The 57,671-nt window shown below is 47.7% G+C and carries 48 protein-coding genes (2 of these 48 running past the window's edge); 25 read left to right on the forward strand and 23 right to left on the reverse strand.

The features are described from left to right. From CWI73_RS05175 to CWI73_RS05195, 5 genes are all read right to left on the reverse strand, one after another. Nucleotides 1-92, reverse strand: the 5' end (the start) of a protein-coding gene (locus CWI73_RS05175; RefSeq protein ID WP_126751836.1) for a 1-acylglycerol-3-phosphate O-acyltransferase. Its footprint begins 634 nt before the window's first position; only the first 92 of its 726 coding nucleotides appear in the window; its start codon is at nt 90-92; its stop codon lies beyond the left edge, outside the window. A gap of 15 nt (nt 93-107) precedes the next feature. After that, nucleotides 108-2,348 carry a DNA topoisomerase IV subunit A gene (gene parC / locus CWI73_RS05180; RefSeq protein ID WP_126751837.1) on the reverse strand — a complete coding sequence of 747 codons (2,241 nt, stop codon included), beginning with the start codon at nt 2,346-2,348 and terminating at the stop codon, nt 108-110. Nucleotides 2,349-2,372: 24 nt separating this feature from the next. After that, nucleotides 2,373-4,265 carry a DNA topoisomerase IV subunit B gene (parE, locus tag CWI73_RS05185; protein ID WP_126751838.1) on the reverse strand — a complete coding sequence of 631 codons (1,893 nt, stop codon included), beginning with the start codon at nt 4,263-4,265 and terminating at the stop codon, nt 2,373-2,375. A 66-nt stretch (nt 4,266-4,331) separates the two neighbouring features. Then, a complete protein-coding gene (locus CWI73_RS05190; RefSeq protein WP_053954163.1) occupies nt 4,332-4,799 on the reverse strand; it encodes a DUF1249 domain-containing protein in 468 nt (155 codons plus the stop codon). A gap of 8 nt (nt 4,800-4,807) precedes the next feature. After that, nucleotides 4,808-5,425, reverse strand: coding sequence for an NUDIX domain-containing protein (locus tag CWI73_RS05195; RefSeq protein WP_126751839.1), 618 nt, complete (start codon nt 5,423-5,425; stop codon nt 4,808-4,810). A 221-nt stretch (nt 5,426-5,646) separates the two neighbouring features. Here CWI73_RS05195 and tolC point away from each other — a divergent pair, with 221 nt between their 5' ends. Together tolC and lpxL are read left to right on the forward strand one after the other, a co-directional pair. Beyond that, complete coding sequence (gene tolC, locus CWI73_RS05200) at nt 5,647-7,017, forward strand: outer membrane channel protein TolC (protein WP_126752037.1); 1,371 nt, start codon at nt 5,647-5,649, stop codon at nt 7,015-7,017. Nucleotides 7,018-7,117: 100 nt separating this feature from the next. After that, a complete protein-coding gene (gene lpxL / locus CWI73_RS05205) occupies nt 7,118-8,044 on the forward strand; it encodes an LpxL/LpxP family Kdo(2)-lipid IV(A) lauroyl/palmitoleoyl acyltransferase (protein ID WP_126751840.1) in 927 nt (308 codons plus the stop codon). On the opposite strand, the gene glnE is transcribed toward lpxL, so the two are convergent. After that, a complete protein-coding gene (gene glnE, locus CWI73_RS05210) occupies nt 8,028-10,892 on the reverse strand; it encodes a bifunctional [glutamate--ammonia ligase]-adenylyl-L-tyrosine phosphorylase/[glutamate--ammonia-ligase] adenylyltransferase (RefSeq protein WP_126751841.1) in 2,865 nt (954 codons plus the stop codon). The two genes, lpxL and glnE, sit on opposite strands and share 17 nt — an antisense overlap. Next, nucleotides 10,892-12,391: a CYTH domain-containing protein gene (locus tag CWI73_RS05215; protein WP_126751842.1), complete on the reverse strand. Its 1,500-nt coding sequence runs from the start codon at nt 12,389-12,391 to the stop codon at nt 10,892-10,894. Before CWI73_RS05215 ends, glnE begins: the two co-directional genes overlap by 1 nt. Nucleotides 12,392-12,618: 227 nt before the next feature. Between CWI73_RS05215 and putA the strand changes: the two genes are divergently transcribed. Next, nucleotides 12,619-15,786, forward strand: coding sequence for a bifunctional proline dehydrogenase/L-glutamate gamma-semialdehyde dehydrogenase PutA (gene putA / locus CWI73_RS05220; RefSeq protein ID WP_126751843.1), 3,168 nt, complete (start codon nt 12,619-12,621; stop codon nt 15,784-15,786). Between the two features lie 85 nt (nt 15,787-15,871). On the opposite strand, the gene CWI73_RS05225 is transcribed toward putA, so the two are convergent. The 4 genes from CWI73_RS05225 to CWI73_RS05240 all read right to left on the reverse strand — a co-directional run bounded on the left by CWI73_RS05225 (nt 15,872) and on the right by CWI73_RS05240 (nt 20,272). Further along, a complete protein-coding gene (locus CWI73_RS05225) occupies nt 15,872-16,294 on the reverse strand; it encodes a hypothetical protein (protein WP_126751844.1) in 423 nt (140 codons plus the stop codon). Further along, complete coding sequence (locus CWI73_RS05230) at nt 16,275-18,059, reverse strand: acyl-CoA dehydrogenase C-terminal domain-containing protein (protein WP_126751845.1); 1,785 nt, start codon at nt 18,057-18,059, stop codon at nt 16,275-16,277. The genes CWI73_RS05225 and CWI73_RS05230 overlap by 20 nt, the downstream gene beginning before the upstream one ends. A 111-nt stretch (nt 18,060-18,170) precedes the next feature. Continuing rightward, on the reverse strand, nt 18,171-18,863 hold the full coding sequence (locus CWI73_RS05235; protein WP_126751846.1) for a general secretion pathway protein GspB: 693 nt from the start codon (nt 18,861-18,863) through the stop codon (nt 18,171-18,173). 2 nt (nt 18,864-18,865) lie between these two features. Further along, on the reverse strand, nt 18,866-20,272 hold the full coding sequence (locus CWI73_RS05240) for an ExeA family protein (protein ID WP_126751847.1): 1,407 nt from the start codon (nt 20,270-20,272) through the stop codon (nt 18,866-18,868). A 118-nt stretch (nt 20,273-20,390) separates the two neighbouring features. On the opposite strand from CWI73_RS05240, the gene CWI73_RS05245 reads away from it, so the two are divergent. Continuing rightward, nucleotides 20,391-21,527 carry a tRNA nucleotidyltransferase/poly(A) polymerase-related protein gene (locus CWI73_RS05245; RefSeq protein WP_126751848.1) on the forward strand — a complete coding sequence of 379 codons (1,137 nt, stop codon included), beginning with the start codon at nt 20,391-20,393 and terminating at the stop codon, nt 21,525-21,527. Here the strand turns inward: CWI73_RS05245 and folK are convergent. Together folK and folB are read right to left on the reverse strand one after the other, a co-directional pair. Then, nucleotides 21,511-22,020: a 2-amino-4-hydroxy-6-hydroxymethyldihydropteridine diphosphokinase gene (gene folK / locus CWI73_RS05250; protein ID WP_126751849.1), complete on the reverse strand. Its 510-nt coding sequence runs from the start codon at nt 22,018-22,020 to the stop codon at nt 21,511-21,513. The two genes, CWI73_RS05245 and folK, sit on opposite strands and share 17 nt — an antisense overlap. A gap of 9 nt (nt 22,021-22,029) precedes the next feature. Beyond that, the gene (gene folB / locus CWI73_RS05255; RefSeq protein WP_126751850.1) at nt 22,030-22,413 is read right to left on the reverse strand and encodes a dihydroneopterin aldolase; all 384 of its coding nucleotides are present in this window, start codon (nt 22,411-22,413) and stop codon (nt 22,030-22,032) included. Between the two features lie 98 nt (nt 22,414-22,511). Between folB and plsY the strand changes: the two genes are divergently transcribed. Continuing rightward, nucleotides 22,512-23,102: a glycerol-3-phosphate 1-O-acyltransferase PlsY gene (gene plsY, locus CWI73_RS05260; RefSeq protein ID WP_053954151.1), complete on the forward strand. Its 591-nt coding sequence runs from the start codon at nt 22,512-22,514 to the stop codon at nt 23,100-23,102. Here plsY and tsaD read toward each other — a convergent pair. From tsaD to CWI73_RS05275, 3 genes are all read right to left on the reverse strand, one after another. Continuing rightward, nucleotides 23,086-24,135 (reverse strand): tRNA (adenosine(37)-N6)-threonylcarbamoyltransferase complex transferase subunit TsaD, encoded by a 1,050-nt coding sequence (gene tsaD / locus CWI73_RS05265; protein WP_126751851.1) that lies wholly within the window; start codon nt 24,133-24,135, stop codon nt 23,086-23,088. The genes plsY and tsaD overlap by 17 nt on opposite strands. Before the next feature lie 100 nt (nt 24,136-24,235). After that, nucleotides 24,236-25,309, reverse strand: coding sequence for a metallophosphoesterase family protein (locus CWI73_RS05270; protein ID WP_241968834.1), 1,074 nt, complete (start codon nt 25,307-25,309; stop codon nt 24,236-24,238). Continuing rightward, entirely contained in the window at nt 25,309-26,343 is a 1,035-nt protein-coding gene (locus CWI73_RS05275; protein ID WP_126751852.1) for a type IV pilus twitching motility protein PilT, read from the reverse strand. The genes CWI73_RS05270 and CWI73_RS05275 overlap by 1 nt, the downstream gene beginning before the upstream one ends. A gap of 34 nt (nt 26,344-26,377) precedes the next feature. Here CWI73_RS05275 and CWI73_RS05280 point away from each other — a divergent pair, with 34 nt between their 5' ends. The 4 genes from CWI73_RS05280 to CWI73_RS05295 are packed head-to-tail and all read left to right on the forward strand — an operon-like array spanning nt 26,378 to nt 28,910. Then, nucleotides 26,378-27,088 carry a YggS family pyridoxal phosphate-dependent enzyme gene (locus CWI73_RS05280; protein ID WP_126751853.1) on the forward strand — a complete coding sequence of 237 codons (711 nt, stop codon included), beginning with the start codon at nt 26,378-26,380 and terminating at the stop codon, nt 27,086-27,088. Continuing rightward, nucleotides 27,088-27,912, forward strand: a complete 825-nt coding sequence (proC, locus tag CWI73_RS05285) for a pyrroline-5-carboxylate reductase (RefSeq protein ID WP_126751854.1) — start codon at nt 27,088-27,090, stop codon at nt 27,910-27,912. Before CWI73_RS05280 ends, proC begins: the two co-directional genes overlap by 1 nt. 8 nt (nt 27,913-27,920) lie before the next feature. Beyond that, entirely contained in the window at nt 27,921-28,448 is a 528-nt protein-coding gene (locus tag CWI73_RS05290) for a YggT family protein (RefSeq protein ID WP_058576102.1), read from the forward strand. A 36-nt stretch (nt 28,449-28,484) separates the two neighbouring features. Further along, nucleotides 28,485-28,910 (forward strand): DUF4426 domain-containing protein, encoded by a 426-nt coding sequence (locus tag CWI73_RS05295; protein ID WP_126751855.1) that lies wholly within the window; start codon nt 28,485-28,487, stop codon nt 28,908-28,910. An 8-nt stretch (nt 28,911-28,918) separates the two neighbouring features. Here CWI73_RS05295 and CWI73_RS05300 read toward each other — a convergent pair whose 3' ends face one another. Further along, a complete protein-coding gene (locus tag CWI73_RS05300) occupies nt 28,919-30,649 on the reverse strand; it encodes a potassium/proton antiporter (RefSeq protein ID WP_126751856.1) in 1,731 nt (576 codons plus the stop codon). A 125-nt stretch (nt 30,650-30,774) separates the two neighbouring features. On the opposite strand from CWI73_RS05300, the gene rdgB reads away from it, so the two are divergent. Together rdgB and hemW are read left to right on the forward strand one after the other, a co-directional pair. Further along, a complete protein-coding gene (gene rdgB, locus CWI73_RS05305; RefSeq protein WP_380298999.1) occupies nt 30,775-31,383 on the forward strand; it encodes an RdgB/HAM1 family non-canonical purine NTP pyrophosphatase in 609 nt (202 codons plus the stop codon). Further along, nucleotides 31,383-32,537, forward strand: a complete 1,155-nt coding sequence (gene hemW, locus CWI73_RS05310) for a radical SAM family heme chaperone HemW (RefSeq protein ID WP_126751858.1) — start codon at nt 31,383-31,385, stop codon at nt 32,535-32,537. Before rdgB ends, hemW begins: the two co-directional genes overlap by 1 nt. On the opposite strand, the gene trmB is transcribed toward hemW, so the two are convergent. Together trmB and CWI73_RS05320 are read right to left on the reverse strand one after the other, a co-directional pair. Continuing rightward, nucleotides 32,534-33,253, reverse strand: coding sequence for a tRNA (guanosine(46)-N7)-methyltransferase TrmB (trmB, locus tag CWI73_RS05315; protein ID WP_126751859.1), 720 nt, complete (start codon nt 33,251-33,253; stop codon nt 32,534-32,536). The two genes, hemW and trmB, sit on opposite strands and share 4 nt — an antisense overlap. Nucleotides 33,254-33,365: 112 nt before the next feature. After that, nucleotides 33,366-34,454 (reverse strand): OmpA family protein, encoded by a 1,089-nt coding sequence (locus tag CWI73_RS05320; RefSeq protein WP_126751860.1) that lies wholly within the window; start codon nt 34,452-34,454, stop codon nt 33,366-33,368. A gap of 115 nt (nt 34,455-34,569) precedes the next feature. Between CWI73_RS05320 and mutY the strand changes: the two genes are divergently transcribed. The 4 genes from mutY (at nt 34,570) to CWI73_RS05340 (ending at nt 38,434) form a co-directional block, all read left to right on the forward strand. Continuing rightward, nucleotides 34,570-35,610 carry an A/G-specific adenine glycosylase gene (mutY, locus tag CWI73_RS05325; protein WP_126751861.1) on the forward strand — a complete coding sequence of 347 codons (1,041 nt, stop codon included), beginning with the start codon at nt 34,570-34,572 and terminating at the stop codon, nt 35,608-35,610. Between the two features lie 11 nt (nt 35,611-35,621). After that, on the forward strand, nt 35,622-35,894 hold the full coding sequence (locus CWI73_RS05330; RefSeq protein WP_126751862.1) for an oxidative damage protection protein: 273 nt from the start codon (nt 35,622-35,624) through the stop codon (nt 35,892-35,894). Nucleotides 35,895-36,068: 174 nt separating this feature from the next. Further along, entirely contained in the window at nt 36,069-37,184 is a 1,116-nt protein-coding gene (proB, locus tag CWI73_RS05335) for a glutamate 5-kinase (protein ID WP_126751863.1), read from the forward strand. Further along, nucleotides 37,181-38,434, forward strand: a complete 1,254-nt coding sequence (locus tag CWI73_RS05340; protein ID WP_126751864.1) for a glutamate-5-semialdehyde dehydrogenase — start codon at nt 37,181-37,183, stop codon at nt 38,432-38,434. Before proB ends, CWI73_RS05340 begins: the two co-directional genes overlap by 4 nt. An 82-nt stretch (nt 38,435-38,516) precedes the next feature. On the opposite strand, the gene CWI73_RS05345 is transcribed toward CWI73_RS05340, so the two are convergent. After that, the gene (locus tag CWI73_RS05345) at nt 38,517-40,502 is read right to left on the reverse strand and encodes a 3-deoxy-D-manno-octulosonic acid kinase (protein ID WP_126751865.1); all 1,986 of its coding nucleotides are present in this window, start codon (nt 40,500-40,502) and stop codon (nt 38,517-38,519) included. Nucleotides 40,503-40,507: 5 nt separating this feature from the next. Next, a complete protein-coding gene (locus CWI73_RS05350) occupies nt 40,508-41,284 on the reverse strand; it encodes a glycosyltransferase (RefSeq protein ID WP_126751866.1) in 777 nt (258 codons plus the stop codon). Nucleotides 41,285-41,381: 97 nt separating this feature from the next. Here CWI73_RS05350 and CWI73_RS05355 point away from each other — a divergent pair, with 97 nt between their 5' ends. Continuing rightward, complete coding sequence (locus CWI73_RS05355; RefSeq protein WP_126751867.1) at nt 41,382-41,918, forward strand: lipocalin family protein; 537 nt, start codon at nt 41,382-41,384, stop codon at nt 41,916-41,918. On the opposite strand, the gene CWI73_RS05360 is transcribed toward CWI73_RS05355, so the two are convergent. After that, a complete protein-coding gene (locus CWI73_RS05360; RefSeq protein ID WP_126751868.1) occupies nt 41,915-43,681 on the reverse strand; it encodes a DEAD/DEAH box helicase in 1,767 nt (588 codons plus the stop codon). The genes CWI73_RS05355 and CWI73_RS05360 overlap by 4 nt on opposite strands. A 349-nt stretch (nt 43,682-44,030) precedes the next feature. Here CWI73_RS05360 and CWI73_RS05365 point away from each other — a divergent pair, with 349 nt between their 5' ends. The 9 genes from CWI73_RS05365 to nspC all read left to right on the forward strand — a co-directional run bounded on the left by CWI73_RS05365 (nt 44,031) and on the right by nspC (nt 57,152). Further along, complete coding sequence (locus tag CWI73_RS05365) at nt 44,031-45,473, forward strand: NAD-dependent succinate-semialdehyde dehydrogenase (RefSeq protein WP_126752039.1); 1,443 nt, start codon at nt 44,031-44,033, stop codon at nt 45,471-45,473. Then, nucleotides 45,470-46,843 (forward strand): aldehyde dehydrogenase family protein, encoded by a 1,374-nt coding sequence (locus CWI73_RS05370; RefSeq protein ID WP_126751869.1) that lies wholly within the window; start codon nt 45,470-45,472, stop codon nt 46,841-46,843. Before CWI73_RS05365 ends, CWI73_RS05370 begins: the two co-directional genes overlap by 4 nt. Before the next feature lie 75 nt (nt 46,844-46,918). Beyond that, nucleotides 46,919-47,770 (forward strand): thioredoxin, encoded by an 852-nt coding sequence (trxA, locus tag CWI73_RS05375; RefSeq protein ID WP_053953987.1) that lies wholly within the window; start codon nt 46,919-46,921, stop codon nt 47,768-47,770. 71 nt (nt 47,771-47,841) lie between these two features. Next, nucleotides 47,842-48,927: a cell division protein ZapE gene (zapE, locus tag CWI73_RS05380; RefSeq protein ID WP_241968836.1), complete on the forward strand. Its 1,086-nt coding sequence runs from the start codon at nt 47,842-47,844 to the stop codon at nt 48,925-48,927. Between the two features lie 296 nt (nt 48,928-49,223). After that, complete coding sequence (locus CWI73_RS05385) at nt 49,224-50,642, forward strand: sodium-dependent transporter (RefSeq protein ID WP_126751870.1); 1,419 nt, start codon at nt 49,224-49,226, stop codon at nt 50,640-50,642. 19 nt (nt 50,643-50,661) lie between these two features. After that, a complete protein-coding gene (locus tag CWI73_RS05390; protein WP_126751871.1) occupies nt 50,662-52,491 on the forward strand; it encodes a tRNA(Met) cytidine acetyltransferase TmcA domain-containing protein in 1,830 nt (609 codons plus the stop codon). Between the two features lie 63 nt (nt 52,492-52,554). After that, entirely contained in the window at nt 52,555-54,723 is a 2,169-nt protein-coding gene (locus CWI73_RS05395) for a prolyl oligopeptidase family serine peptidase (RefSeq protein WP_126751872.1), read from the forward strand. Nucleotides 54,724-54,807: 84 nt separating this feature from the next. Further along, nucleotides 54,808-56,007, forward strand: coding sequence for a saccharopine dehydrogenase family protein (locus CWI73_RS05400; protein ID WP_126751873.1), 1,200 nt, complete (start codon nt 54,808-54,810; stop codon nt 56,005-56,007). 11 nt (nt 56,008-56,018) lie between these two features. After that, the gene (gene nspC / locus CWI73_RS05405) at nt 56,019-57,152 is read left to right on the forward strand and encodes a carboxynorspermidine decarboxylase (RefSeq protein WP_126751874.1); all 1,134 of its coding nucleotides are present in this window, start codon (nt 56,019-56,021) and stop codon (nt 57,150-57,152) included. A 26-nt stretch (nt 57,153-57,178) separates the two neighbouring features. Here the strand turns inward: nspC and CWI73_RS05410 are convergent, their stop codons facing one another. Next, nucleotides 57,179-57,671 carry the 3' portion of a tetratricopeptide repeat protein gene (locus tag CWI73_RS05410; RefSeq protein ID WP_126751875.1) on the reverse strand. The gene runs 140 nt beyond the window's last position, so 493 of the gene's 633 nt are visible here — the last part of the coding sequence; its start codon lies beyond the right edge, outside the window — the gene reads right to left on this strand; the stop codon is at nt 57,179-57,181.

Below are 57,671 nucleotides of genomic sequence, written 5' to 3' on the forward strand. Positions count from 1 at the left end.
TGAAAGGGTCGAATAATGCAAAACAGGCAGCCAACGACACCAAACACAACAATAAAACCACCTAAAAACAACCACCTCAGCACCGCTAGCATGACAACTCCCCGCCTTTATTCTTCATCTTCAACGATAATATCGTCGACTCGCTGAAGACCTCTGGGCAGTTTGTTACCCCGGCGCCCTCGCTCGCCCAGGTAGTGCTCAAGGTCAGCCGGCTTCAAAGTCAACTTCCGCTTCCCGGCCATTAGCGTTACCGCTTTGTCCGGCGCGGCGGTTGCCAGGGCAACTACATATTCCTCTCGCGACTGTGCTCTTAACGCAGGAATATTAATAATTTTATTCCCTTTGCCTTTGCTCAGTTGTGGTAAGTCTGCCACCGGGAAAACCAACATACGCCCCTCATTGGATACAGCAATAACGCGATCATTTTCAATGCTGTTAACCTGAGTTGGCGGTAATATTTTAGCACCGGTCGGCAAGGTAATAATCGCCTTGCCGTTTTTATTACGGCTGACTAAATCATTAAACTGGCAAATAAAACCATAACCGGCATCCGACGCCAGCAAGACACAGCTGTCGTCTTTCCCCATTAACACATGTTCAACCGTTTCGCCTGAGACCAGACTAAAGCGCCCGGTTAATGGCTCTCCCTGGCTCCTGGCCGACGGCAACAAGTGCGCTTCACACGAGAAGCTGCGTCCAGAGCTGTCAATAAACACAACTGGCTGGTTACTCTTGCCTTCTGCTGAGCCAAGGAAACTGTCTCCGGATTTATAGCTAAGCTTTTCACCATCAATGTCATGACCTTTCGCGCTGCGCACCCAGCCTTTTTTAGAGAGCACGACAGTAACGGCTTCTGCAGGCGTTAAGTCACGCTCACTCAATGCTTTTGCTTCATTACGCTCAACCAACGGCGAGCGACGTTCATCACCATAAGTTTCAGCATCGGCGAGCAATTCTTTGCGAATCAAGGTTTTCAAACGTCGGTCTGAGCCCAGAATTTTCTCAAGCTGCTCGCGCTCTTTACTTAATTCGTCCTGCTCACCTTTCAGTTTCTGCTCTTCCAGCTTCGCCAAGTGACGTAATTTCAACTCGAGAATTGCTTCGGCCTGTTTGTCTGACAGCTCAAAACGCGACATTAAGACTTCTTTAGGCTTATCTTCTGTGCGAATAATCTCGATGACTTCATCAAGGTTAAGATACGCAATAAGTAAGCCTTCTAAAATATGAAGACGTGCCAGTACCTTGTCTAAACGGTATTGCAAGCGGCGAGTAACCGTCTGCTGACGAAACTCCAGCCATTCTTTTAAAAGCCCAAGCAGCGGCTTAACTTGCGGACGACCGTCCAGTCCCAGAATATTCAAATTAACGCGATACTGTTTTTCTAAGTCAGTTGTCGCGAATAAGTGATTCATCAATTGCTCGGTATCAACGCGATTTGAGCGAGGTACAATAACCAATCGAGTTGGATTCTCATGGTCGGACTCATCGCGCAAGTCAGATACCAACGGTAATTTCTTCGCCTGCATTTGTTGAGCAATTTGCTCTAACACTTTTGCGCCCGAGGCCTGGTGTGGTAACGCGGTAACAACTATTTCACCGTCATCAACTTCGTAAGAAGCTCGCATTTTTATACTGCCGCGACCTGTTTCATACATTTTCTTTATATCGTCGGCAGGCGTAATGACTTCTGCGTCGGTCGGATAGTCCGGCCCCTTTAACACGTCCATAATGTCTTCGAGCGTGCTGCTTGGCTTTTCCAATAGCATCGCACAAGCGTTAGCCACTTCGCGGGCATTGTGCGGTGGGATATCCGTGGCCATACCTACTGCAATGCCCGTCACGCCGTTCAACAGGATATGAGGCAGCCTTGCAGGCAGTACCTTGGGCTCCTTCATAGTGCCATCAAAGTTGGGTATCCAATCAGCGGTGCCCTGCCCTAATTCACTCAGCAGAACTTCACTAAACTTAGACAGTCGTGCTTCAGTATAACGCATGGCCGCGAACGACTTAGGGTCATCGGGAGAGCCCCAGTTACCCTGACCATCCACCAACGGATGTCGATACGAGAATGGCTGCGCCATGAGCACCATAGCTTCATAACACGCGCTGTCACCATGGGGGTGAAACTTACCCAGCACATCACCCACGGTACGAGCGGATTTTTTATACTTTGCTAATGCCGATAAGCCCAGCTCCGACATTGCATAAACAATACGTCGCTGAACCGGCTTCAAGCCGTCGCCAATATGCGGCAATGCCCGATCCATAATGACGTACATGGAGTAATTTAAGTAGGCCTCTTCAGTAAAGCGGCTGAGGGGGCGTGTTTCGGTAATCTCCGTCGACATTCTCACTTCTCCTTACTAAGCAGCCTACAATTCAGCCAAATCGGCCATGTTGCCTTTACTCTCCAGCCAAGTACGGCGGTCACTCGCGCGTTTCTTAGCCAACAACATATCCATTAGCTCTTCCATCATTTCTGCATCATCTATTGTCAGCTGCACCAATCGACGTGTATTAGGGTCCATAGTCGTTTCACGAAGCGTCAGCGGATTCATCTCACCCAAGCCTTTGAAACGCTGAACGTTAATTTTGCCTTTTTTCTTCTCAGCTTCAATACGGTCTAAGATGCCCTGTTTTTCGTCTTCATCGAGGGCATAAAACACCTCTTTGCCCACATCGATTCGATAAAGCGGCGGCATGGCAACAAAAATATGACCATTTTCAACCAACGGTCGGAAGTGCTTCACAAAGAGAGCACATAACAGGGTAGCTATATGAAGCCCATCGGAGTCGGCATCGGCCAGAATACAAATTTTTCCGTAACGCAGCTTGTCGAGGTCAACCGTATTCGGGTCAACCCCCACAGCAACGGATATATCGTGAATCTCCTGCGAACCCAGAATTTGTTCCGGGTCGACTTCCCAGGTGTTAAGAATCTTCCCGCGAAGCGGCATAACTGCCTGGAACTCTCGGTCACGGGCTTGTTTCGCTGAGCCACCAGCCGAGTCACCTTCCACCAAAAACAGTTCGCTGCTTGATGGGTCCTGACTTGAGCAGTCGGTTAACTTACCCGGCAATGCGGGCCCCTGAGTGACTTTCTTACGAACAACCTTCTTGCTTGCTCGTAAGCGACGCTGCGCGTTACTAATACACACATCGGCCAATAACTCAGCTTGCTCGGTGTGCTCATTCAGCCACAAACTGAATGCATCTTTTACCACCCCGGAAACAAAACTGGCAGACTGTCTCGACGACAGTCGTTCTTTAGTTTGACCGGCAAACTGCGGATCCTGCATCTTAGTCGACAAAATATAAGAGCAGCGTTCCCACACGTCATCAGGTGTCAGCTTAACTCCTCGTGGCAGCAAGTTACGGAACTCACAAAACTCCCGCATAGCCTCTAAAAGACCTTGTCGCAAGCCGTTAACATGCGTACCACCTAATGGCGTTGGAATAAGATTCACGTAACTTTCAGATACGCCTTCACCACCTTCCGGTAACCAGGTTACCGCCCATTCAACGCCTTCGGTTTGCGAGCTAAAGGAGCCATTAAATGGGTCTTCCGGTAAGGTCGGTACCTCTTTCACCGCTTCAATGAGATAGTCGGTCAGACCGTCCTCGTAAAACCAGGTTTCCTCGGTGTCATCCACTTTATTTTTGAACGTGATACTTAATCCCGGACAAAGCACGGCTTTCGCACGGAGTAAGTGTTTTAATTTGGTTACAGAGAACTTCGAAGAGTCAAAATACTGTGCGTCAGGCCAAAAATGCACTTTGGTTCCGGTGTTGCGTTTTCCAACGGTACCGGTAACTTCTAACTCGGAGACTTTATCGCCGTTCTCGAAGGCCATCTCATAGACCTGGCCGTCGCGCTTAATAGTAAGCTCAACACGCTTCGAAAGAGCATTAACAACAGAGATACCAACACCGTGCAAACCACCGGAGAACTGATAGTTTTTATTGGAAAACTTACCACCAGCGTGCAGTTTGCTCATAATAAGCTCAACCCCCGGAACACCTTCTTCCGGGTGAATATCCACTGGCATACCACGACCGTCATCCGTAACTTCTAAGGATTGATCGGCGTGTAAAATAACCACTAAGTTTTTAGCGTGGCCGGCAAGTGCCTCATCCACACTGTTATCGATAACTTCCTGACCTAAGTGATTGGGTCGCGTGGTGTCGGTATACATACCGGGACGGCGCTGAACCGGCTCTAAGCCATTCAACACCTCAATAGAATCGGATTTGTAGTCTGTCATGAGTCCCTGTTTTTTTGTTGTAGCTCGCTCCGCAAAGTTGACTGACAATTTACCGCTAACCGTCGTCTATTTGAAGTAGTAAGGCATAAATTTCTGCACTGACTCGCTAAGCTCGGGTTGAATGCGACCTTGCTTACGACAAAGTTGTAACCAGTCCGACAAAAACTGATTCGCCTGGTACTTTTCATCGCGATGACGCATTTCTTTATTAGGTTGACGATAATGAACTTCTAACTTCGTAATACCCTGTGTTTTTAATACTTCTGCCATACGCACATCATGGTATAAGCGTACCGTCATTTTAGCGCGTAAGTAATCCGCCCAGCTGGGCTTTAATTGCTCAATGGATATATCCGTCGTATAGCGCGAACTGTCGGCACGTTTTACCACAAACACCAGTCCTTCACCGGCCTGAATAATGACTTCGCTTTTAGCGGAGTCACTGTCACCCGGTACAAAAGGCAATAGAGCTGCATAATTCAGCTCATTCAGCCGGTGTAACTCAGCTACGTCAACAACATACCGCTGCTGCATACGGCTCCTTACAAGCTCAGCTTATTTTTGAATACGCTATTACGGTGTAATAACAACCATTGTAACCCAATAACGCTTGCCGCATTATTAATTTCCTCGCGCTCCAGCATGCCGATGACTTCCTGTCTTGGCAGCACGTGCACTTTAATATCCTCATCCTCTTCTTCGAGTCCACCAAAATCAGCAGCTAAGCTACTGTCTACTTCGGCAATATAAATTGTGAGTTTTTCATCAGTACCACCCGGGCTGGAGTAATAGCTGGTTGCATAAATCAGCTGCTTAGCTTCCAGACCAGCCTCTTCTTTTAACTCTCTCGTTGCGACTTCTTCTGCACTCTCGTCTGCGTCAAACATGCCTGCGACAAATTCAAACAACCAAGGCCCGTTTGGATCATCTAATGCGCCAACCCGAAACTGCTCCAGTACGACTAACTCATCGCGAACAGGGTCGTACGGTATCACTACCACTGCGTGCCCGCGCTCCATTAATTCACGCTCAATTGGCTGACTCCAACCACCTTGAAACAAACGGTGCTTGAGTTTGTATTTATAAACCGACAAAAACCCTTCATAAAGCGGCTGTTTTTTATCGAGTTCAACATCTTTTCGAGTCAATCTTGACGCCATTTCACCTTCTCGCTTCAACTTTTTTTGATATGAGAGTAAAGCCTGCTTTCTGATCTACTATACAGCAAACATTCTGTTACACTTGAGCAGATTCTGAAACCATGTTTTGCTTAAATTATCAGCGTGAATCAATTACACTGGTAATCATTCAACACTGTATGTAAACTAACGCGCAATCATTTTAAGACTATTGCATGTCAAGTAACGGGACACTGACTACCATGAAAAAGCACCTCTTGTCAGCGGCTGTAGGAATTGCATTAACTACAGTCTCTTTTACGTCAAATGCGGAAGATTTAGCTCAAATTTATCGTTTAGCGGTTGATAACGACCCCACTTTATTAAGAGCTGCGGCTGAGCGTAATGCCGTTCAAAAAGGCGTCGATATTGCTAAGTCAGGGTTCTTACCTCAGGTCACAGGTGAGGCCGGTTATAGTAAATCTACAAGCGAGTCACCACAGTTTTTCGAATCCGGCATTCAAATCCTGGATAGAGACAATAAAGGCTGGCAAGCTGGCATTAACTTAAACCAGAGCATTTTTGACTGGAGCGTTTGGAAAAATGCGGATATCGCAGAGAAGCAAGCGTACCAAGCAGAAATTTCTTACAACAACGCTCAGCAAGAGCTAATGCTACGCGTTGTGAATGCGTACTTCCAGGCGCTTCAGGCAAAAGACGACTTGTCATTCGCTGAAGCCGAGAAAAAGGCCATTAAGCGCCAGTTGGAGCAAACTAAACAACGTTTTTCTGTTGGCTTAACAGCCATTACTGACGTTCATGAAGCCCAGGCTCAGTATGACAGTGCTGTCGCTCGCGAAATTCAAGCTCGCAATGCTGTAGAAATCGCCTATGAGAGCATTCGTGAAATTACCGGCCAGTACCCTCAGACATTAGCGGCTTTAGATACTGAAACATTTTCACCCAGTGATCCTGCACCTGAAGATGTCATGAAGTGGGTAAAAAAAGCTGAAAATAGTAATTTAAGTCTGCTAGAAAGTAGAGTTCAAGTAGAAATAGCTGAGCAACAAATTGAACTCCAGAAAGCAGGTCATTACCCATCAGTTTCACTGCAGGCAAATTATTCGACAAATGATACTGAAACAGAAATTGCAGGTGATACTAACGACTTTGGTCGCCTGGACAGTCGCTCTATCGGCCTGAACGTTAGCGTGCCTATTTTCTCAGGTTTCCGCACCTCAGCTGAAGTATCTCAGGCGCGTGACAACTACGTTGCAAGTAGTCAGCAAATGGTTCAGACCCGTCGTCAAATAGAACGTGAAGTACGTAACGCTTACTACGAGGTGTCTGCGTCAATTGCCAGCATTAATGCGTTCCAGCAATCCGTTGTTTCTGCAGAAAGTGCTTTAAAAGCAACAGAGGCTGGTTTTGAGGTAGGCACTCGTACCATTGTTGACGTTTTAGACAGCACTCGTAACCTGTATAACGCTAAGCGCAACTTATCAGAAGCTCGCTATGGCTATATTCGCCAAATGCTGCGTTTAGAGCAGGCGGCAGGACAGCTTCAGGAAAACGACTTACTGGCAATTAACAGCAGTTTGTCTGAAGATGTCGAAGGAACTGCGGCAGACTAACTCCGCTGACCACAGGCACCACTGCCCGTTAGTGGTGCCTTATCCCCTTATTTCTATGTTACTATCCGCTCCAATTTTATAAACAACAACGGTTCTTGTTGTGATTGAACAACCCAAATTTAAATTCTATTTTCTGCACCCAAAGTTCTGGCTAACCTGGCTTGGCGTTCTTATCCTTTATACCATTTCCTGGCTGCCTTATCGTGTACAGCTGGCTCTGGGGCGTGGTCTTGGCTTACTGTTTAAAAAGCTCATGCCCCGGCGTGTTAATATTGCCCGCACTAATTTAAAGCTCTGTTTTCCAGACTATAGTAACGAGCAAATCGAGTCGCTGGTTACCGAGAATATGAAAAATACCGGTATCGCTTATTTTGAAGTCGGCATGGCTTGGTGGTGGCCGGACTGGCGCATTCGTCGCAAGCTCCATATTCATGGTGAGGAGAACTTACGCAAAGCACAGGAAGACGGCAATGGCGTGTTGTTATTGTTGTTTCATTTTCTCAGCCTGGAAGTGCATGCTCGCTTGCATGGGTTTGTAGAGCCTGGTGTTGGTTTGTATCGCCCTCATAACAATGCTGTGATGGAGTTTCTACAAACGCGCGGGCGTGCTCGCTCCAATAAATATATGATTCAGCGGAAAGACGTTAAAGGCATGCTTAAAGCCCTGTCTAAAGGGGATATTGCCGGTTACTTACCTGATCAGGATTACGGCCGCCGTCGTACTGAGTTCGTTAAATTCTTTGAGGTCCCTGACGCCTCAACCACTACTGGCACCATGTTGTTCGCCAACGCACCTAATTGCAAAGTGTTGGTATCTCGCTGTGTTCGCCGTAAAGACGGCACGGGCTATGACTTATATTACGAACCCGAGCTTCACAACTTCCCGACAGGCGACGACAAAGCGGACGCTCGCTACGTCAACACTCTAGTCGAAGAAGCTGTGAAAAAAGCCCCCGAGCAATACCTGTGGGTTCATCGCCGGTTTAAAACGCGGCCTGACCCCGATATGCCTAGTTACTATCAGTAGATTCTATCTCAGTGTCGCCAAGCAGTTTATTCCAGCAACGAATAACAGCTTGGCGCTCTGCGTCTAAATTGTGTTTTTCTAAAAGCTGCTCTCCCTGCAACGCCAGGGCATGACTCTCGCAACGAAATATCTGAAATGCGTTCACCAGATTCTGAGCATCAACATCGTCTAGCAAATGTTCTTGCTGAGCCTCGGTTAACAGCCGAATATTATCGCTGTAGCGACACAAGTTAGGGTGCGTATGCGCATATTTAAGCACAAGATATTGAGTAATAAACTCAATATCCGCAATACCACCATCGTCCTGCTTCAAGTCAAACGCATCCATGCGACTGGCTGACAAGTGATGTTTCATTTTGCGTCGCATAGACACAATATCCTTTCTCAGCTGTTCGGCGTCTCTGGGCTGCATTAGAGCTGCCCGCCGGATATCCATCAGCGTATCTCTAATACTTTTACTACCATAAACCGGGCGAGCTCGCACCAGTGCCTGTAACTCCCATGTCCAGGCATCGTCATGCAGGTAGCGTGCGTAGGAGTTCACCCGAGTGACTAACAACCCTGACTGCCCGGACGGTCGTAAACGAAGGTCAACATCGTATAGCACACCGGCAACCGTTCGCGTAGTAAATAGATGCAGTACGCGCTGCGCCAAACGCAAGTAGAACTGCTGAACCTCAATAGGCTTATTGCCGTCAGTGACCCCCTCGTAGGTTGAATCAGTAACAAACACCAAGTCGAGATCGGAGCCGTAGCCAAGCTCTTCTCCACCCAGTTTGCCATAAGCCATAACCCCAAAGCCGGTATTCTCAACACTGGTTCCCTCTGGTTTGCCGTGCTTCTGGGTTAACTGGTACCAAGCCAGACCAATCACTTCTTGAATAATAGCTTCTGCCAGGGCACTTAAATGATCACTGACATTCATAAGCTCCAGGACGTTACTGATATCGGCTGCGGCAATTTTAAGCTGTAGCGCCTGTTTTGCCTGCCTGAGAGCATCCATTTGCGTTTCTAAGTCCTGCTCTGGAATACGAACTAAATATTCACGCAGTAACGCATCGTAGTTCTTCGCTTCGGGCAGTGTATAGAGCTGTTGAGGGTCAATCAGTTCGTCGAGTAACAGCGGATGCTGCGCCAGCTGGTTCGAGATCCAGGGACTGGCCATACACAGCTTACACAGCTGCGTTCGCGCACCAGGGTTTTCCGCCAATAATTCGATGTAGGCCGTGCGGCTCATTATCGCCTTAATAATAGACAGCAGCCGCTCAAGAAGTCGTTCGGGATGCTGATGCTGAACCGCATGCCTGAGCATCATCGGCATTAGGCGCGCCATTGCCGCACGTCCTCTTGGCCCGGAACTTCGACGCCGACTCTCCTGCCGAAAGTCATTAATCAGCCGCCATAAACGCTCCGGTTCATCGACCCCTTCAGCTTCGAGGATCTCTATAGCCGCGTCGTCCTCCAGCATATCTTGCCAAAGCACTTGCAGCGACTGCTCTTCTTCATCGTCTTCGGACTGCTCTCCAACGACTTGCTGAAACTCTTCGTGAATGCTCGCCATGCAGTCATCCACACGCGCTTGCACTGATGCCCAGTCGGCTTCGCCCAACATACACCGCAACCGCTCCTGACCCAGCTCGTCGTCAGGTAACTGCTGTGTTTGTGCATCATCGATTTGCTGCAAACGATGCTCTATAGTGCGTAAAAACTCATAGTTCTCAATCAGCTTATCCGCTCGTTCTTTCTCTATGAGCTCTAGTTCAACCAAGCCGTTAATTGCCTTATACAGCGAGCGTGTTTGTAAACTTTTTTCCTGACCACCCCGAATAAGCTGATGCGCCTGAACAATAAACTCCACCTCGCGGATACCTCCGGCGCCCAGCTTGATATTGTTCTTGACCCCTCGTCGCCGCGTTTCCTGGGTAATAAGCAACTTCATTTTGCGCAGCGCTTCTATGGCACTAAAGTCAATGTAACGACGATAAACAAAAGGTCGTATCAAATCATAGAACGTTTTCTCGTCCGCGGCACTTGCGCCAATAAGGCGGGCTTTTACCATTGCGTAGCGCTCCCAGTCGCGCCCTTGCTCCTGATAATAATGCTCTAGCGCGTTAATACTGGTAACCAGCGGGCCAGACTGACCGAAAGGCCGTAAACGCATATCGACCCGAAAGACCTGACCATCGGCGGTTGTTTCATCAAGCAAGGCAATAAACAACTGCGCTAATCGTTTGTAGAACACGCTGTGCTCTAAATTACGACCGGGTCCCTCGGTCTCTCCCTGCTCAGGGTACGCAAAGATAAGATCAATATCTGAAGAAAAATTGAGCTCACGCCCGCCAAGTTTTCCCATACCAATAACCAGCATAGGCATGGCCTCGCCATTGCTGTCCCGAGGCGTACCATGCTTGGCTACTAATCGTTTAAAGGCCCAACTGAGGCTTTGCTCAATAGCGGCATCGGCAAAAATACTGAAATGTCTTAACGCTTCAGTAACAGGTAATTGACCAAGAATATCGGCAGCAGCCAGTTTCGCCATGACACAATGACGATACTCCCGCAGTTTATATTTGGCACGGCGGTCGTCGTCGCATTCGCTGAGTAGTTTGTTGAGCTTACTTTCATATACGCTGCTATTATCTATAGAAATAGCACCGTCATTGGCAAAAAAGTCAGCCAGCAATTGGTTGGGATAACGCTCAGCAACACGCGCAATAAAAGGGCTTACCGCAAAAAGTGCGCGCAAAACTTGCTGCTGAGACTCAGTGAGCGATACCTCACGAGCTTCCCGGAAGCGCTCCCAGGCAGGCTCACTGTGTGTTTCTAAATAGGAGTTTAGCTTAAGCATTAGGCAAACCAATACGGATCACGCTTTAACGCTGCCTTTCTTGAGTATTCCAATGCCTTCAACAAAGACTCTCGTTGCATTTTTTGCCACTCCAGCAAACGGTCCAAGTCATCGTCATCACGCTCTTTAATGCGTTCATGTAAAATATGCAGGGCGGTAATTTCTCGAATACCGCGCGCTAAATCCTGCCAGGGTAAACGGAATTTCTCGCGTACATCGTCGTCGAACAGTTCACCAAAACAAGTCCCCATCAGCAGACTGTTTTGCAATGGCTTCAATAACTTTAAGTAGCCTTCTTCATTCAGTTTCTCATGCTCAGAAAAAGCCGTTTGCACGAGTTGCCAGTCGCTTTTAAGCAACTGACTGCACCACGGCGATACTGGCTGCGACAACTCTTCTGTCATTTCCTGTTCAATTAAAAACTGTGACAGTTTCAGAACTGTTTTTTGATAACGCGCAGACGCCACCACCTCTGCAACTTCATTTAACCGAATCACATCTTCCTGACTGTTTTGTAGGCTTTCATACAACTTTTCATAACGCTTTAAAACTCTATGGTAGGCACCATCTTCCGCTGTTAGCTCATCAAGCCCTTCAAAGTTTTTCAGCCACTGTAACTGTTCGGTTATTTTAGCCAAATTAGTTAACAATTGACGCTCACCAACACCCAGTTCAATCAATTGTTCCAGCGCAACTCGCACTAATTGAATACCATCAGCAAGTCCTTGAACCGCGCGAACACTCGGGTTAAAAAGCAAACAGGACTCATTGTGCTGCCAATGCCTTAATCCGTATTCAACAGCGCGATACAAGGCCTGACCAATGGTAAAGTCTCTTTCCAGCGGCACATAATGCATTTGTGTAAAAGGCTCCAACAAACTCTTGCCCGCCAGCATATAGCCGCGCGCGGCTTTACTTAGAGAGCCAACTTTCGCCTCCACTTTACTCACCAGCTGATGCGCTAAATGATAGGCATCGTCTATCGAGCCACCCTGTAACTCCAGTTCAATTTCAGAAATAGTTTCTGAGTTTTCACCGGCCTGAATTTGCCCCTCATCCAGCACCATTTCAATCACGCCATCGCCGCTAGGCAAGCGCCAGCGAGTGCGAGTAAAGTCAGTCACAAAAATAGTTTCTAAGTCACGCTGAATGTCGTAAACCGGAAAGTCGTCAGGCCAAATATCGCTGTCAAACAGGGTTAAGTCTGGCTTTTCACTATCAACATTTACATTGTACTCCGGCCGTTGGTGCATACCGCCCATAACCCGACCGGCTAACTTAACCGTTTGTTCTTTTCGATCTTTATAGCTACGTATGCGTAATCCCATATCAAACTGACGCAAACGTAAATCGGATGTGTCGAAGTAACTGTTTCTGAGCTCAAACTGTGTTTTTTGCATAGTTCCTGAACGGGCATCAGCGAGTGATTGACACACTTTTAAAGCCTGGTCTCGTTTCTCAGGAGCAATCAGTAATTTTAACTCAAGTTCTTGTGACATCGACGCATTCCGAAGCGGGTGAAAGTTAAAGGTAAAGGTACTGGCTCGGCGGCTTAGGGTCAACAAACATAGGCATTTTGTTGGCTTGACAGTACCCCGAAAAAATTGCAACGTGACGAAAGGTCCGTTTTAGGGTCTTTACCCGCGCAAAAATAAGCTTATACTTGCGCCGATTCCCGACGTTGGGGAAGCACGCCGAGCTTCGGCCTGGCTATACAGGAGATGCTATGTTCAAAGCGAGTGAGGTGCTATCCAAACAGCATCAGGCAGAAGACTTAAAGTCTCTGCAACAAGCGATAACTGACAATTATATTGTCGATGAAGACCAATATATGCGCGAGTTATTGCCGCTTGTTCCTGCCGATGAAGAAACGGTTAGCGCAGTAACCGAACGCGCAGCTAAGTTAGTTGAGCAAGTTCGAGAGCAAGCCGACAACGGTGTTGTCGATGCTTTCCTGCAAGAGTACAGCTTAGACACTAAAGAGGGCATTATCCTCATGTGTCTCGCCGAGGCCTTGCTAAGGATTCCCGATGGCTACACTGCCGATGCACTTATTCAGGATAAGTTGTCCGGTGGTGACTGGCAGAAACATATGGGTAAAAGTGCGTCCTGGCTGGTTAATACCGGCACTTGGGCGTTAGCGCTAACCAATAGCGTGACTAACCCTACAGGTAAAGCGATGGAAACACCCAGAGGGGCTTTCAGACGCTTGGTTCGCAAAATGGGTAAACCCGTTATTCGCAAGGCGACTTATGCCGCCATGCAGATTATGGGTAAGCAATTTGTCTTAGGGCGCACTATTGAAGAAGCGCTTAAAGAGAGTCGCGATAACCGCGATAAAGGTTATACCCATGCCTACGACATGTTAGGTGAAGCGGCACTGACTGCGAAAGACGCAACTTATTATAAGCAGCAGTACGTCAACTCCATTAAGACTATTACCAAAGAGAAATTCAATAACCCGGACGCTCCTCGACCGACTATTTCAATTAAACTGTCGGCATTGCATCCGCGTTATGAAGCCTCTAACCATGAGCGTGTGCTAACCGAATTAGCAACTACTCTGACGGAGCTAGTCAAGCTGGCCAAGGAAGCGGACGTCGGCGTTACTATTGATGCCGAAGAAGCAGACCGTCATGAGTTATCGTTAGAGCTGTTTGAAAAGGTCTATCGCAGTGGTGTCTGTAAAGGCTGGCCGCGTTTTGGCCTGGTCGTTCAAGCCTACTCGAAACGTGCTTTACCAACCTTATGCTGGATTACTGCACTGGCTAAAGAGTGTGGTGATGAGATTCCGGTACGCCTGGTAAAAGGTGCTTACTGGGATAACGAAATTAAGTGGACTCAGGAAAATGGTTTGACCGGGTATCCAGTTTTTACCCGCAAATCGCACAGTGATATTTCCTACTTAGCCTGCGCTCGCTATTTGTTAAGTGATGACACAGACGGTGCAATTTATCCGCAGTTTGCGACGCATAATGCGCAAACCATTATGAGCATCCAGCACATGAACGAAACTCACAAACGCCGTATTGAATATCAGCGTTTGCACGGTATGGGTGACAGTCTGTACGACACACTTATGGAACAAAACCCGGGCATGGTCGTACGCATCTATGCGCCAGTGGGTCCACACAGAGACTTACTGCCGTACCTGGTTCGCCGACTCTTAGAAAACGGCGCTAACTCGTCTTTCGTTCATAAGCTATTAGACGCCGACACGCCGGTTAATGACCTGGTCGAGCACCCGATGAAAACAGCATCGGGTTACGAGAAGTACGCTAATAGCAAGATTCCACTTCCTCCTCAAATTTATGGGGATCGCACAAATTCATTAGGATTGAATATGAATATTCACTCACAAGCAGATGACTTTATTGCAGCAGTTCAGCAATATCGCGACAAACAATGGCAAGGCGGTCCTATTGTCAATGGTAAAACCGTTGAAACCGACCACCATGTCAGCATCACCAGCCCACAAGAAACGGCTAAACAAGTGGGAAGTATTTACTGGGGCGACAAAAAGCTTTCTGAAGAAGCGCTTGAAAGTGCAAACAAAGCATACAAGCAGTGGCGAGAGGTGCCTGTAGAAGAGAGAGCTAAGTGCCTCGAGAAGTTTGCCGACTTAATGGAAGCCAACCGCAACGAGCTTATTGCACTGTGTTCCGTTGAAGCCGGTAAAGGCTTGCAGGACGGTATTGATGAGGTTCGGGAAGCCGTCGACTTCTGTCGTTACTACGCTAACCAAGCGCGTGAGTTGATGGGCTCGCCTATTCAGCTACCGGGGCCAACTGGCGAAGACAATGAACTGTTTGTGGAAGGTCGTGGTACCTTCATCTGTATTAGCCCATGGAACTTCCCGCTGGCCATTTTCGTTGGCCAGGTCGCCGCAGCATTGGTGACCGGTAACTCGGTTATCGCCAAACCGGCCGAGCAAACTGGTCTTATCGCTTACCGCGCAGTGCAACTTGCGCTAGAAGCAGGTATTCCGGGTAATGTTTTGCATTACATGCCGGGTAGCGGTGCGGAAGTTGGTAGTTACCTGACATCACAAGAAGATATTGGCGGTGTCTGTTTTACTGGCTCTACTTACACAGCACAAGCTATTAACCGTGCGCTTGCGGCTCGCACAGGACCTATCGTGCCGTTAGTTGCCGAAACAGGTGGCCAAAATGCCATGATGGTTGACTCAACGGCGTTGCCGGAGCAGGTTGTAACAGACGTTGTTGCCAGTGCATTCCAAAGTGCCGGTCAGCGCTGTTCTGCACTTCGTGTATTATTTGTTCAGGAAGACGTCGCTGACCGTGTTATCGACTTACTACGTGGTGCCATGGAAGAGTTGCAAGTCGGTGACCCGTTACTGCATGAAACCGATGTTGGCCCAGTGATTGATGGCATTGCCAAGACGAACCTTGAGCAGCATATTACCGATATTCAACAAGCCGGTCGTTTGATTGCCCGCGCGCCAATGCCGGACTACACAATGGGTGGTACTTTTGTTGCGCCAACGGCTATCGAAATTGACAGCATCAGTCAGCTGGTAAAAGAAAACTTTGGCCCAATTCTGCATGTTATTCGTTATTCAACCGACAACATTGAGGAAGTTATTGAGAGCATCAATAACACCGGCTTTGGTTTAACTTTCGGTATTCACAGCCGTAACGAAACCTTTGCCTACGAGGTTGCCAGCAAAATTGATGTGGGTAACGTGTACATTAACCGTAACCAAATTGGTGCTATTGTTGGTGTGCAACCATTTGGTGGTCGCGGCATGTCAGGTACAGGGCCGAAAGCCGGTGGTCCTCACTACCTTACTCGTTTTATTACCGAGAAAACACGCAGTGATAACATCACAGCCGTTGGCGGTAATGCCACACTGCTATCACTGGATGACTAATTAAGTAACCCGTTATTGAGTATTAAGAAAAACGCCGCTAACGTTAAACGTTGCGGCGTTTTTTATTGATGACTGAGTAAGAGGCTCAGCGTTTATCAATAAGTTCTACCTCAGTTCCGCCGACGCTTTCCTGTAAGTCCTCATCAAACACAACATAAACTTCATGAAGGTGATTCGACTCGTCCCTGAACTGCAGAGCAGCTATATCATCTTCATAACGCAGCAACTTCGGTGGGTTACTCAAGGTGTGCGTTCTGGGCGGCAAAATTAAACGCCGTTCTTCGAGCTGCTTACCGTCCCAACTTGCAGCGAGCTGTTTGGGCCGGAACTTAATCACTATCCCAGCCATGAGTGCCATGGTCAGTAAGACGCCAACCGCAATAACCCATATCGGCACTACACCACCAATATAAATTGCCATCCACAACGCCAAAAAAAAGCCGCCCCAGGCTTGGGGGCGGCGGCTATCACGATAAAACTGAAGTGTTTCAGAATTGTTCGTCGTCATGTAAGTATAAACTCTCGCTGCCGTCTTTAATTGCACCCAATAATGCGTGAGTACGAGGCATAATGCGAGCAAAGTAAAAACGCGCTGTTTTAATTTTTGAAGCCAGATAAGGCTTTTCAGCTTGTTTTTGCTCAGCCGCAACGGCCATTCGTAACCACATGTAACCGTAAGAAATATATCCCACCAAGTGCAAATATTCTACCGCAACACTGTTCACCAGGTTTTCATCGGTAGCCGCTTTTTGCAGTAACTCTTCGCTGATACTGGTTAAGTCCTGCAGTGACTTCTGCAAAGTTTCAGCTTCTTTAGCCCAGTTACTGTTGCCTGCAATCCCCTGTAGGAATGTTGCTATTTCTTCCACAAAAGGCTTCAGCAGTTCGCCACGCGAGCCCCCTACTTTACGGCCCAGCAAGTCGAGTGCCTGAATACCGTTAGTACCTTCATAAATTTGTGCAATACGGGTATCGCGAACCAACTGCTCTTGCCCCCATTCGCGCACATAGCCGTGACCACCAAACACCTGCTGACCGTGAATAGTCGACTCAAGACCGGTATCGGTTAAAAACGCTTTAGCAACAGGCGTCAGTAATGCCACCATAGCATCGGCTTTTTCACGAACCGCATCATCTTGAGAGTATTTTGAGCGGTCTAGCTGCTGACCGACCCAAGTCGAAAATGCACGACCGCCTTCGGTCAACGCTTTCATGGTCAGCAGCATGCGACGCACGTCACCATGCACTAAAATGGAATCTGCCTCAGCGCTGTCATTTCGAGTCGCTTTCGCGCCGCGTCCCTGAATGCGATCTTTCGCGTACTCCAAAGCATTTTGATAAGAGCGCTCTGCTGCACCTAGTCCCTGAATACCAACGCCCAGACGTTCGTAGTTCATCATTGTGAACATAGCGGGCAAACCACGATGCGGCTCGCCAACCAACCAGCCTTTAGCGCCGTCAAAGTTCATCACACAGGTTGCTGAACCATGAATGCCCATTTTGTGCTCAATAGAGCCACAACTTACGGCATTACGCTCTGTTAAATTACCTTCGGCATCGGATAAAAATTTCGGAACCACAAACAGCGAAATACCTTTAGTACCCGCCGGTGCGTCAGGCAGTTTTGCCAGCACTAAGTGAACAATGTTGTCCGCTAAGTCATGCTCACCACCTGTGATGAAGATCTTCGTGCCGCTAATTTCAAAACTGCCATCCTCTGATGGAATAGCTTTGCTTTTGATAATACCGAGATCGGTTCCGGCGTGAGGTTCGGTCAGACACATAGTACCTGTCCACTCACCTGAAACCATACGTGGTAAGTAATGATTTTTGAGTTCGTCACTGCCGTGGGAGTCAATGGCCATAATGGCCCCGGAAGTAAGACCCGGGTATAGTGAAAAAGCGATATCTGCACTGCACAGCATTTCTTCATACTGCGCCGATAACGACTTAGGCAGCCCCATACCGCCGAACTCAGGGTTAGCAGTAACACCAACCCAGCCACCTTCGGCTAACTGACGGAAGTTTTCTTTATAACCCTTAGGCGTTGTGACTACACCGTCTTCAAACTTAACGCCTTCTTCGTCAGCTTCGCGCGCCAGCGGAGCCACTAAGTTTTCGGCTACCTTAGCGCCTTCATCAAGAATCGCACCTGCGGTTTCAACATCCATCATTTCAGCCAGTTCAGGAGCCTGCTCCCAATCCGCTGCGACATTAAAAACGTCATGCAGGACAAAGTCCATATCATCACGTGGAGCTCTGTAATCCGCCATATCTTTTACCTCTTGTCTGAACCAAACAGGGAATTTAAACCCTTAATTTAAACACCTGTTTAAACTGTATCGCACAAGAGTATGAATCCCATTGCGGGATGTCAATAATTTCTATCGTTTCCAGTCTTCTAAAGCAGGGTGCGAAAAGGCTTTAGAGTCAAGCGCAAGTACCACCTGATGCGGCTCTATGCGAATGATATTTAAGCTTTGGTAGCTATCACCTTCATACAAACGCTGTCCATTTAGCTCAATCCAACGGTCGCTTGAACTGCTCCGGTACATGTGACTGTCATAGCTAAACCCTGGCACTTGTCGTTGGAATGCGGTCGACAAGTCAGACAAAGAAGGTACCACACTCACTTTACTTTCTGTCGCTCCCCCGGTTTGCTCAACGGCATCTTGAAAGCGACTCAAAAGCTCAGGGGAAACACTCGATAAATCCAGGGCTTCTCGCTGGTTCTCCACTGGCTGCTGTGCCTGGGCTTGAGGTTCGACTTTATTACTCGTACTTGTTTGCGACGGTTCTGGCTCTGTCGGTGTTGCTTCCCAGCTCACTTTCGGGGGAGAAACCGCCTCTCCCCACGAGAAGTCGGAGGCCGTCACTTTAGCATCTGCGCCCGGCTCCCCAGACCATAATGCGGCCGCATACCCCGTTGCACCGCCCAAAACAAGTGCCAACGGCCAAATCAGCCACAGGCGACTGGTCCGTTCTCTGTCTTGCGCAATAAGAGAGCTGTCTAATACGCTTTTGTTTTTCAATAAGGGAGACTGCTGCTGTTTTAATGCTTTTAGTAATGACGACATGATTATTCGCCCCCCTTTAATCTTGGACCGAAGTTGGATGCTCTCGATGCTAACCACGCCAAGGTTGCAGCATCAAGCTCTCCGGTGACTTTTAACCCGTTGCTAAGTTGGAGCTCTCGAAACTGGCTGGACGAGTCTGCGTCGTGCAGCTTTTCCGGTAAATGACGTTTTAACTGCGCTCTAATCCACTCTTGCTTATCTTCCGCGTTTTCGGCCGGAGCTTGTTGGTAGAGCAGTAAAAATTGGCCCGTCCAGCCGTCGGTCGTTGTCGGCGTTTCGGTTGTCATTAATAATGGAGAAGAGTCCTTGCGATACAACAAGGCCGGATAATTAATACTTTTCAGCTGCTGCAAAGTTTGGTTCATGCGGGCACAGGCTAAGTCATACTGTTCAACCCACTGGCAAAAAGGCTCTGACTCTGGTGGTTCGGGCAGTCCCCAAACGCTGGTAAGTTGTTGCGCCGACGCATAATCATTCGTCACTTTCACTGTTTTTGGTGAAGGTGAGCTGTACCAAAACGTCGCAACTGTCGCCACCGCAAAAAGTAATAAACTCCCAGCGACAGAAAGTGCCTTTGTCTTGTTCGGCTTTCCCCTTTTCGATGGACCGTCCAGTTCAATAGCCGCCTGGTTCAAATGAGCAGGCTTTACCTCTGGTGACGAATCGGTATAGGCAGCCAGCAGAGCCCTGTCGCAGTATAGGTTTAAAAGCCTCGGAATACCTTGTGTCAGCTGATGTGCTCTTTTTGCCGCAGCCGCTGTAAAAAGTGGTCGGTTCGCCCCTGCCACTTGCAATCGATAGGCAATATAACGCTGTGTATCTTGTTCAGTAAGGGGCAATAAGTGATAGCGCGCCGTAATTCGCTGAGCTAACTGTCTTAACTCCTGACGACGCAGCAAATCCTGGAGCTCAGGCTGCCCAATGAGAATAACGCGTAATAGCTTTTTATTGTGTGTTTCCAGGTTGGTCAGCAGGCGCAACTGCTCTAACACCTGCGGTCTTAAGTGCTGCGCTTCATCAATAAGCACCACACATTGCTGTCCGTCTTCATTGGCTTTTAGCAAAAACTGGCTGAGTTTATCCGTCAGCACTTTTCGTGTTGCCGAGCGTTTTTGATAGCGAATACCAAACTCATCGCACAGGCTCGCCAGCAGCTCATCTTCATTCAGCATGGGGTTTAGAATAAAGGCCGTTTCGGTCGACTCAGGTAACTGCTCAATAAGCGCCCGTGACACTGTTGTTTTGCCCGTGCCGACTTCGCCGGTTAATAAGATAAAACCGCCACTGCCCTGCAAGCCTTGAGTCAGATGAGCTAACGCCTCCTGATGCCGTTCACTCAGGTAAAGGTAATTAGGGTCTGGCGCTATGGAGAAGGGCTCTGCCTGCAAACCAAAATAGTTTTGATACATAAGCGTTGTACGCAATTTATTATTATTTAACCAACAGTGTAACGACTTGCTTGCACATCCACCAGTGATTAGCGATGATCACTTTTACTAAGTATGGCGTTTAACCGGGGAGTCATGAGTGCAAACCTATTTAGTCGGCGGTGCTGTTCGCGATAAGTTACTGGGGTTAGCCGTTAAAGAACGTGATTGGGTGGTTGTTGGCGCAACGCCACAACAAATGCTCGACCAGGGCTTCCAGCAAGTGGGAAAAGACTTCCCGGTATTCTTGCACCCACTAACCAGAGAAGAATATGCCCTCGCCCGCACTGAGCGTAAGAATGGTAAAGGCTACAAAGGGTTTGATGTGTTCGCCTCACCGGATGTCACTTTAGAAGATGACTTGGTGCGCCGCGACCTTACTGTCAATGCCATAGCCGAAGACGAGCATGGCCAGCTGATAGATCCCTACGGTGGCCTGCGTGACATTGAACAGAAAAAGTTACGCCACGTGTCACCGGCGTTCGAAGAAGACCCCTTAAGGGTGCTTCGCGTTGCTCGCTTTGCTGCCCGGTTTAAGCACTTAGGTTTTACCATTGCCGATGAAACGCATGAGTTACTGGTCAAAATAGCTCACTCCGGCGAGCTTGAAGCCTTGACACCTGAGCGCGTGTGGCTGGAATGGGAAAAGTCATTAAGCACAGGTAACCCGGACGTATTTCTGAGTACCCTGGCTGATATTGGTGGTTTAAATCAGGTTCTTAAGCAGTTCAAAGCGAAGAGCAGCAATCTCAACCGCTTACACAAGGCGGCTCAATTCCGCGCATCTCAAACCGAGCTTACCAAGCCGCTTATTTTTGCGAGTTTGTTTATTGGCGAGTCGCCTGTCGAAAATATACCCAGCTTTTGCAAAGTATTGGCAATACCCAATGAGTATCGTGATGCCGCTGTACTTGCTGATCGAAATAGTGACTTCATTCTTTCAACAAAGCTGCCGGCCGCCGAGACATTTGCTGAGGCATTGCAGTCGATAGACTACTGGCGCCGCCCGGAAAAACTGCAACAGCTACTGTTGCTACGTCAGTTAGAGCATGAAGCCACCAAATTTTCAGAGCATATTGTTGAGCAAAACAAGCAACTGGCGCAAGCCGCGATAAAGGCTTCGGAAGTGAGCCCTCAGGCACTGATAAATGAAGGCTTCACCGGCGAACAACTTGGGCTTGCGATAAAAGAAAAGCGACTGGAAACACTTAAGCACGAGCTTAAACAAACTCTTTAAGCCAGTCGGTGTTTTCCAGCGGAGTTAAGTTTTGCTGTTCAGGCTGTTGGCAATATTGGCGCCACATTTCGCCGTAAGTTTTCTTCAAAATCGGGTGTTGTCTGTTTTCGGCTATTTCCGCCAAAGGCCAAAGCACAAACGCATTTTCAGTTATTTCGTGGCGTGGCAGCTGTGGTGCTTTTTCGCGCACCATATCGTCGTAAAGCAACACGTCGATGTCTAGCGAGCGGGGGCTGTACTTAGCGCTGTCGGGTTTGCGGCCGTTTTCTTGCTCAATGCGCTTGCAATGCGCTAATACCGTTTCAACCGGCTGCAAAGTAGTAACTTCTACGACAAGATTGTAAAAGTCGCTTCCCTTGAACCCCACCGCCTCGCTCAAAAAAATACGTGAGCGTTGCTGGTAGTTAAAGCTGTCAGCTAATGCCCTTAAGCCGGACAAAATATGCTGTTCTTTATCGATATTTGAGCCAAGTCCTAAAAAGACAACTGCCACACTGACCCCTTAGCCGAAAGGACTGTCGAAAACACTGCGACGAACAGTCACCGCGACATTAGCAGCATTGGGGACGGCACCGGGCTTCGACACCTTCACCTCGACATTCTGCACGCCAAACTCATTGAGAATTAAGCTAGCAACGCCTTCGGCTACGGTTTCAATTAACTGACGAGGCTTTTCAGTAACCCATTGAGTCACTTTTTCACTGACTAGGGCGTAATCAAGAGCGTCGTTTAAGTTATCGGACTTCGCGGCGGCTTGGTTATCCCAGCTCATTTGAATATCTAAAGTGAGTGTTTGCTTCTTCTCTTTCTCCCAGTCATACACACCTATAATGGTGTCGACGCTGAGGCCTTCAATGCTAACCACATCGATATCCGCTTGTTCCATTTTCACTCACCCCATAGTAATTGCGGCAAAAACCGCTTATTCTATAAACCTTAATTTTAAACCGCAGTCTACCCTAACAAAAGAGGGATTCGTACCCTATGACAGCGTTAACCATACTGATGATTCTGACAGCCTACCTCTTAGGCTCTATCAGTAGTGCTGTGCTTATCTGTAAATTATGGGGCCTGCCTGATCCTCGAAAGGAGGGGTCTGGTAATCCGGGGGCGACTAATGTCTATCGGGTTGGTGGAAAAATTCCGGCCTTGCTCACACTCTGGTTTGATGTATTAAAAGGCATGGTGCCGGTTTGGGGCTCGTACTTTTTAGGTATAGAGCCCTTTTTCTTAGGGCTAATAGCGGTGGCTGCCTGTCTGGGTCACATTTTCCCGCTGTACTTTCATTTTCGCGGTGGCAAAGCTGTCGCTACGGCATTAGGCGCCATGTTCCCGGTCGCCTGGGAAATGGCGTTACTGCTGATTGCAACCTGGCTTGTGGTCTTCAAAATAAGCAAAGTGTCATCACTTGCCGCGCTTATCACTGTCTGTCTGGCGCCTTTTTATGCGTATTGGATAAAGCCGCAGTACACCGTGCCGGTTATTATGATTTCGCTGTTAATTTTGTGGCGACACCAGTCAAACATCGTCCGCCTGACATCCGGCCAGGAAAAAGGCTTTAAACGCCGTCAGTAGCAGCTGTCGGCTTGGCCACCTGCATCGGCTCTAAGTCGGTCATTGGCCAGCGCGGATATGTCTTAACGCTCAGTGCTTCGCGCTCTCCCGCCTGCAAACGCAAAGCGCCGGCAAGCGCAATCATGGCACCATTGTCAGTGCAAAATTCAGTGCGAGGATAAAAAACGCGCCCGTTCACTTTTTTCATTAACGCCTCGAGCTCGGCCCTTAGATGTTTGTTAGCACTTACTCCACCAGCAATGACCAGCCGCTTATACCCCGTTTGCTTTAACGCACGACGGCATTTAATAAGTAAGGTATCAACAACCGCATCCTCAAACGCCCGGGCAATATCCGCCAGTGTTTGCTCACTGTTGTCATTAGCCGCTAATGTATTTGCCGCAAAGGTTTTTAAGCCACTGAATGAAAAATTCAAACCTGGACGGTCTGTCATGGGTCTAGGGAACGTGAAGCGATCACTCACACCCTTTTCGGCAAGTGCTGCGAGCCTCGGTCCGCCCGGGTAGTCGAGTCCCATTAATTTAGCGGTTTTATCGAAAGCCTCACCGGCAGCATCATCGACAGACTCACCCAACAACTCATAGTCACCAATACCTTTGACCTGAACCAGCTGAGTGTGCCCGCCCGACACTAATAAAGCGACAAAAGGAAATTCGGGTTGATCATCTTCCAGCATAGGCGCCAGCAAATGGCCTTCCATGTGGTGTACACCAACAGCCGGAAGCCCCCACCCAAAGGCCAGGCTTCGGCCTATGCAGGAGCCGACTAACAAAGCACCGACCAGGCCGGGACCTTTAGTATAAGCCACGCCATCCAAGTCTTTCGGTGTTATACCCGCTTCTTGCAGTGCTGCTTTCACCAACGGCAACGTTTTACGTACGTGATCTCGCGACGCCAGCTCAGGCACCACACCACCGTAGTCAGCATGCAGCTTTACTTGCGAGTATAACTGATGAGCCAACAGCCCTTTTTCAGTGTCATACACCGCAATACCTGTTTCATCACAAGACGTTTCAATACCTAACACTCGCATACTACTCACCGATGATGCTTTTTAACGACAATTATCGGTATTTTACCTGATTTTTGCGGCTATGACTCGCCAGAGTCAAAAAGTTATGCCACTTTACTCCCTAGTTTGCCTGCAGTTCACTAAGGGATAAGCGACGGCTATCGAGCGGCCGGCCATCAACGTCACGGAGCGTTAAAACCAGTTCCGGCTGCTCTTTCCAAATCACCTCTATTTGACCATAACGACTGTCTTCATAAGCTTGTCCGTCTCTGTATACGGACGAATAGGGAGTGTCACTCCCTAAATTAATGCTGCCGGCAGTGACCTGCCAAAGCGGGTAAGACAAGTAATCATCAGTATTAGAAAATTCGCCAAACAAGCGGTCGCCGACACCCAGTATGAGTCCCGAAGGCTGTAACTCTTGCAGAACAGATTTCAATCTGTCCTGCTCTTTAGGAAACATTGACCAGCTATCGTAACCGTTGGCCGGTGCAAGTACTGGCGTCGCACTGAGTAAAATTCTTACTTCAGCGGGCTTTTGCAGTTGCTCTTTCAGCCATTGCCATTGATTGTCGCCAAGCAGATCGCCCGCTCGATTCGGTTGATAAGGTCCTAAATCAGCATTAAAGCGGCGCGTTTGTCGCTCCATCCAGCCGACTTGCTCTAACTCGTCACGGTTCCAGCGACCATCGAGCACAATGACCTGCACCCGTTGCGGCTCATTGCCAAAAATAACGCTTTTCGCAATACCATGTTCCTGAAACAGTCGTTCAGAGGTTGCCGGCTCCCGCCAAAAGGTCAAAAAGTGATTTCGTACAGCGTAGCGCTGAGGGTTAGTCTTACCGGCATGCCCATCAATGCTGTAATCGGCTTTATTCCAAACAGACATTACTGCTGAACCACGCCGCAGCACTCGAGGCCCGCGGAAGCGGTTAAAGACTTCATAAGCGTCAAGCAAGTCATCCATGTCATCCGCTTCAACATCTAATGTATTACCCAAAAACACAAAAACTTCCGGTTGCGCATGGTTAACTGCATCCCAAACCTCTTGTCGACTGCTGTGATCCATGCAACAGCCAAAAGCCACCCGAGTGCTCTGCTGAGCCTGAGTGGTTGCCGTCAAAAACAGTAGTAAAGCCCCCAACAGTAGCTGGGCAACAATCGATGTATTATTCAATCGTTGGCAAGAACGCATTAGAAGTCCTCTTTATTCGCAGCGCATCGACGCGCCTCCTCTGCATCTATATCGCCACGTGATACTAATTTGTTAAGCGCTTGATCCAGAGTTTGCATTCCCTTTTCAGCACCGGTTTGAATGGCTGAGTACATTTGCGCCACTTTGTCTTCACGAATCAGGTTTTTAATAGCTGGTGTCGATACCATTATTTCGTGCGCGGCAATACGCCCGCCGCCGGTGCGCTTCAACAAGGTTTGTGAAATAACCGCCCGCAAAGACTCCGACAACATTGAGCGAATCATTGGTTTGTCGTCGCCCGGGAACACATCAATAATGCGGTCTATGGTTTTCGGCGCTGACGTTGTATGTAAGGTACCTAACACCAAATGCCCGGTTTCAGCGGCAGTCATCGCCAATCGAATGGTTCCCAGGTCACGCATTTCACCCACCAGAATCACATCCGGGTCTTCCCGCAAAGCCGAGCGCAACGCCGCACTAAAACTTCGGGTATCGCGATGCACTTCACGCTGACTCACCAGACTTTTCTGGTTGTCATGCACAAACTCAATGGGGTCTTCAATGGTTAAAATATGCTGCGAACGGGTTTGATTAATATGATTCACCATCGCTGCTAAAGTCGTAGACTTACCAGAGCCCGTTGGGCCGGTCACTAGTACTAAGCCTCGGGGCGCATCAATAATGTCCTTAAAGCTTGCAGGTGCCCCGAGCTCATCTAGTGTCGTGACATTATTGGGAATCATCCGAAACGCAGCAGCAATACCCTTTCGTTGCGTAAAGACGTTAGCTCGAAAACGCGCAACACCCTCTATTTCAAAAGAAAAGTCACATTCAAAGCGCGAGTTAAACTCGTCCTGCTGCGATTCGGTCATTATCGCGAACAAGTTGCTTTTTAATTCTTCAGCTGAGTGCATGGGTTGATTTAAGGCCCGAATGTCCCCATCAACTCTTATCATAGGCGGACTTCCTGACGACAAATGTAAGTCGGAAGCGTTTTGTTTCACACTAAAGGCGAGTAATTCGCTAACATTCATATCCTGTCCCTGAATCAATGAGATGACGATTGCTATGACTATTAAGGTATCAGAAAAAATACAAAATAACCTTGTTAACCTCCGTCAGCAATTAAAGATATTAGGCGAGGAGTCTAGTGACAAACAATCTGTTGAGTTGCTGGCTGTCAGCAAGAGGCATTCCATTGATGCTATTAAAGCAGCGGCAGAAGCAGACCAAGTACACTTTGGTGAAAACTACGTTCAAGAAGGCGTCGAAAAAATTCAGCAGCTACAAGCCGAAGGCTTTAATCAGTTACAGTGGCACTTCATTGGTCCGTTGCAGTCCAATAAGACGAAAGATGTTGCCGAACATTTTGACTGGGTACAAAGCATTGAGCGAGAAAAAATAGCCCGACGCCTGAACGAGCAGCGCCCCTCAGACAAACCGCCGTTAAACGTATTACTGCAAGTAAATATTGATGACGATGATAACAAATCGGGGTTATCGGCAGATGATGTTGAGAACCTGGCACGCTTTGTCAGTAACTGCGAGAACTTGAAGCTCAGAGGGCTAATGACCATTCTAAAGGCCGGAACCTCAGAGCAGGAGCGTAGAGATAGCTTTTCGAAAATGCGCCAGCTATACCAGCAACTGCAAGCGGTGTACGGCGAGCAAATTGACACACTCTCGATGGGAATGAGCGGCGATATGCGACAAGCCGTGCTCGAGGGTGCTACTATGGTACGTATTGGAACAGCAATTTTTGGACAACGGGAGTCATAATGAAAGACATTCGCAACATTGCATTTATTGGTGCCGGTAATATGACACAAAGTATTGTCGGTGGTATGTGCAAAAGCGGTTATCCTGCTGACAAAGTCTGGGTCAGTAACCCAAGTGACGCAAAGCTTGAGAAAATGAAATCGGAGCTGGGCGTTAATACCAGCAATGACAACCTGGAAGTGGTCGAAAAAGCCGATGCGATTGTATTGGCAGTGAAGCCACAATTAATGTCAGAGGTGTGCACTCACTTACGTGAAAACGTCAGTAACTTAAGCGATAAGCTCATTATTACGATTGCTGCAGGCATTCGTATTCCAAAATACCGCGAGTATTTGGGCGAGCGCATTCGTATTATTCGTGTCATGCCAAATACACCATCACTGGTTGGTCAGGGCATGTCAGGTTTAGTGACCGACGACTCAGTCGATCAGGCAGACAAAGACTTTGTTACTGAAGCATTCAACGGTGTTGGTGAAACCCTGTGGGTTGCCGACGAAGACCAGCTAGACATTCTGGGAGCGGTTGCCGGTAGTGGTCCAGCGTATTTCTTCGAATTTATGGACAGCTTGGCAAAAGCAGCCACGGCACTTGGCTTTGATGCCGAGAAAGCTCGCGAGATGGTACAACAAACCTGTTTAGGTGCCGCGCAAATGGCGAAAGAAAGCGACTTATCGCTGGAAGACTTGCGTAAACAAGTAACCAGCAAAGGTGGTTCTACAGCGAAAGGTGTAGAAGCGTACCAAGAGTCCGACTTGCACGGTATTTCAGATAAAGCGGTCAAAGCCGCCGTTAACCGTAATCAGGAAATGGCGAAACTCTTCTAGGAGCCAGTATGAATAACGCGCTTACGTTTTTAGTCGCCACGCTCATTGATCTTTACCTGATCATTGTTCTGTTGCGACTTTGGATGCAGCTGACCAAAGCGGATTTTTATAATCCGGTCAGTCAATTCGTTTATAAGGCGACACAACCTATTGTTGGGCCGCTTAGAAGCTTTATGCCCAGTGTTGGTTCACTGGACACGGCAAGCCTGCTGCTCGCTTTGGCGCTAGGAATCCTCAAAGTCGCCGCCTTGGTGTGGCTGAACGGTCTCGCTGCAGGCGCTTTGGTTATTGTCATTCAAGGCGTACTGGCAACCATTAGCAGCTTCTTGTCGATGTTGTTCTGGGTGCTGATTATTCGGGCGATTCTAAGCTGGTTCTCACAAGGGTATAACCCCGTTGAAGCCATGCTGCACCAAATAACTGAGCCAGTTTTAGCGCCTATTCGCAAAGTTATACCGCCACTAGGCGGCCTTGACTTGTCGGTGCTTGTCGCCATTATTGCGTTGCAATTTTTGCGTATTTTAATTGGCGTATAAGCTCAGTTAATAAAACATAAGGTGGGAGTAAAAGTTATGTTGAAAAGTACCCTGTTTGCGTTAAGTGTTGCCTTTGTTGCCGTTTTTTCGAGCGCAACATACGCAGAGCAAAAACAGACTTTAGGCAACTGGGACGTTCACTACAGTGCTTTTACTTCCACTTTTTTAGCACCTAAAGTTGCAGCTACCTACGGTATTACCCGAAGTGCTTCTAAAGGTGTGCTGAACATATCCGTGCTTGATAAAAATACACAAGCGCCGCAAGAGCTGGAAGTTACGGGCCAGGTTGTGAATCCCCTTGGTCAGATTCAGTCATTGGAGTTTCAGAAAATTACTGAAGCAGAGGCGGTGTACTACATTACTCAATTTAATTACACCAACGCCGAAACCTTGCGATTCACCATCAATATTGGCGACGAGCAAATCTTAAAATTTAATCAGGAGTTTTGGTTGAACGACTGACTTTTGGCTTAGTTACTCACCGGTTTAACACCAATGGACTGGATATCTCCGGTTTCGCTAACGTTTCGTACCGTTAACACAACATCGCCCAAACTGACTTTGTCACCAATAACCACCCGCCGATGAAATTTCTGCGAGAAGTAGTCCGCAATAGTGGTACTCAGCAAGCCCTCGTCCAAATCGCCCAGCGGGTAGAAGCTGCCGACATCAGCCAGGGTTAAGTCTCCTTTAAGAGTAAAGTCACCGAAGAACTCTTTTTCGTTCACTTTCAGCCCTTTACCGCCTGACGCAAGAATTCGACTGACTTCATCAATATCTTTTACAGTAGCGGCGACAAGCAAGCCATCCCCCTCCTGCACCATCGGTTGGGTTTCCGGCTGTAACCACTCTCCTTCCCGTATAATTCCAACAAAGGTCGCTGGAGCCGTTAGTTTAAGGTCTTTCCATGTTCGGTCGCAGGCCGGTGATGTTTTATCAATACGATATAGCCATACTTCGAGCGACTCAGAGCTTGGCACAGACGATAAAGGCATACGCTGCTGCGGCTGTGCCTTTAAAGGCACTTCAAGCCCAAGCCAGCGAGCCACGGGAGCAATCGTCCAGCCTTGAATAATGAGCGAAATCATAACCACCACAAAAGCAATATCGAAATAGAGCTCTTGGTTCGGCACACCACTTAACCATGGAAACAGCGCCAGAATAATAGGTACCGCCCCTCTTAACCCTACCCAGCTTATAAACACTTGCTCTCGCCAGGGAAAACTAAACGGCAATAAGCTGATAACCACCGCCAGCGGTCTGGCGACGAAAATAAGTGCCACCGCAATACCTATCGCAATAGGTGCGTTCGCCACCAGGTGAGACGGTACAACCAGTAGACCCAGAATAAGGAACATGGCCATTTGACTTAACCAGGCCAGGCCATCCTGAACTTGCAGAATGTGAACGAGCTGGGGTAAGCGCCCATTACCAATGACAAAGCCCATTAGGTAAACCGCTAAAAAACCACTCGCGTGCAGCTTAGCGGTTAATGCATAGACTGTGATTGCACAGGCAATGGCCAGTAACGGAAAAAAGCTAAAGCTTAATGGCAGTTTTCGCGCAGCGACAATAAACAGCCGCCCTCCGAGCCAGCCAATTGCCAAACCACCGATAAGCTGCCAGATTATATCTAACGCCATCCAATGCCACTCGGTCATGGTTCCGCTGGCAACCGCAGCCGTCATCGTTAAAGTGAGAATGACTGCCATGGGGTCGTTGCTGCCTGATTCTATTTCAAGCGTCGATGCCACCCGCTCTTTTATTTGCAAACCGCGAGACTGGAAAATACCAAAGACTGCTGCGGCGTCAGTAGAGCTTAAAATTGCGCCCATCAGTAAAGCTGCTGGCCAGGGCAAATTAAATAAATACACCGCAGACGTAGCCACAATAGTACAGGTTAACGCCACACCTATGGTTGCCAGACTTATTGCCGGCCAGAGCGCCACACGAAAACGCTCAGGGTGAGTTCGCATACCGCCATCGAAGAGAATAATAACCAATGCCGCCGAGCCAATAAAAAAGGCAATATCGGGGTTATTGAACTCGACTCCCAGAATACCCTGCTCACCGGCTAGCATTCCAACGACAAGAAAGGTAAGTAGCACAGGGGCTCCCAGCCGATTGGATGCAACAGCTGCGAGAATGCTAACAACCAACAACAAGCCGCACAGCAGAATTAGGGTATTCGCAGAGTCCAAATAACAGCTCCTTCTTATCGTTTTTCTGCTTTTATCATAACAGCTTTGTCCATTTTCTTTGTGAAGATTTCAAATTCCGCCAAAAACCGATATCCTGTGCGCCGAACAGGCATGAGGTATCAATGATGGCAACAGCAAAAGAAATCGTACTAGCAACGGGAAACCCGGGCAAAGTCAAAGAATTACAGGCAATGCTGGCTGGCAATGCGAGTACCTCAGACTGGCAAGTATTGCCACAGTCGAACTGGTCTTTCGAAGAGGCCGAAGAAACAGGCACTACTTTTGTAGAGAACGCTATAATTAAAGCGCGCCACGCGTGTGAAAAAACCGGACTGCCTGCTATTGCCGATGATTCAGGTTTGGCAGTTGATGCCTTGAACGGTGCCCCGGGCGTATACTCTGCAAGGTACGCCGGCACAGATGCATCGGACAGTGATAATATCGAAAAGTTACTGCAAGCACTGTCGGGCATAGCAACTGAGAAGCGCCTGGCGCAATTCCATTGCGTTTTGGTTTATATGAAAAGTGCTCAAGACCCGACACCACTGATTTGCCACGGTATGTGGCACGGCTCTATTTTGACCTCACCGCAAGGCACAAATGGCTTCGGTTACGACCCCGTATTTTGGGTTGAGCAGCACAAGTGTTCAGCGGCAGAGCTTGAGCCGTCTGTAAAGCAACAACTCAGTCATCGCGGCCAGGCTTTACAACAACTATTGAGTCAATTGAGTTAATGACAGCGCCTAAACTTAAGCTCCCGCCGCTATCGCTCTACGTTCATATTCCGTGGTGCATCCAAAAGTGTCCGTATTGCGATTTCAATTCGCACAAGCTGTCGGGAGAAATTCCTGAGCGAGAGTACGTTGCCCGACTACTAGATGATTTGCGAGCCGATTTAGATTGGGTACAAGGGAGAGACATTACATCGATCTTTATTGGTGGCGGCACGCCCAGTGTACTGAGTGCAGCCGCAATGCAGTCATTAATGGATGGCATTCGACAGCTGCTTGTTTTAACCGATGATTGCGAAGTTACCATGGAAGCAAACCCTGGCACCTTTGAAATAGAAAAGTTTGCTGACTTTGTTAAAGCAGGCATCACTCGTTTATCTATTGGTGTGCAAAGCCTGCAATCAGAGCAGTTGTCCCGGTTAGGCCGCATACACGACCCGAAACAAGCCCGCGAGGCTGCTGCACACGCGTCACAACTGCCGCTAAAAAGTTTTAATTTAGACTTAATGCATGGACTGCCTAATCAATCTTTAAATGCCGCCATGGATGATTTAAAGCAAGCCATTGCGCTCAATCCACCGCACATCTCCTGGTATCAACTCACCATTGAGCCAAATACCATGTTTGCAAGCTCTCCTCCCGAGCTCCCCGATGAAGAAACTCTCTGGGACATTTATCAAAAAGGGCATGAGCTTCTGGAGGCTGCGGGCTATAGGCAGTACGAAGTTAGCGCTTACTCTAAACCCAGCCACCAGAGTCGCCATAACCGCAATTACTGGCAGTTTGGTGACTACCTGGGCATTGGCTGCGGTGCTCATAGCAAAGTGACGCTCGCACAAGAGCAACGCATCATTCGCTGTGAGAAAATTAAACATCCAAAAGGCTACCTCGATTTAACCAAGCCGCTGCGTTATAAGCTCAATGAAGTAGCTAAAGACGACTTAACCTTTGAGTTTTTTATGAATCAGTTTCGCTTGTTGGAACCTGTTTCTAAACAGCGCTTTGAAAACACAACAGGATTGCCATCGTCGCAGGCGTCACAGCAACTCAACAAAGCAATAAGGCTGGAGCTACTGACCGAAAACGATGAAGCCTGGGAGCTCACTCCCAAGGGCCACCGTTTTCTGAATTCAGTGTTAGACACGCTTCTCGATTAATTAAGGACTTTAAATTGAAGGTCCCACACGCCATGCCCTTTTCCTTCACCACGGCGCTCAAACTTCGTCTTCGGGCGGCTGTCAGGTCTTGGAATGTAACCACCCGACTCGGATAAATTAGTCAGAGCGCTGCTGCCGTTCAATACTTCAAGCATATGCTCTGCGTAGTTTTCCCAGTCGGTTGCTAAATGAATAATGCCGCCAGCTTCTAATTTCTTAATAAGCAGTTCAACAAATTCAGGTTGGATAATTCTGCGTTTGTGATGACGCTTTTTGTGCCAGGGATCAGGGAAGAATACTTGCACACAATTAAGGCTGTTATCGGGTACGCACTGCTTAAGCACTTCTACGGCATCTTCATGAAACACGCGCAAATTCTTTAAATCAGCTTCTTCAGCCGCCATTAAACATGCGCCAACTCCGGGCTCATGTACTTCAATGCCAATAAAGTTGCGCTCAGGGTCATTCTCCGCCATTTCCACTAATGAATGCCCCATACCGAAACCAATTTCTAAGGTGACAGGAGCTTTACGGTTAAAGACCTGCTCAAAATTCAGCATTCCGTCGGTCAGTGATAGTCCCATTTTTGACCATTGACGCTCTATCGCACCTGCCTGGCCTTTTGTTAAACGCCCTTCTCGCTTAACAAAGCTACGCACCGTCCTTACATATTTACCTGCCGCAGCAGCTTCTTCCGCACTTTTAAAATGACTCATTAGTCCCTAAACCATTGATAACAGCTAAACACCAAAAAAACAGGCCTGAATAATCAGGCCTGCTTATATCTCGTGCGATATTATCGCTGTTTCAACGTATCAATACAACGTACTATTCACGCTCTTTTGGTACGCGGTTAACCACTTTAAGAATCGCTTCTATACGGCGGTTAGCCTGGCGATCTGCCGCACTGTTTTCACGGACTTTTGGTTGAGACTCACCATGACCTTTTGAGTCTACACGGCTACTCTCAATGCCATAACGGTTAACCAATGCGTCAGCAACTGATTTAGCACGCTTCTCAGATAACCACTGGTTATAGTCCACTTCACCTGTGCTATCAGTGTGACCATGAATAGTGATATCCAACTGAGGATGCTCTTTCATGAACTCAGCCATTTCTTCAATGTCATCAAACGCATTGTCACGAATTTTCGAAGAGTTCAGGTCAAACTCTACTAGTAACTCTTCTGTGATGGTTTCATTTTCATACTGAATGCAGCCATCTTTATCAACTGAGTAGTCTTTTGGCGTATTCGCGCATTTATCATTCGCATCAATAACGCCATCACCGTCCGAGTCTACAGGTTTAGGCTCTGGCTTAGGTTCTGGTGCAGCCTTCTGCGGCTCTGGTCTTGGACGCGGTTCAGGGCTTGCGTCACGACCACCAAAGAACCACTGTAAACCAATGTTGGCAAACATCTCTGTGTAGTCTTCTTCCCAGCCGCGCTGGACACCACCTTCAATACGCCATGCTAAGTTGTCGTTAATGAAGCTGCGATGACCCACTGTGGCACGAGCAGCAACATCGGTAACATCACCAATTTCAGTGTTGTTTACTCCCAAGCCGGCATAAATATTGTTATTAAAGTGGTAAAGAGCATCTACACCATAACTATCGCCGTATGCATCGCCACCACCGACTAAATCGGCTTCCATGTAATCGTAATAAATGCGAGCTTCCCAAGCTTCAGTCATCATGTAACCGGCTTCAATGCCTGACGTAAAGGTTTTAAAGCCGTCATCAACGAAGAATAACTGGTTATTGTCGACCGCAACGCGATCATCGTCTGCCGAGAATACGCCTAAGCGTGCGCCTAAATAGAAGTCATCTTTGTCTGCTTCCGTTTGTTGCGCGAGTACCGGGGCTGTCAGGCCCGCAGCAATTAAAGATAAGGTAATTAAGTTTACTGCTTTCATTGCAAATCTCCTTTTCGGTGCAATAACAAATCAGCTCTAAATATGAGAGACTGTTTATGATGTAAAGCGTAGTACATTTTTTTCAAAAGTCATTTCCATTTGCAGAGATTTACAGTTGACTCAGTCATTTAGCAGCAAAATTCTTGATTGGTATCACCAATTTGGTCGCAAACAATTACCGTGGCAATTAAATAAGACCCCTTATAAGGTGTGGGTCTCCGAAATTATGTTGCAGCAAACTCAAGTCACGACCGTAATCCCATACTTCCAACGTTTTATGAATGACTTTCCGGACATCTATACGTTGGCAAAGGCACAACAAGATCACGTCTTAAGCTTATGGACTGGGCTTGGCTATTACGCCAGAGCCCGAAATTTACACAAAACAGCCCAAATTATTAGTCAGGATTTCAACGGCAATTTCCCGAATACCGTCGACGCTCTGGAAGAACTGCCCGGAATAGGCCGCTCGACAGCAGGTGCTATTCTGTCTTTGGGTCACGGCTTATACGCACCGATTCTCGACGGCAACGTCAAGCGAGTTTTAGCCAGGCACTTTGCGGTGGATGGTTGGCCCGGTAAAACAGCCGTGCAAAAGCGTCTTTGGGAATTAAGTGATGAATTAACCCCCAGAGAAGAATGCGGCAACTATAATCAAGCTATGATGGATATTGGCGCCACCGTTTGTACGCGGACTAAGCCTGAGTGTCACCGATGTCCTATTGCTGCCACTTGCAAAGCATTTGCCAGCAATACTATTGAACTTTATCCTGGCAAAAAGCCGAAAAAAGCCAAGCCCGTAAAGTCGACACAACTACTGATTATTAAGTGCGGCAATGAAGTGTTACTGCAAAAGAACCCCCAACAGGGTATTTGGGGGGGGCTTTGGGGCTTTCCTCAAGCGCAGGCTGATACGGAAATAGAGAGCATTCTGGATACATTCGGCATTGCTGCTGAATCGACTCAGTCATTGACTGAATTTCGTCACACTTTCAGTCACTTTCATTTAGACTGTTTTCCGGTCGTCATTACCGCATCTAAGAAACCATACTCCCTCAGCGAATCTAATAATGCTATGTGGGTTAACCTGGATTCAAAGCAACAGTTGGGCTTTGCCGCTCCAACCGTTAAACTACTTAAAGAACTGAACAAATAAGTGAGCGAATTATGAGCCGTACTGTATTTTGCGAATATTTACAAAAAGAAGCTGAAGGTCTCGACTTTCAGCTATATCCCGGCGAGCTGGGAGAGCGTATTTTCAACCATATATCAAAAGAAGCCTGGGCAGAATGGCAGAAGAAGCAGACCATGCTGATTAATGAAAAACGCTTAAATATGATGGACCCTAATGACCGTGAGTTTTTAGAAAAGCAAATGACTGACTTCCTGTTCGAGCGTAAGGATGTTCATATTGAAGGCTACACACCGCCAGAAAGCTAACATCTAATCGCTTTAACTATGCCAGAGCCCCTTGTTTACAGGGGCTTTTTTATTTTTCTTGTCAATTTCTATGATTCTCTAATATATTGACAATAGTTATAACTTATGGGCGTTACTGGAGCTCATTCGGGCAATCTGTTAGACTACTAACGAATTCAACAAAAGGGAGTCTTTATGAAAGCGCCATCCTGGCGAAGAGCCGTACTGAAAGTGGGGAGTGCGCTCATCGCGCCAGATGAAACTGGGGTTAGCACCAAATTTTTATTACCCATAGCTCGTTTCATTAACGAGTGTCATGAACGCGGACAAGAAGTCGTTTTAGTTTCTTCAGGCAGTGTTGCTGCCGGCCGCAAGCATATTCATTTCGAACATAAAAAAGTACCTGTCGCTGTTCGTAAAGCAATGTCGGCAGTTGGCCAAAATGAAATGATGGGATACTGGTCGCGCTTTTTCGATTTCCCCTGCGCTCAGCTACTCATGACGCATAGTGACTTACGCGACAGAGCTCGTTATGTCAGCATCAAAAACACACTCAACAGATTGTTAGAACACAACATTTTGCCTGTTGTGAATGAAAACGATGCGCTTGCTACTGACGAAATGAAAGTTGGCGACAACGACAACCTGTCTGCAATGGTCGCAACACTTGTCGACGCTGATGCGCTCTTTATTTGCTCAGACATTGATGGGTTGTATGACGCAGATCCGAACCTCAACCCTGACGCTAAGAAAATACCAGTGGTTGAGCAAATAGATGAAAGTATCTATTCATTAGCTGGTGGTTCAGTGAGTGACGTAGGTACCGGTGGTATGCGCACGAAGATTGAAGCTGCTGAGAAAGCAACGTCGCATGGTATCGACACATATATTGTTAATGGTGGTAAAGGCGAAACGTTCGAATCTTTGCTGCAAGGCGAAATTCCGGGAACACTTTTCCGCCGTCAGTCTGATCCAATTAGCAATAAAAAGCATTGGTTAAGACATACCCTGGTTGCACAGGGCGAAATATTAATTGATGAAGGCGCAGAGAAAGCGCTGGTTGAGAACGGTGCATCGTTATTAAGTTCAGGCATCGTTGACGTACAAGGTGATTTTGATCGCGGTGATGCTGTGTTGGTGCGTAGTGCCAATGACACAGACGCTATAGCTAAGGGCATCTGCCAATACAGCTCGCACGAGCTTATGCACATTAAAGGGCAGCAAACAGAAGATATCGCCGAACAATTTGGCTATAGCCCAATTACAGAAGTGATTCACCGCGACGATTTAATGATTTTGGAGGATTCATGAGCCAGCAATTAGCTAAAGAAATTTCACAACGTGCTGCCAAAGCGGCACGTGCCGTAGCAACGTTACCAGAAGCAGACAAAAACAAAGTTCTGCAAAAAATGGCTGACGCTATTCGCGCACACCAGGACAAGATTATTGAAGTGAATAAGAAAGACTTGGTAGCAGGCAAAGAAAAAGGCCTAAGCGATGCCATGATGGACCGTCTGGAGTTAACCCCAGAACGTGTCGAAGGTATGGCGTCTGCTATTGAAGAAATTATCAACCTGAAAGACCCAGTCGGTGACAGCTATATACTGGAAGAGCGTCCTAACGGTCTTAAGATTGAAAAGATGCGTATTCCACTTGGCGTTATTGCCATGATTTACGAAGCACGTCCTAACGTAACCGCAGACGCGGGTGCGCTATGCTTTAAGTCTGGTAACGCTGTCATTCTGCGTTGTGGTCGCGAAGCCATTGAAAGCAGTAAAGCCATTGCCGAAGCATTGCATGAAGCTTTAGAGCAAAGTGGTTTGCCAAAAGACGTTATTACCGTAGTGCCAACACCCGATCGCGAATTAATGACCGAGCTGCTGCAGCAAAAAGACTACATTGACCTGGTCATCCCTCGCGGTGGTGAAGGTCTTATTCACTACGTGAGTGACACCAGTAAAATTCCAGTCATTCAGCATTACAAAGGTGTTTGTCACTTGTATGTCGATAAAGACGCTGATTTGGATAAAGCACTGGCTATTTTACTGAACGGTAAGACACAGCGTACTGGTGTGTGTAACGCATTGGAAGGCTTGTTGGTACACCAGGACGTCGCCGATAAGTTCCTGCCTATGGCTGCTAAAGCACTAGGTGAGAAAGACGTCACTATTCACGCGGACAAACGCTCAGTCGGTTATTTTGATGGTGCTGATGAAATTGCCGATGACCAGTTCGGTGAAGAATACCTGGCACTGGAAATTGCCGTTCGCACCGTCGATGATTTCGACGCAGCGTTGGAGCACATTCAGCAGTTTGGTAGTGGCCATACTGAAGTCATAGTTACCGAGAACGATGACACGGCGAAGCGTTTCATCCGTGAAGTGGATTCAGCCGTCACTATGGCAAACGCGTCATCTCGTTTCTCTGACGGTGGTCAGCTTGGTTTAGGCGCAGAAATTGGTATTTCGACTAGTAAGCTTCACGCTTACGGTCCAATGGGCTTACAAGCGCTGACAACAGAAAAATTCGTGGTTACCGGTAACGGCCAAATTCGCGAATAATTGCGACAGACTTTCTGTCATAACAAAAGCCCCGGCGCCAAAACGCCGGGGCTTTTTTGTGTCTGTTTATTACAAGCCAGTTTTAACGACGGTATCCCGTCAATAACTCAGGCCAGTCTCGAGATTCTTTCCAGTAAAAAGTTTCGTTCTTCTCTTTTTCTTTTCTCAGAGAGCGCAATAAACGCTGAATGTTAGCTTCTTTCCAGTCACCCTCTTCACGGAAGTCGCATTTATCAAAGTCGACTATCCAGGCTTTATCGTGGTCATCCAGCATCAGGTTATGACAGTTTAAATCTGAGTGATAGACCCCCGCGTCATGCAGCTCTTTAATGACCGCACCAAGCTTTTGCCAAAGTTCAGCCGATAACTGCTTTTCACGCAATAAACGAAAAACATCAACCGCACCGGGAATCACTTCGACAAGAATATCGGCTTTGTAGCTAAATACCCCTGTTTTCTCCATGCGGGCAGCAACAGGTCTTGGAACCGGTAACCCTTTTTCACGAAGCTTGAGTAGCAAATCGAATTCGTAAATTGCCCTGCTTTTCTCAGCGGGCTCTCTTAAAAATCGGTCTTTATTAATCTTCCCAACTAAACCACCGCGGTAATAGTGACGTAGCAACAAGCCCAAGTCACCCTGCTGAATAAACCAAACCGTTGCCCGGCCGGTTGAATTACCCGCAATGGCTTTCTGCTGTTGCCAGTACTGTGCTGTGAAGTGCTTATCTTCAATTGCTTCAATAATGTCGCTATCGTAGCGAATAAGCCCGCGGGGACTCTGCTCTGTTTTTATCATACCGCTTCCTGTCAGAGTATATTCCAGTGCTCTCGCTAACACGCGTTGCGTTGCACCCTGATGCGTCTTTAAGACACCTTTAGCAGCATCATGTTGTTGTTTCATGACAGCTGGCTGCTGCAGCTTATTGATTGTTTTGACAATATCGTCAACGCTTTCTACCCAGTTTACCGCGCTGGCTTTTGCCAGCTCCCCATAAACCTGTGGGAAATTAAAAACATGTTTACCAGACATAACATTGGAGCCAGCGGCAATAACTTCAAGGGGGTTATGCCCTCCTCGTTCAATTAAACTGCCACCAATAAAACTCACAGGTGCTAACTGCCCCCAGAGCATCATTTCGCCCATGCTGTCCGCTAAAAACACATCGCAGTCACTCGGTATCGTTTCACACTGGCTGCGCCTCGCCAGTGTCAGTGAGCTTTCTTCGACCAGCTTTGCAACCGCATCAAACTGTTCAGGATGTCTGGGTGCGATAATGAGACAGGCTTCTGGCTCTTCATTAAGAATGGCTTTATGGGCCGCAAGTAACAGCTCGTGCTCGCCGGGGTGAGTACTGCTGCCCAGCCAAATCCAGCGTCCTTTAGAACTCTCTTTCCATGAAGCCGCTTTTAACTTGTCAGTCTGACTAAGCTCAATATCGTATTTGAGGTTTCCATCGACAAGTAAACGCTCTTTCGGCACACCCAATACGCTCATTCGACGCGCTGTTTCTGTATTTTGTACCGAAACCAATACTAACTGTTGCCAAACTGACTTCATTAAACAATGGAAACGTCTATACCCTGCAGCGGAACGCTCTGAAAGCCGCGCATTAAGCAAACACACCGGCGTGTTTTTCATGGCCAGTCGGTTGAGCATTTGGGGCCACAACTCGGTTTCCATAATCCAAACAGCTTTCGGTTTTAGCTTAGTCGCAAAACGTTTTGCAGCACCCGGAGTGTCTAACGGCCAATACCGGCAAGTCACGGCGTTGCTAAAGTGCTTCTCAATAAGCGCCCGTGCCGTTGGTGTCATGCAGGTTATGACCACCTTTTCCCCAGGGAATTGAGCAATAAACTGCTCAATTAAGCGTTTCGCTGCCAGGGTTTCTCCAACCGACACACTATGAATAACTATACAGCCTTCAAGCTCGCTACTGACAGCATCCAGCGCTAGACGCTCTGACCAATGCGAACGGTACCGGCGGTCTTTTTTGCCGCGCAGCCACAGCCAGACAAAAACGGCTGGAGTCACCAGCCGTAGTATTAATCCGTAAAGCCAAAGCATCATGCCAGTTAACGCCAGTACTCAGCTATCCACTTAGTTGGCAACACCTTACGATACCATTTACCACTACGCCCTTCTAAAGCGTCATCGGGGTGCGGTTTACCGTGGAAAATAATGACTTTTGCTTCTTCCGGAATACGCGGCTCCTGAAAGAAGCTCAAAGGAAATGGGCGTAAGCAGTGGCGCTTAAAGCTTCGGCACCATTTTTCCGGCCAATATTTCAACTTATTCTGGCGGTCAACAAAGTGCGTAATGTACTCTTGCTCATTGCGTACATCGGCGGTAGCGGCGTCAGGATCTTTCTTCAGATGCTCAAGCGCATCATCGTGCGCACCAACATTAAAACGAAATACCGATGTATTACCTGTTGCATCGGACTTATCCCATTCCTTAATAACCATGAAGTCACCTTCAGGTTCGAAAAACTCGTCCAGGCTGCCAACAATGATAATGTCGAGATCTAGAAAGAGTGTCGGGCCCTCTAAGTCATAAAGAGGGTTTGCAAAGCAGGTTAACTTCAACCAGCCATGCGCTTTTGTCCAGGGAACTTGCTTGTCGAAGTCTTCAAAGCCAATTTTCGGAATAGCTTTTACTTCAATCTCATCATTAATACCATCGAAGTCGTCCGTAAAGCACACAAAACGAAACGGTCGGCTCAAATGGCGGCTCACCATTGAGTGCAACGTGTTTACATAATCGGGGCCGTATTTTTTGCCCCACTTTATACAAATGACATTTACGGTTTTTTGCTGAGACTGACTCTCTGCACTTTCAACCTGGCTCATAAAAACTCCTGACTCTTAAACTAACGCGCATAATGCCATATTTTAGCAAATTTAGGTATGCTAATCTGATTGAGCTGGCTAACAACAAGGACGCACAATGAATAAATGGTTATCCGCAGTTTTACTCACCTTGCTGCTGAGTGCCTGTAAATCACAACCAACCCCAGTGGCTGACGTTATCGATGAGTTCGATGCTGACCGCTATTTAGGAAAGTGGTACGAAATTGCGCGAATGCCACACAGCTTTGAAGAGGGTCTGCAAGGCGTTACCGCTGAATACCGTTTAAATGGTGACGGCACATTAGAAGTGACCAATCGTGGCTTTCATGTTGGAAATCAGGAATGGCAAACCGCCATAGGCAAAGCAGAGCCAGTTGAAAATATGAAGGCAGCCTATCAAGTGACGTTTTTCTGGCCGTTTTACGGTGGTTATTACGTTAGCTGGTTAGATGATAACTACCAACAGGCAATTGTCACCAGCGACTCGCATGAGTATTTCTGGTTTTTGTCGCGGACACCGAATGTGTCTCAGCCGGACTTAGATTATGCGCTCGCAAAAGCGAATGAATGGGGATACGACATCGACCAGATGATCATTGTCGATCATCCGGCCGGTGTGAATCATTCTAATTAGTTAAAGCGACGTGCTGCGCCCTTTCCTGCCTGACGGCGCTTAGGGCCACGGGCATCACGATCACGCGGTGGACGTGGCCCTCGCTTCACTTGCTCATCACTTAGCTCAAGGCCCATTGGCTGCTGACGGACACGCGCTTTTTTCAGTACGTGCATCACATCTTTCGGCATACCTTTTGGCAACTGAACCAGCGAGTGGTTATCAAACAACTGGATTTGACCAATGTATTTGCTGTCCATAGAGGCTTCGTTAGCAATTGCGCCAACGATGTCTCCCGGACGAGCGCCATGCTCTTTACCCACTTGAATTTTATACGTATCAAAGTCGATATCTGCGGCACGTTCGCCACGCTCTGCGCGAGGTTTACGCTTCTCACCACGTTCGTTACGACCAGGACGCTCACTGCGCATTTCACGCACTGGACGGTCTTCTTTCAGGAACAATGGACGTTGTTTGTGCTGTTCAGTTAATAATGCCAAAGCAATATCTTCCGCTGACAATTCACCACTTTCCAGCCACTGCCCTAACAATTTCTTGAGTTTATCACTGTCAGCATGGGCGCTGTCAGCTTGCATTGATGCCTGAAGCTTTTCCAGTAATTGCTGTTGGCGATGCTGGCTCAGCTGTTTCGCATTTGGAACTTCGAAGAACTCTACTGGTGCGTTGGTTAAACGCTCGTAGTGACGCAATAAATGACGCTCTTTTGCACGGAAGAATAAGATAGCTTCACCTGAACGTCCCGCGCGACCTGTACGACCAATACGGTGAACATAAGACTCGGTGTCACTCGGTAAATCGTAGTTAATAACATGGGTAATTTCAGGTACATCCAAACCACGTGCTACAACATCTGTAGCAACCAGAATTTCGATATGACCACTGCGCAACTGGCTGACTGTTTGTTCGCGTTGAGCCTGGTTTAAATCGCCGCTTAACGGTGACGCTTTGAAGCCTGCTCGCTGTAATAACTCAGCCACATCCATAGTGTCCTGGCGAGTGCGCACGAAAATCAATGCACGTTGATACGGAGTTACTTCCAATAAACGAGTCAGAGCCGTCATTTTAGTCATGCCCTGAACTTTCCACGCTTTCTGTTTTATTGTCGCTTTTTCACGCGCAACCGCTTCAATCTGAATATTCAGTGGTTTATTCAGGAACGTTTTGGCTAGCTTACGGATAGCGTTTGGCATGGTTGCCGAGAACAGTGCACGCTGAGCTGTCTCAGGCACACCTTTTAAAATGGTTTCAATGTCTTCAATGAAGCCCATGTTCAACATTTCGTCGGCTTCATCCAATACCGCAACCTTCAAACCATCCAGTTGCAATACATTTTTATTCAGTAAGTCGATAAGACGACCCGGCGTACCAACAACAATTGAGGTACCTTGTTTTAACGCTTTTACCTGCGGACCGAAAGCTGCACCGCCATAAACAGTAGCAACACCGACGCCACGCATCTGCTTAGAAAAGCCTTCTAAAGCTTCAGCAACCTGAATAGCTAGCTCACGCGTTGGTGTAACCACCAAAACTTGAGTCTGTTTCAGAGAAGGGTCTATTTTGGCCAGCGCAGGTAAACCAAATGCGGCTGTTTTACCGGTACCTGTTTGTGCTTCGCCCAGAACGTCGTTGCCTTCCAATAACGCAGGAATAGATTGCTGCTGGATAGGTGTTGGGGTTTCGAAACCCATAGCGTTCAGTTGTTCAAGCACAGCAGAAGGTAAAGCCATGTCGCTGAACGACAGGCTCGATTGAGTCTTTGACATAAATTGTGTCTCACTATATTCCCATTTGCCTAATGACAAACAAAACAAATATGGGGTTATGGCCCGGCAACAGGAATCAGTGGTCAGTCTCTAAACTGTCTGGACTGGAATCAGGCGCTGCAACCCCGCGAATCAAGGGTGACCGCTGCCTCATCAGTAATGCGGTGTTCCTTGAAGGAGCTGCGGATTATACGCATTTATTCAATAAAAGCAATGCAACTGGATACTTTTTCGACAAAAAGCAAAATATAGGCTGAAATCATTGAAAAAGTTGAACCATTTGTGCATTTATTGCCTACATTAGTAGAGATAAATTTATTCAGTTGGAGGCTATATGTCAGCACATTCCATGTCATCACTTACTAAAAGCGATTGTTTCATCGAAGGTCACTGGGTACCCACAGACAAACGTTTCAGTGTGACTAACCCGGCAACCGGTGAGGTTTTGGCCGAAGTTGCCGATGCCGATGACGAACTTACGCAACGCGCCATTAACGTCGCCGAGACCGCCCTGGCGAAATGGCGCAAGAAAACCGCCCGCGAGCGCGCCGTTCTTTTGCGCAAGTGGTATCAATCCATGATGGACAACAAGCAGGCATTGGGCGAATTAATGAGCGCCGAACAAGGCAAGCCGGTTCCAGAGGCGGTTGGTGAGGTTGAGTACGGCGCCAGCTTTGTCGACTGGTTTGCCGGCGAGGCCGAACGCATAAACGGCGATATTCTGCCGCTAACTGACAGTAGTAAGCGCGTATTGGTAACAAAAGAGCCTGTCGGTGTCTGTGCAGCAATTACACCGTGGAACTTCCCGAATGCGATGATCACTCGCAAAATTGCACCAGCACTAGCTGCAGGTTGTACTATTGTTGTTAAGCCGCCGCAATTAACACCACTTTCAAGCCTGGCTTTAGCGCAGCTCGCCAGCGAAGTAGGTATACCGGACGGTGTTATTAATATCATTCCAACCAGCGATGCAAAAACTGTAGGTAAGCGTCTGGCAACTTCACCACAGGTTCGTAAGCTGTCATTCACCGGCTCTACCGGTGTTGGCAAAATTCTTATGCAGCAGTGCTCGGAGCACGTATCAAAAGTATCATTAGAGCTTGGTGGTAACGCACCGTTTCTGGTGTTTGACGATGCCGACATTGAGCAAGCAGCCGAGCAACTTATTGCCTGTAAATTCCGCAACGGCGGACAAACCTGCGTTTCGGCAAACCGCGTATTAGTTCAGGAAAGTGTTGCCGAGAAATTCACTCAGGCTATTGTCAGCAAAGTCAAAGCCCTTAAAGTCGGCCCCGGCACTGAGGAAGGCGTCGACTTAGGTCCACTTATTGATCAGGACGCTGTCGACAAGGTTCAGCGCCTGGTGCTGTCAGCGAAATCAGACGGCGCCACGATTGAAGCCGGCGGCTCTGTCATGACCGAACTGGGCGATTTATTCTACGCGCCAACGGTGGTTTCGGGTGTTACCGACGATATGGACATTACCAAAGAAGAGATTTTTGGCCCTGTAATTGCCATTAATACCTTTGAAACCGAAGAAGAAGGTATTAAGAAAGCCAATGACACCCCGTTTGGGCTTGCCTCTTACTTTGCCGCAAAAGACACGTCTCGTATTTTCAGAGTGAGTGAAGCACTTGAATACGGCATGGTAGGCGTTAATACCGGCGGTATTTCGCATGCTTACAATCCATTTGGCGGCATTAAAGAGTCCGGTATTGGACGTGAAGGGTCAAAATACGGTATTGATGAATACTTAGAATTGAAAACCGTAACCCTCGGCGGACTTGAATGAACCCACAACTCAAAACGTTAGAGCAACTTCAATATACCTTTGACAGCGGGCTTACACGTCCGCTGTCTTGGCGTCAGCAGCAGCTAAAACAGCTCGCCCGTTTTTTAGAAGACCACGAAAAGGACTTGCTGGACGCACTGCAGCAAGATTTAGGAAAGTGCCCCAGCGAGTATCAACTCACTGAAATTCAGTTTTTAAAAACAGACATAAAGCATAGCCTCAAAGCACTCCCTGGCTGGGTTAAACCGCGCAAAGTCAGTAACCCAATGCTTGCCTGGCCTGCCAAGAGTGTAATAGTGCCCGAGCCCTTAGGAAGCGTATTAGTCTTAGGAGCCTGGAATTACCCAGTGCAATTGACATTAGCGCCCGTTATTGCCGCTATTGCCGCGGGTAACTGTGCACTGATTAAGCCATCAGAGCATGCTGAGGCAACCGCAAAAGTTTTTGAGAAACACCTGGTAAATTACCTGGACAGCGCAGCCTTTAAAGTCATTACCGGTGGCGTCGAAGTCTCTCAACAGCTGACCGAGTTGCCGTTTGATCATATTTTTTACACCGGCGGTCCGCAGGCGGCTAAAGCCATTATGGCAGCAGCGGCTAAAAACCTGACACCTGTGACACTTGAGCTTGGCGGCAAAAGTCCTGCCGTTGTATTAAGCGACGCCGATATTACCGTAACGGCTCGCCGCATTGTCTGGGGCAAATACCTTAATGCTGGGCAAACCTGTATCGCGCCAGACTATTTGCTGGTTGAGGAGTCAATGAAAGATCGTTTAATTGACGCATTACGCGAGCAAATTGCGCAATTTTACGGAGATGATCCACAGCAATCGAATGACTATGGCCGTATTATTCACGAGCAGCACTGGCAACGGCTGACACAGATGCTGGACAGTGAAAACGTCGTTATTGGTGGAGATTTTGACAAGCGTGAGCGTTATATCGCACCAACAGTTATCGATGGAGTATCTGGTGACAGTCTGCTAATGCAGGAAGAAATATTTGGTCCGCTATTGCCGGTGATGAGCGTGAAGTCAGCTTCTGAAGCAATTGAGCTTATTAACACCAAGCCTAAACCTTTGGCGCTTTATGTGTTTTCAAAAGATAAGCGAATGCTGAAACAGTTTACTCAACGAGTGTCCGCTGGCAATGTTTGCTACAACGACACCCTGATGTTTATGCTCAATGACAAACTGCCGTTTGGTGGTGTTGGGCAAAGTGGTATGGGTCGTTATCACGGAAAATGGGGCTTTGATACTTTTAGTCATTTAAAACCCGTCATGACCCGCAGCTTCAGCTTCGATGTGGCATTGCGTTACCCTCCTTACAGTAAATTAAAAGACAAAGTCTTATCCTGGTTTGCCGGTTAACCTTGAAATTGGCGTTTAGCGTCAGCATATCCTGCGTTAAGACACGAATAAACTGACACAGGAGAACGGGCGCAAATGTCACAGTCCAACATTATTGATGTCACCCTGCAGAACTTTCAGCAGGTGCTCTTAGAAGGCTCAAAAGAGAAGCTGGTTATTATCGACTTTTGGGCTGACTGGTGCGAGCCATGCAAGCAGCTAATGCCAGTGTTGGAAAAGTTGGCGGGCGAATACAACGACCAGGTTATTCTGGCTAAAATAAACTGCGACGACCAACAAGAATTGGCCATGCAGTTTGGTATCCGTAGCCTTCCAACTGTGGCTTTCTTCAAAAACGGTGAGCCGGTCGATAGCTTTGGTGGTGTTAAAACCGAAGGCGAAATTCGGGAAATTTTGAGCAAACACCTACCCAGCCCGTCAGATAACCTGATTCAACAGGCACAAGTAGCCATGGGTGAAGGCGATGCAAACAAAGCCTATACCTTGGCTAAGCAAGCCTATGACCTCGACAATACAGATATGGCAGCCGTTAAGTTGCTCGCTGAAGCGGCGGTCGACGCCGGTCGATTAGACCAGGCGAAAGAGCTTGTCGCTGCAATTCCTATGGTTGAGCAAGACAGTGACTATCAGCGCATTAAAGGCAAGCTAGAATTAGCGGAAGACGCTGCCGACTCTCCGGAACTTCGCGCTTTGCAGGATCAAGCCGAACAAAACCCCGATGACTTATCGCTGAAATTACAATTAGCCTTAAAGTTTCATGAAGCGAACCGCGATGAGGAAGCTCTGCAACTGGTGTTTACCGTGTTAACGAAAGACGTCAATTTTGAAGGTGCGAAAAAATACGCACTGGACATTATTAATTCGTTACCCGATGGTGATCCGCTCGCAGCGACCTATCGTAGAAAGCTTTACAGCATGATGTATTAGGCTGTTCACTAGCAACGATCTTGGCCGGCTCCCTCAGCCGGCCCTTTTTTTGGTACTAACTGACTAACCCCATGCAGCAAATTTATCAGAGCCAGGTTAACTCCGGAAAACTGAACGAAGACTCCTTTCAACGCAAAGCGGTCACTGCATTGCAGCAGCGTCTTGATGCTATTCGGAAGAACAGCCAGACGCCCATAAAAAGCTTGTATTTCTACGGCCCTGTCGGTCGCGGAAAAACCATGCTAATGGATATGTTTTCCGAACAGCTGCGCTCACTTTCAACAGCCAATTCATCGTTTATAAGGCTGCACTATCACCACTTTATGGCCAGAGTTCATGATGCACTAAATGGTTTGCAGGGTGAGGAAAACCCAATGCAACAACTCGCAAAAGAGTGGGCTAGCGAATATTCAATTATCTGCCTGGACGAATTTTTTGTAGAAGACATTGGCGACGCCATGATTCTGGCTCGCCTTTGGGAAAGCTTGTTTGCTGAGGGAGTGACATTAATTACAACATCTAACGCTCCTCCTGCCGAACTGTATAAAGACGGCTTAGCCAGACACCGTTTTGAACCGACTATTGAGCTTCTAAACAGTCAGTGCGAGCTCATTGACTTAGGTTTTGGCACTGATTACCGGCGAATTAACCATACTGACATGCCGCTTTATCTTATTGAGGGACAACCTGAAGAATTAAAAACTCTGGCCGAGACGCGCTTTGGCACGGTAAAGCCAGCCGAAAGCGTTTCAATAATGAACCGAAGTATCCCTTGCTTGTGGGGCAATAAAAAAATAATTGGTTTTGACTTCATGAGCTTATGCTCTGGCCCCAGAAGCCAGCGCGACTACATGGAACTGGCCGATAAATATTCCGCCATAGCCGTTCAAAATGTGCCTGCCTTTACCTACGTTCCCGACAAAGAATTGGTGCATGGCGTCGAAGAAACCTACCAGCGGGAACACGACGCAAAGCTTATCAGCAAATTCGATAATGAAGCTCGTCGCTTTATCGCACTCGTTGACGAATGCTACGACCGGGGCTCCGTATTGCTTATAACCGCAGAAGTCAGTGTTGAACAACTGTATCAGGCACGACAGCTTGCCTTCCCATTCAGGCGCTGTGTGTCGCGTCTTTTCGAAATGCAGCATTGGTAAGGGAAACACGCTGGTAAAAAGACGCCAATCTGTTCCAGAGAGTAGAATTCCCTGTATTTACCAGCGTGTTAAAACAGAGTTAGAAAAAGGTTACATGAGTTTTAACATTTTCCAATATCGCATTTGTAATGGATGTTAATAATTTTCTTAGCGTTCAGGTCGGACTTGCCAATATTCACGACGTATTCACTCACCCGCTGCTTGCCGTTAACGTTACCCCTTGCTAGGATTGCTGGAATTTAATAAATGATGCTTAACAAGCACCTCAAGATAATAACGATAATAAGAAGGTCAGAATGAGCGAACAACGCGATCAATTCAGCTCTAAAATTGGATTTATACTAGCCGCGGCAGGCTCTGCTGTAGGTATTGGCAACTTAGTCGGTTTCCCCGTGGCTGCGACAAAAAACGGTGGCGGCGCATTTCTTATTATTTATGCTTTGTTCGTTGCCTTTATTTGTGTCCCGGTCATGCTCGCTGAAATGGGTCTTGGCCGCAGAGCTCAAAAAAGTCCACTAGGGTCTTATCAGGCATTATCACCAGACAATAAAGGTTGGCATATAGCGGGGCTACTGGCCGTTATTACGCCCTTTATGATTGCCGTATTCTATATGGTCATTACCGTATGGATATTCGGCTATTTATGGCACTCAGTAACCGGCAACCTGGCGATGTTAGCCGACCCGGAATATTTCGGGCAGTTTGTGAATGATTACGGTTTTGTTGGCTTCCTGGTGGCAGTTACCGTCATTATTAACGTGATTCTGGTAGGAGGCGTTCGCAAAGGCATCGAAAAAGCCGCCAAGTTCCTGATGCCAGCTCTTTTTATTATGCTGGTATTGCTGGTCATTTTCGTTTTATCACTCGACAACGCAGCATTGGGTGTTGAGTTTTACTTGGTCCCTGACTTCTCAAAAATTGACGGCTCCGTTATCAATGGTGCACTGGCACAAGCTTTCTTCTCATTATCTCTGGGTATGGGTATTCTGATTACTTACGGCTCTTATTTCAGCCGCCGCGACGATATTGTAACCTCAGGAAAGTTAGTTGCACTCACCGATACCGCTGTAGCATTTACCGCCGGCTTAATGACTCTGCCCGCTATTTTTGCGATAAACCCGAACACCAACCCGGACACGCTGAGCGACTCTTCCGTCAGTATGATTTTCTCCTTCTTCCCACAAATTTTTGTGGCATTAGAAGGCGTTGTCGGGTATTTCGGTGCTAGCTTAGCCGCGACTGTCTTCTTTTTGCTGACGTTTATTGCAGCTATTACGTCACTCGTATCGATACTGGAAGTACCAACGGCAGCCATTATTGAGAAAGCGAAGTTCAGCCGTAAAAAGACTCTGCTGGTTATGGGCTTTGCCGTTACCGTACTTACACTAATAGCAGCCACCTCATTTGGTTTTATACCAGCATTTACTGAGTTCACATCATACGCTGGGCAAACGAAGTCGGTTTTTGACGTTATTTACGACGTCTTTTACGACACCATATTGCCGCTAAATGGTCTGCTTATCTGCTTATTCGTTACTCTACACTGGCGCAAAAAAGGGTTAGAAGACGAACTGTCAGAAGGCAACCCGAATTATAGAAATACACTACTAGCCAAATATGTGCGTATTTCTATCAGCACCTTTATTCCGTTGATTCTGGCGGTGGTGTTCATTAATACAGTACTGACAAAATTTGTCGGATTCTCACTATTTTAATGGCAGAGTGTTGTAAGTAATGGAACGTGGCAGTTTTCGACAGCTAAAACTGCTGAAAACAGCGAGTCAATGGCAGCAAGCCTGCCAGACTCGCTCTTCTCAAAGTCTTATTCTCTCCCCAGAGGATCCAGATGCTGATGCACACCTCAACCGATACAGAGACTATCTGGGCCATGAGTTTGAAAACGTCCTTCTTGATTGTCAGGCCGGCTTAAATGCGGATGCAATTTGTGCGCTGTGCGGCACTATTGTTGGTGGCGGAGAGTTAATCATTCTTTTGCCCAGTGACAATTCAGCTATGGTCGAACGGCTTCTGAACTTTGCGAGTCAGTATTTTAGTAATAATGCGCTGCCTGCGAACGCTTCTGAGAGTTTTAAAAAAGCCCAAACAGAACATCAGGCACTGGTAGAAGTGCTGACCAGTGAATTTATCAATGAAGACTCCCTACACACGCACATCCTTGTTGCTGAACGAGGCCGTGGAAAAAGCACTCTGCTCGGCAAAGCATTAGCCGAAGTGAGTGCAACCTGCCCTGGCACTGAAGTCATTGTTACTGCACCGAGAAAAGCCAATGCTCAGGTTTTGCTAAAGCAAGCACCAACCGCCACCTTTAAAGCCTGGGATAAGCTACTGGAACAACCTGGGGACTCGACTAAGCGATTGATTATCGATGAAGCTGCCGGCATTCCTTTATGGGCTACCGAAAAGCTCTGTCAAAAGTTCACCCCGTGGTTATTAGCCACTACAGTTTCGGGCTATGAGGGCTGCGGCCGGGGCTTTGCCATACACTTTCAGCAATGGGCAGAAAAACACTTGCCTAAAGTTAAGAATCATCGTTTATCAGCACCGATGCGCTGGCCGGAAAATGACCCTTTAGAACAATGGTTGACTGACACGTTTTTAATGGATGAAACCGCTACTTCATTAACACCGGAACTGGTTGACGGACAGTTTGTTGAGCATGCTTCGCAACTGCAGGAAAACACCTTACGTCAATGCTTCCAGCTGCTCTTAAATGCTCATTACCAAAGCAGCCCTAATGACCTTAATTTGCTACTGAGTGACCCGTTACATCGGCTGGCTTACACTCGCCAGAACGGAGAAGTAGTTGCTGTTGCCTGGCTGATTGAGGAAGGGCCGGTGCCATCCGAACTGCACACACCTATTTTACAGGGAAAAAGACGTCCTAAAGGAAACCTGCTGCCGCAAGCCATTGGCTATTTTTTACAGCAGTCCTGGGCTTTAAGCGCGTGCTGGCTGAGAGTTGCTCGTATTGCTGTGCCCGCCGGCCTCCGTCATCAGGGATATGCCTCTGAGTTGCTCGACTTTATTCGGCAACACCCCAGTTACAAACATATTGATAAAATAGGCACCAGCTTTGCGTGGGAGCCCGGAGTTGCGAAGTTTTGGGAGGCTAATGGTTTTGTACCATGGCGTACCAGCCACCGACTCGACAGTGTATCGGCACGCCCCGCCGCTATTTATGTCAAAGCAAACGGTATGGGTGATACCCCAGGCTCAGACGCCTCTCTTACTGACGACATTAGTCGATGGGCAACGGCGGAGCAGAATTGGCTGATAAACGCTCATTCTGAGATACCAAAAAACCTTATCACTAATCCGGTCCTTCATTTGTTGGTGAAGGCTTACGTGAACGAGCGCATTCCATTTGACGCTGCCCACTTTGCCTTGGCTGTTTACTACCAAAATAAACGCCCGACCGACGAACTGACTCAATGTTTGAGCCGCCCGGCATGCTCTCTGAAACAGCTGACCTATTACTACGATTGTTCTTCAAAACAACAGGCAAACGTAAAACTACGTAAAGATACCGCACGGCTTGTCTAATGTGACTTGTTGTTTTCACAACAACTTTCTATGATCAAGTCAGTCTTAACAAAGGGGAAGGCAATGACTCGTTATTCATCAATTCGTGTATTACTGGCTACGCTGTCTGGTGCTATTATTCTAAGCGCATGCAGCTCTCAGCCTGAGCCTCAAAAGCAGTCGCCTTATGGGTTCCCGCAAACCAAAACGGTTGACCAGACAGACAACTATCACGGCACCACTGTTGCTGACCCATACCGCTGGCTGGAGAACCTCCGCTCGAAAGAGGTTTCCCAGTGGGTCAATAGTCAAAACGAGTTTTCAACACCTTATTTGCAGAAACTTCCCGCCTACAATGACCTGAAGCAACGGTTAACCGAGCTTTGGAACTACAAAAAAATAGGCACGCCATTTCAATACGCGAATCGATACTTTTACTTTGCTAACGACGGTCTGCAAAGCCAGGATATTCTCTACACAATGACGGACTTAGAGAGCGCCCCGGAAGTATTAATTGACCCGAATAAACTCAGCGAAGACGGCACGTTATCACTGGCCAGAATACAAGTGTCTCCCAACGCAAAGTATATTGCTTATGCGGTTTCAGAAAAGGGGAGTGACTGGACCGAAATTCACATTAAAAACATTGAGTCCGGCAAGGTTTTGTCCGACAAAATAAGTGGCGTTAAATTCTCCAATATCGCTTGGCTGCCAAACGAAAACGGCTTCTATTACAGCCGCTATCCTCAAAATGCTAATGGAAAATACGACGACTCAAAGCCCGTTAGTGTTTACTTTCACAGCTTGGGCCGCTCTCAAAGTGATGACGAATTGGTCTTCGCGTTACAGAATCAACCTAGCTGGAACCCTTATCCTGAAGTGACTCATGATGGTCGCTATTTATTAATCAATGTGTCTTCCGGATATGATGCTAACGCAGTTTTCAGCCGCCCATTAGCCAAGGACAACGAACCTTTCACCGGGCTGTTAACCAAGTGGGATGGACAGTATGACTATGTAACAAGTCATGACGATAAGCTATATTTCCGGACTACCGCCCAGGCCCCAAGAGGCCGAGTCATCGCCGTTGATATGAACAACTCCGGTGATAACAACTGGTCTGAAATAATTCCTGAAAGCACACATACATTGACCTCAATCTCCGCGGTTAACGGTCAACTCTTTGCTCACTATTTGCAAAACGCGCATTCCCGTGTCGGAATTTTTGATCTCAAAGGTAAGGTATTGCAAGAGCTTGCATTGCCAGGCATCGGAACCGTGTCAGGCTTTAACGGGTCTCCGTCAGCTAAAGACACCTTCTTTAGTTTTTCAGGCTTTACCGAACCTGGAAAAATTTACCGATACCAAGTAGAGCAACAGCGTACAACTCTATGGCAGGAAGTCGAATTCCCGGCCGACCTTGAGTCATACGAAACGCATCAAGTAGTTTACGAGAGCAAAGACGGTACAGAAATCCCTATGTTTCTGGTGCACTCTCAAGACGTGGAACTGGACGGAAGTAACCCCACGCTGCTGTATGGTTATGGTGGTTTTAATATCTCTTTAACGCCCGAGTTTAAAGCCGACCGTATTGCCTGGTTGGAAATGGGTGGAGTGCTGGCAATACCTAACCTGCGTGGTGGTGGTGAATTTGGTGAACAATGGCATCAGGCTGGTACAAAAGCTAACAAGCAAAGAGTATTTGATGACTTTATCGCCGCCGCAGAGTGGTTAATTAAGAACAACTATACCAACAAAGACCAGCTAGCTATCCATGGCCGCAGTAATGGAGGGTTATTGGTAGGCGCTACTCTGACACAACGCCCGGAGTTATTCGCCGCAGCCGTACCAGCGGTTGGCGTATTGGACATGCTGCGTTATCACTTGCCCAATGCAAACGCACGCGGCTGGAGCAGTGAGTTTGGCCTGAGTGAAAACGCCGATGAGTTCACTGCTTTATATGAGTACTCTCCGGTTCATAACACGAAACAAGGCACTTGCTACCCGGCGACCCTCGTCACCACCGCGAATAACGACAACCGAGTCGCTCCATGGCACAGCTATAAATTCGCGGCGGCACTGCAGGCCGACCAGAGCTGTGACAACCCGATATTACTGAATATCGAGACTCGCGCCGGTCATGGCGCTGGCACACCAACGTGGATGAAAATTGAGTCAGCGGCTGAAAAGTGGGCCTTTTTACACAAAGAACTTCATGTAAACAAAGAGAAGAGAAGCTCTGCTTCTCAATGATGATTTTCAAAAAATGTGCTATCTTTCGCGGCAATCTTATTCGTAAAATAAGTCCGTTAACGATTTCTGTGAAGGATAGCATTCATGTCTAAAGTTCTTATTATTGGCGCTGGCGGTGTTGCTGGTGTTGTTGTTCAAAAATGTGCGAAATTACCGGAAGTTTTTTCTGAAATACACTTAGCCAGCCGCACCTTGTCAAAGTGTCAGGCACTTCAGGACAAAGCCGGTAAAGATCGCGTTGTTGGCGTGTATCAGGTTGATGCTGATGACGCAGCAGAAGTCGCCGAGCTTATTCGCGGCATTAACCCGTCGCTGGTTATTAATGTTGCCCTGCCTTACCAGGACTTGCCAATTATGGATGCGTGCTTAGAAACAGGCGTTCACTACTTAGATACCGCCAACTACGAGCCTAAAGACGAAGCAAAATTTGAATACTCGTGGCAATGGGCGTATCAGGACAAATTTAAAGAAAAAGGCTTAATGGCGCTTTTAGGTGCTGGCTTTGACCCGGGCGTAACCAACGTATTTACTGCTTACGCCGCCAAGCATTACTTCGATGAAGTGCATTACTTAGACATTGTTGACTGCAACGGTGGTGATCACGGTCAGGCTTTTGCAACTAACTTTAACCCAGAAATTAACATCCGCGAAATTACTCAACGCGGCAAGTACTGGGAAAACGGTGAGTGGCACGAAACCGACCCTATCAGTGTTCGTAAAGACTTAGACTACCCAAATGTTGGCGTACGCCCTTCGTACTTGCTGTTCCACGAAGAATTAGAGTCTCTGGTTAAGCACTTCCCGACCATTAAACGTGCGCGCTTCTGGATGACCTTCGGTGACCAATACCTGACGCATTTGCGTGTATTAGAAAACGTAGGCATGACCTCTATTGAACCTGTTGAGTTTGAAGGCAAGAAAATTGTGCCTCTGGAGTTTCTGAAAGCGGTATTGCCAAACCCTGGTTCATTAGCGGAGGGTTACACCGGCAAAACCTGTATTGGTACCTACGTTACCGGCATGAAAGACGGTAAAGAAAAGACCATTTTTATCTACAACAACTGTGACCACGCCGAAACTAATAAAGAAATTGGCGCACAGGCTGTATCCTACACCACTGGCGTACCTGCCATGATAGCCGCTTCATTGATGCTGCAAGGCGAGTGGATGAAACCCGGCGTATGGAACATGGAGCAGTTTGACCCGGATGAGTTCATGAACCGTCTGAATCAATACGGTTTGCCATGGCACGTTCAAGAATGCGACAAACCGTTTGAGAAGTAAGTGAGTCACTGATGAGCCATTATTTATCGCCGGATATTCCGTCGCCATGCTACGTGCTGGATGAGAAATTGCTACGCCGCAACCTCGAACTTATGCAATACGTTCAGGAGAAGAGCGGTGCGGATATTATTCTTGCACTGAAAGGCTACTCAATGTGGTCCGCGTTTCCGCTGATTAAGCAATATTTGAAAGGCTGTACAGCCAGCTCGGTATGGGAAGCCAAACTGGCCGCCTATGAGTTTGGTCGTGAAGTGCACGCTTATGCGCCGGCATACAAACAAGGCGATATTGATGAGCTCCTGCCATTAGTAAACCACTTGTCCTTTAATAGCGTGACTCAGTGGCAGCGCTACCATGAACAAGTAGCTGAAGCCGGCGTTTCTATTGGCTTACGTATAAACCCGGAGCACCAGGAGGCAGACACTGAGCTGTACGACCCCAGTGCCCCCGGGTCACGCTTGGGCATTAGAGCCAGCGAGCTTAGCCAGCAAGATTTAACGGGTGTTGAGGGCTTACACGTTCACAACTTGTGCGAGTGTGACTCTTTCGCTTTAGAACGTACGTTGGAAGCTGTAGAAAACCGCTTCGGCGAACAGTTAAAGCAGGTTAAATGGCTTAATTTAGGTGGTGGTCACTTAATGACTCGCGAAGGGTACGATGTCGAACACCTCATAAGCCAACTTAAACGCCTACGTGAGACCTATGACCTTCAGGTAATTCTGGAGCCGGGCTCTGCGGTTGCCTGGCAAACCGGTCCGTTAGTTTGCGAAGTGGTGGATATTGTTGACAACAATGGGCCTATCGCCTTACTTGATATCTCAGCAACGGCGCATATGCCTGACGTATTAGAGATGCCTTATCGACCAGCAATTACTGATGCCGGACTGCCGGGGGAAAAGGCCTTCAGCTATCGTCTAGGAGGTAATAGTTGCCTGGCCGGTGATGTCATTGGTGAATACAGCTTTGATCAAGCGTTGGCCGTTGGTGATCGACTCATATTTGAAGACATGATGCACTACACCATGGTGAAAACGACATTTTTCAATGGTGTACAGCACCCGGCTATCGGAATACTGCGTGAAGACGGGCGTTTTGACTGCATACGAGAGTTTAGTTACGAAGACTTTCGCAGTCGACTTTCATAGTCCTTAAAAAAACGTTAAAGCGGCCACTATTCCAGTGGCCGTTTTGCTTTTTCCACCACGGAAGGTGGCATGCGTTCTGACAGTTGCGCCAGTTGCTGCTGAATTTCCCGATGCTTACCAGAATCACCTGTTACTGAGTTGTGCAGCCAATGGTAGGCATTTTCGTAGTCATAAGGGCTGCCATGATCACTCAGTAAAATACTGGCAAAACGCTGCTGAGCACGAAGGTTTCCTAAAGAAGCTGCTTCACGCAAGTATAAAATAGCGCGTTCAATATCCTGCTGTACGAGTCTTCCTTCATGATAGTAACGCCCCAGTTGCTCCAGCGCCTCGACTAACCCCTGCTCTGCTGCTTTTTCCATATACAGCAAACCAATTTTAGGATCCCTGTCATAGCAAATACCCCATGCTTTCATATCGCCATAAAGAAATTGGTACGTCGGACGGCGTTCAAGCTCTGCCTGAGCCTCAATATCCTGGGCTAACTGACAACGGTCAACATCGCGAACCTGAGTAATG

Source organism: Idiomarina piscisalsi (assembly GCF_003987095.1).
GTDB classification, from domain to species: domain Bacteria; phylum Pseudomonadota; class Gammaproteobacteria; order Enterobacterales; family Alteromonadaceae; genus Idiomarina; species Idiomarina piscisalsi.

Coding starts and splice junctions, on each gene's coding strand:
- parC (WP_126751837.1), bottom strand. CDS start 2,348: ATGTCGACGGAGATTACCGAAACACGCCCCCTCAGCCGCTTTACTGAA.
- parE (WP_126751838.1), bottom strand. CDS start 4,265: ATGACAGACTACAAATCCGATTCTATTGAGGTGTTGAATGGCTTAGAG.
- CWI73_RS05190 (WP_053954163.1), bottom strand. CDS start 4,799: ATGCAGCAGCGGTATGTTGTTGACGTAGCTGAGTTACACCGGCTGAAT.
- CWI73_RS05195 (WP_126751839.1), bottom strand. CDS start 5,425: ATGGCGTCAAGATTGACTCGAAAAGATGTTGAACTCGATAAAAAACAG.
- tolC (WP_126752037.1), top strand. CDS start 5,647: ATGAAAAAGCACCTCTTGTCAGCGGCTGTAGGAATTGCATTAACTACA.
- glnE (WP_126751841.1), bottom strand. CDS start 10,892: ATGCTTAAGCTAAACTCCTATTTAGAAACACACAGTGAGCCTGCCTGG.
- CWI73_RS05215 (WP_126751842.1), bottom strand. CDS start 12,391: ATGTCACAAGAACTTGAGTTAAAATTACTGATTGCTCCTGAGAAACGA.
- putA (WP_126751843.1), top strand. CDS start 12,619: ATGTTCAAAGCGAGTGAGGTGCTATCCAAACAGCATCAGGCAGAAGAC.
- CWI73_RS05225 (WP_126751844.1), bottom strand. CDS start 16,294: ATGACGACGAACAATTCTGAAACACTTCAGTTTTATCGTGATAGCCGC.
- CWI73_RS05230 (WP_126751845.1), bottom strand. CDS start 18,059: ATGGCGGATTACAGAGCTCCACGTGATGATATGGACTTTGTCCTGCAT.
- CWI73_RS05235 (WP_126751846.1), bottom strand. CDS start 18,863: ATGTCGTCATTACTAAAAGCATTAAAACAGCAGCAGTCTCCCTTATTG.
- CWI73_RS05240 (WP_126751847.1), bottom strand. CDS start 20,272: ATGTATCAAAACTATTTTGGTTTGCAGGCAGAGCCCTTCTCCATAGCG.
- folB (WP_126751850.1), bottom strand. CDS start 22,413: ATGGAACAAGCGGATATCGATGTGGTTAGCATTGAAGGCCTCAGCGTC.
- plsY (WP_053954151.1), top strand. CDS start 22,512: ATGACAGCGTTAACCATACTGATGATTCTGACAGCCTACCTCTTAGGC.
- tsaD (WP_126751851.1), bottom strand. CDS start 24,135: ATGCGAGTGTTAGGTATTGAAACGTCTTGTGATGAAACAGGTATTGCG.
- CWI73_RS05270 (WP_241968834.1), bottom strand. CDS start 25,309: ATGCGTTCTTGCCAACGATTGAATAATACATCGATTGTTGCCCAGCTA.
- CWI73_RS05275 (WP_126751852.1), bottom strand. CDS start 26,343: ATGAATGTTAGCGAATTACTCGCCTTTAGTGTGAAACAAAACGCTTCC.
- CWI73_RS05280 (WP_126751853.1), top strand. CDS start 26,378: ATGACTATTAAGGTATCAGAAAAAATACAAAATAACCTTGTTAACCTC.
- proC (WP_126751854.1), top strand. CDS start 27,088: ATGAAAGACATTCGCAACATTGCATTTATTGGTGCCGGTAATATGACA.
- CWI73_RS05290 (WP_058576102.1), top strand. CDS start 27,921: ATGAATAACGCGCTTACGTTTTTAGTCGCCACGCTCATTGATCTTTAC.
- CWI73_RS05295 (WP_126751855.1), top strand. CDS start 28,485: ATGTTGAAAAGTACCCTGTTTGCGTTAAGTGTTGCCTTTGTTGCCGTT.
- rdgB (WP_380298999.1), top strand. CDS start 30,775: ATGGCAACAGCAAAAGAAATCGTACTAGCAACGGGAAACCCGGGCAAA.
- hemW (WP_126751858.1), top strand. CDS start 31,383: ATGACAGCGCCTAAACTTAAGCTCCCGCCGCTATCGCTCTACGTTCAT.
- trmB (WP_126751859.1), bottom strand. CDS start 33,253: ATGAGTCATTTTAAAAGTGCGGAAGAAGCTGCTGCGGCAGGTAAATAT.
- CWI73_RS05320 (WP_126751860.1), bottom strand. CDS start 34,454: ATGAAAGCAGTAAACTTAATTACCTTATCTTTAATTGCTGCGGGCCTG.
- CWI73_RS05330 (WP_126751862.1), top strand. CDS start 35,622: ATGAGCCGTACTGTATTTTGCGAATATTTACAAAAAGAAGCTGAAGGT.
- proB (WP_126751863.1), top strand. CDS start 36,069: ATGAAAGCGCCATCCTGGCGAAGAGCCGTACTGAAAGTGGGGAGTGCG.
- CWI73_RS05340 (WP_126751864.1), top strand. CDS start 37,181: ATGAGCCAGCAATTAGCTAAAGAAATTTCACAACGTGCTGCCAAAGCG.
- CWI73_RS05345 (WP_126751865.1), bottom strand. CDS start 40,502: ATGATGCTTTGGCTTTACGGATTAATACTACGGCTGGTGACTCCAGCC.
- CWI73_RS05350 (WP_126751866.1), bottom strand. CDS start 41,284: ATGAGCCAGGTTGAAAGTGCAGAGAGTCAGTCTCAGCAAAAAACCGTA.
- CWI73_RS05355 (WP_126751867.1), top strand. CDS start 41,382: ATGAATAAATGGTTATCCGCAGTTTTACTCACCTTGCTGCTGAGTGCC.
- CWI73_RS05360 (WP_126751868.1), bottom strand. CDS start 43,681: ATGTCAAAGACTCAATCGAGCCTGTCGTTCAGCGACATGGCTTTACCT.
- CWI73_RS05365 (WP_126752039.1), top strand. CDS start 44,031: ATGTCATCACTTACTAAAAGCGATTGTTTCATCGAAGGTCACTGGGTA.
- CWI73_RS05370 (WP_126751869.1), top strand. CDS start 45,470: ATGAACCCACAACTCAAAACGTTAGAGCAACTTCAATATACCTTTGAC.
- trxA (WP_053953987.1), top strand. CDS start 46,919: ATGTCACAGTCCAACATTATTGATGTCACCCTGCAGAACTTTCAGCAG.
- zapE (WP_241968836.1), top strand. CDS start 47,842: ATGCAGCAAATTTATCAGAGCCAGGTTAACTCCGGAAAACTGAACGAA.
- CWI73_RS05385 (WP_126751870.1), top strand. CDS start 49,224: ATGAGCGAACAACGCGATCAATTCAGCTCTAAAATTGGATTTATACTA.
- CWI73_RS05390 (WP_126751871.1), top strand. CDS start 50,662: ATGGAACGTGGCAGTTTTCGACAGCTAAAACTGCTGAAAACAGCGAGT.
- CWI73_RS05395 (WP_126751872.1), top strand. CDS start 52,555: ATGACTCGTTATTCATCAATTCGTGTATTACTGGCTACGCTGTCTGGT.
- CWI73_RS05400 (WP_126751873.1), top strand. CDS start 54,808: ATGTCTAAAGTTCTTATTATTGGCGCTGGCGGTGTTGCTGGTGTTGTT.
- nspC (WP_126751874.1), top strand. CDS start 56,019: ATGAGCCATTATTTATCGCCGGATATTCCGTCGCCATGCTACGTGCTG.